This is a genomic window from Ottowia sp., assembly GCF_047975795.1.
In the GTDB taxonomy this organism is placed as follows: Bacteria; Pseudomonadota; Gammaproteobacteria; order Burkholderiales; family Burkholderiaceae_C; genus Ottowia.
Genome location: NZ_JBKEEE010000017.1, coordinates 56,704 through 102,895 on the forward strand (window position 1 = coordinate 56,704; position 46,192 = coordinate 102,895).

Below are 46,192 nucleotides of genomic sequence, written 5' to 3' on the forward strand. Positions count from 1 at the left end.
GCCGCCCGCCCCGACGCCCTGTTCATGCATTGCCTGCCCGCCCACCGGGGTGAGGAAGTTACCGCCGAGGTGATCGACGGCCCGCAATCGGTGGTATGGGATGAGGCCGAAAACCGGATGCACGTGCAAAAAGCGCTGATGGAATACCTGCTGCGCGGACGCATGGACTGAGCTTTGTTGGCCTGAACAACACCTGGTCAGCCGAGTGAAAACTTGGCCCCTGCTGCGCGCAAGCCCCACACCAGCTCGACAAACGCCGTGTTGTTGATCAAAGGTTCGCCGCCCAGAATCAGCCAGTAGCTGACTTCATCCACCCAGAACAGCACCAGGCTGGTCGATGGCATCAGCATGTCGTTGTTCTCAAAAAACGACATCGCGCGCCCAGACCCTGTCCAGCCCCGGCCATGCTGGCGCTGAACAAAATCAGCAAAGTCTGCCGCCACCGCGCACAGGGTTTCGGCTTCGTCATCGGTATAGCCCGAGCGCGCCAGGCAAAAACCATCGCCTGAGCCCAAGGCTGCCATTCGCTTGGATGACAAGCCCGCAATCACGTAAGGCAGATAGTTGTCCAGCCGAACATTCGGGACGCGCAAAGGCCGGTGCACTTCGTGCACCCAGCCCGCATCCAGCGCGATCGGCAACAAGGCCGCATGGTCACTCGATTTGGCAGCCCATTCATCGCACCTGAGCGCCGACCCACGAGGCATCAGCGCCTGAAGCATGACCGCCTGGCACGCGCGCCGCATAGGCATGCAGCACACCGGCTGGCGTCAGCATGAACCAAGGTTCATGGGCGGGCGTCATCATCGTTTTACGTCACCGCCCAGTCAGTCCGAACCATTGAACGGGTCAATGCCATAAATCAACGCCTTGACCAGCACCGCCATGTGCGCACGACTGCGCGCGTCGGTGTGCAGCACATCCACAGCGCGTGTCGCGATCAAATGTGCATCGTCTATGCCGCACAACACCGCATGTCAGGGCACGTCCAGCGATAGCGATGCCAGCACACACCAACGGGTAGCCAGTGCATGAGTGCGCGGCAAGCGCCAAGTCACATAAGCAGATTTCAATTCTCAGCCCTACAAAAGCATCCCTCGCAACGGCCACTTCTGTCTTCTGCCCATGCCAAGCTATGCTTGGCTCTACCATGAAGCTAATGATGGATTCATTTCAGCGGGCGTTGTCCGACAGCCTGCGCCCAGGTGTGCTGCTGCTGTCGCTGGCCCCTCTGGCCTTGATGTTGTTGCTGGCGCTGGGTGCGGGCACCAACTATTGGGACGAAGCGGTGGTCTGGGCGCACGGCTGGGTGGGTCAGGCCGCTTGGCTGGATTGGTCGTTGGGCTGGCTGAATGCCGATACGGCAGCGCAGGTGCGCGGTGTGCTGGCACCGTTGGTGGTGGTGGCGCTGGTCACGCCGCTGGTGGTGGCTGGCGCGTTGTTGCTGGTGGCTTTGCTGATGACGCCTGCCATGCTGCGGCTGGTGGCGCGCCACCGTTTTGCCACACTGGCACGCCTGGGCGGTGGCGTGCGCAGCTGGTTCGGGTCGGTCAGCTTTTCGCTCGGCTCCACCGCATTGGCTTTGTTGCTGCTGCTGGTGTCGTTACCACTCTGGCTGGTACCGCCGCTGATTTTGGTGTTACCGCCGTTGATCTTTGGCTGGCTGACTTACCGCGTGATGAGTTACGACGTGCTGGCCGAGCACGCCACACCGGCCGAACGGCGCGCACTGGTGCGCCGCCACCGTATGCCGCTGCTGGCGATGGGTGTGATCACCGGGTATCTGAGTGCGGCACCGGCCATCGTTTGGGCTTCGGGGCTGTTGTTTGCCGCGCTGTTCTGGCTGCTGGTGCCGGTGGCCATCTGGATCTACACCTGGGTTTTCGCGCTTTCAGCGCTGTGGTTTGCCCATTACTGCCTGCAGGCGTTGAGCCAGCAGCGCTTGCCACAACCAGCATCCACCCTTGTCAAGGCGTTGCCCCATGAATGATGTTCGTACAACTGAAGCGCCCGGTTTTGGTTTGATCGTCGTCGGCGACGAAATCCTCTCAGGCAAACGCCAGGACAAGCATTTGGCGAAGGTGGCCGAATTGCTGGCAGCGCGCGGATTGCAACTGGGCTGGGCCGAATACGTGGGCGATGCGCCTGAGCGCATCACCGCCACGCTAAGGCGCGCGCTGGCATCGGGCGATGTGGTGTTTTCCACTGGCGGCATTGGGGCCACACCCGACGATCACACCCGCCAATGCGCGGCCAGCGCGTTGGGCGTGCCGCTGGCGCTGCACCCGCAAGCCAAAGCCTTGATTGAAGAACGTATGCGCGAGGTGGCTGCCGAGCAAGGCATGGCCTACGCGCCTGAACACGCCGACAACCAGCACCGACTGAACATGGGGGTCTTTCCTGTGGGGGCGGACATCATTCCCAACCCGTACAACAAAATTCCTGGCTTTTCGTGCCGAGCCAATAGGCAGGACAAGGCCCACACCTGGGGTGTCGCACTTCACTTTGTGCCTGGCTTTCCGGTGATGGCCTGGCCCATGATCGAATGGGTGCTGGATAAGCACTATGCCCAGTGGCAAGGCATGGACTGCCGCGAAGAACGTTCGGTGATCGTTTTTGGGGCCATGGAGGCCACGCTGACGCCGGTGATGGAACGCGTAGAGGCCGCTCACCCCGGTGTCAAAGTATTCAGCCTGCCCAGCGTCGATCATCCAGAGTACGGACGCCACATCGATTTGGGCGTCAAGGGTGCCCCACAAGCCGTGACGGCCGCCTACGCAGACCTTCGCGCCTGGTTAGAACCCTTTGGTTTGCGCTACGGCCCTGAAATGGTGCGCCAATAAATCGCCCCTCCTTGGTGCGTGTGTTGAATGCACTATTTTGGTGCATTTGAATGCGCTTGATCACATCAGGAGGGGCATATAAAGGCATCAAAGGCAGTCAAAAGCATGCGCTTGCAGGCACAATGATGGCCTGAGCAGCGAACGACAGCGCTTGGTCGATCGGCCATTGACTGGCATGGAACCTGCTAATTTTGGTGCACCCGTTCTTACAACCATTTCCCATAGGAGAGTACACAGATGGCCAAGTCCGTCGCCGACGTCATGAAACTGGTGAAAGACAACGAATGCCAATTCGTTGATTTCCGCTTCACCGATACCCGCGGCAAAGAGCAGCACGTTACCGTGCCTGTGTCGCATTTCGACGAGGACAAATTCTCCGACGGCCACGCCTTCGATGGTTCCTCCGTCGCTGGCTGGAAGGGCATTGAAGCCTCGGACATGCTGCTGATGCCCGACCCAGCCACCGCGCACGTTGACCCGTTCTTTGAAGAATCCACCCTGGTGCTGACCTGCGACGTGCTGGAGCCGGGCGACGGCAAGGCCTACGACCGCGACCCGCGCTCGATTGCCAAGCGTGCCGAGGCGTATCTGAAAGCCAGCGGCATTGGCGACACCGCCTACTTCGGCCCCGAACCCGAGTTCTTCGTCTTCGACGGCGTGCGCTGGAGCACCGAGGCGGGCCACAGCTTTTACCAGATCGACGAATACGAAGCGCCCTGGAACTCTGGGGCCAAGCTCGAAGGCGGCAATCGCGGCCACCGCCCTACCACCAAGGGCGGTTATTTCCCTGTGCCCCCGGTCGACAGCACGCACGACATGCGCGCCGAGATGGTGATGATTCTGGAGGCCATCGGCATTCCGGTCGAGGTGTTCCACCACGAGGTGGCCGGTGCCGGCCAGATGGAGATCGGCACCAAGTTCGCCACCCTGGTCGAGCGCGCCGACTGGACGCAGCGCCTGAAGTATGTGGTGTGGAACGTGGCCGACAGCTACGGTAAAACTGCCACCTTCATGCCCAAGCCCTACCACGGCGACAACGGCAGCGGCATGCACGTGCACCAGTCCATCTGGAAAGGCGGCAAGAATTTGTTTGCAGGCAAAGGTTACGCTGGCCTGAGCGACTTTGCGCTGCACTACATCGGCGGCATCATCAAGCACGCCCGTGCACTGAACGCCATCACCAACCCGTCCACCAACAGCTACAAACGCCTGGTGCCACACTTTGAAGCGCCGGTCAAACTGGCTTACTCCAGCCGCAACCGCTCGGCCTCGATCCGTATCCCGCACGTGATGAGCGACAAGGCGCGCCGCATCGAAGCGCGCTTTCCTGACCCCATGGCCAACCCCTATCTGTGCTTTGCGGCGCTGATGATGGCCGGTCTGGACGGCGTTGAAAACAAAATTCACCCCGGCGAGGCCGCCACCAAGGACCTGTACCACCTGCCGCCTGAAGAGGACAAGCTGGTACCCACCGTGTGCCACAGCCTGGATCAGGCGCTGGAAGAGCTGGACAAAGACCGCGCTTTTCTGACCAAGGGCGGCGTTTTCACCGATTCGATGCTCGACGCCTATATCGATCTGAAGATGGGCGAAGTCAACCGCGTGCGCGTGAATGTCAACCCGGTCGAATACGACATGTACTATTCGCTGTGATTGGATCGGCTGTGACCTGATCGCAACGATTGCACAAAAGTGGCGGCTGCGGCCGCCCTTTTTGCTTTTCAAGGGGAACGTCACATGGTGAATAGGTTCTAATTGATCAATATCTGGTCATTTACCATGTCTCGCGCCAAGCGCGGGACGAAGGACACCCTCTGTCATGAAACCCGTTTCGTTGTTGAATTCGTGCTTGCTGGCTGCCGTGGGCGCGCTGATGGCGTGGGCAACACCCGTTGCCGCCCAAGACCGCATTTACCGCTGCGGCAACGAGTACACCAACCAGGTCAAAGGCCGCAAGGACTGTAAGGTGGTCGAAGGCGGCAACATCACCGTGGTGCGTGGCACCATGCCTGCGGCCCAGCAAAACAGCGCACCATCGACATCGCCCGTGCGGCGTGCAGTCAGTACATCGTCATCATCGTCAACACCCCGCATCAACACGCCCCAGCAGCGCGCACGCGACTCGGACGCCAAGGCCATTCTGGAGCAAGAGCTGCGCCGCGCCGAAACCAAGCAGGCTGAGCTGGAAAAAGAATACAACAACGGCACGCCCGACAAAATTGGCGGCGAAGCCAAGAACTACCAGAAATACCTGGATCGTGTGGCCGAGATGAAGGCATCCATGGCGCGCAATCAAAGCGACATAGAAGGCATCAAGCGCGAAATTTCACGGTTGAAGTGACGCTGCGGCCATCGCTGGCCACACATTCCTGCCGCCGGTTTTTAACTCCATCGAAATTCCATGGCGGCCACTCCCAGACCCCACCCAGCCCGTTTCCAGGCGTTTGATCTGCTGGCCACCATGGTGGCCGTCGTCGATGCCACAGGCATGGTTATTTTTTCTAACGCTGCGCTGGAAGACGCGGTGGGCCTGTCCTGGCGCAGTATCGAAGGCACCTTGCTGTGCCAGCACTTTGTGGATGCCGATGCGCTTGAAAACGCGCTGGCGGGCGCGCGCGGCAACCAGTTTGCAGCCCTGCGCTACGACGGCCAGTTGATGCGCCACGGCGGCGGCATTCGGCCCGTGCACATCATCGTTGCCCAGACCGAAAAAGCGGGCGAAATCATCGTCGAGCTGCTGCCCCTGGAACAACAGGCCCGCCAAGAACGCGAAGAGCGTCTGGCCGACCAGACCCGCGCCAACAAAGAGCTGTTTCGCAATCTGGCACACGAAATCAAGAACCCGTTGGGTGGCATTCGCGGTGCCGCCCAGTTGCTGGAGATGGAAATCGACGGGCGCGAGCTGCGCGAATACACCCAGGTCATCATCCACGAGTCTGACCGTCTGCAACTGCTGGTTGATCGCCTGCTAGAGCCACACCGCCACGCGCAAATGATGGGCAACGTCAACATCCACGAGGTGTGCGAGCGGGTGCGATCGGTGGTGCTGGCCGAATTTGCCCGTGGACTGAAAATCGTGCGCGACTACGATGCTTCGATCCCTGAATTTCGCGGTGACCGCGAACAACTTATTCAGGCCGTTCTGAACGTGGTGCACAACGCCGCGCAGGCGTTGGCCGAGCGCATCGCCGCAGGCGACGCCCAGATCGTGCTGCGCACGCGTGTGCTCAGGCAGGTGACCATTGGCAAGCAGCGCTACCGGCTGGCACTGGAATTGCATGTCATCGACAACGGCCCTGGTGTGCCCGATTCGATCAAAGTGCACGTCTTTTCCCCCCTGGTGTCTGGGCGCGACGGTGGCAGCGGCCTGGGTTTGACCCTGGCGCAGACCTTCGTGCAACAGCATCATGGACTGATCGAGTTGGACAGCCAGCCCGGACACACGGATTTCAGTATCCTGATTCCCTTGCCCTGAACGCAGGGCCTGTTGCCAGGAGGTTCCCCCGCCATGAAGCCCATCTGGATCGTGGACGACGACCCGTCAATCCGCTTCGTGCTGGAAAAAGCACTGGCGCGAGCCAGTTTGCCCACGCGCTCGTTCACCAACCCGCGTGAAGTGCTGCAAGCCCTGAACGACGCCGCCGACGGCGATGGCAGTGCCCCTCAGGTGCTGCTCAGCGATATCCGCATGCCCGGTGGCAATGGGCTGGACTTGCTGGAAAAAATCAAAACCCGTCTGCCCGCCCTGCCCGTCATCATCATGACGGCCTACTCTGACCTGGACAGCGCCGTATCGGCCTTTCAAGGCGGCGCGTTTGAATATTTGGCCAAGCCGTTTGACGTGCCCAAGGCGGTGGAGCTGATCCAGCGTGCCGTAGCCGAAAGCCAGCGCGAATCCGAAGCCAGTGCCGAGCAGCAAACTGCCGCACCTGAAATGCTGGGCCAGGCCCCGGCCATGCAGGACGTGTTTCGCGCCATAGGCCGCCTGTCGGGCAGCAACGTCACCGTGCTCATCACCGGCGAATCGGGCAGCGGCAAAGAATTGGTGGCACGCGCACTGCACAAACACTCATCGCGGGCCAGCGGGCCTTTTGTCGCCATCAACACCGCCGCCATCCCCAAGGATTTGCTCGAAAGCGAGCTGTTCGGCCACGAGCGCGGTGCCTTTACCGGCGCACAAGCCATGCGCCGCGGCCGTTTCGAGCAAGCCGATGGCGGCACGCTGTTTCTGGACGAAATAGGCGACATGCCGTTTGATTTGCAAACGCGCCTGCTGCGCGTGCTCTCCGACGGGCAGTTCTACCGCGTGGGCGGCCACAGCGGTATCAAAGCCAATGTGCGCGTGGTGGCGGCCACGCACCAGCACCTGGAGCAGCGCGTGAAAGACGGCGCATTTCGTGAAGATCTGTACCACCGCCTGAACGTCATCCGCCTGCGCCTGCCGCCACTGCGCGAGCGACGCGAAGACATTCCCGCACTGGCGCGACACTTCTTGCAGCAAAGCGCGCAGCAACTGGGCGTGGACGCCAAACGCATTGCCGACGCTGCGCTGGTGCGCCTGTCCAGCTTTGCTTTCCCCGGCAACGTGCGCCAGTTGGAGAACATTTGCCACTGGCTGACGGTGATGGCCCCCGCCCAGGTCATTGAAGAAAAAGACTTGCCGCCAGAAGTGCTGGGCAGTGCCGCAGCACCTGCACCCACCGCCGCCGCCGTTCCCCTCGCTTCATCTGTCACTTCATCTGCCGCTTTACCTATCGACACACCCGCCAACACGTCCGGCACCCATGCGCCTTTGAGCACATTTACAAACGCATCCAATGCTTCTGAAAATATAGCTTACTCTGCAGATATACCAAGCGTCGAAGGCCAATTTGACGTAATAAATTCGACGCCTGAACGCACGGCACAGAAAGACTCAGACTCTTCCATCGTCATCGACCGCAACTTGCTGACCGACTGGGAGCGTGGCCTGGAAGCTGAGGCCGCCCGGCTGCTCGAAGCCGGCCAGGCAGACGTATGGAATCAACTGCTGGCCCGGGTAGAGTCGCGCCTGATTCTGGCCGCGCTGTCCAGCACACGCGGGCGCCGCATCGAAGCCGCCCAGCGGCTGGGCATTGGCCGCAACACCATCACCCGTAAGATTCAGGAATTGGGGCTGGACAACTGAAGACCGTTGGCACGACCGGCGCTGCGGTATTTGCAAGGGCTTACACCTTGACGCACGCGTGTCATGCGCGCATGCCAGACTGCGCACGTGGCTGGCCGATGCATGAATGGCAGGCCAGTTTTGAAGGAATTTCGTCACATGCATGCCCTCCCTAAATCCTTACAGCGTCAGCGCCCTGCCTCTTCTACCGCCAAGCTGGTTGCCGGGCTGATTGCCCGCCTGTGCCGCACGGCCTCAGAAGTGGTGCGTGCCAAAGCCATTGCGTCTTTGCTGCAGCCCCTCAGCCCTCTGGCTCTGCTGACGGTGGCCGATGGGGCTTTTGCTTGCGCCCTGCACGAAGGTGGGGTGCACGCAGGACAGATCGGCCATGTGGCCAGCGCTCAAGTGTCAGCACTGGCCGAATTTGCGTGGCAGGTGGAGCCTGCAGTATTCATCCAGGTGGCCGAGTTGCTGACGCCATCAGCCACCGCCAGTACGGCATTTGCCGCAGCCGCATTGGCCTTGCTGATGCGCCAGCTGCAAGCGGTAGCAGCCACAGAGCACGCTAACCTGGTGTCCTGAATTGCAAGTTCGTTGAACAAATCTACCGAGAATCGGGCACCGTGCGGCGTTGCAAAGCCTCGCGATACCGCCCGGTATCGCTACGTTTTGCGCCTTGCCTGGTGCCGATTTCGGCAGATTTTTCATTTCAACGAACTTACAACTCAGGACACTAGCGTAAGTGTCACGGGCGCATGGTCGCTCGGCTTGGGCCACTTGCGCGGTGTTCGATCCACAACGCAAGCACGCACCTGCCCCATCAATGGCGCGCTGACCAGGATGTGATCAATGCGCAGGCCGCGGTTTTTTTGGTAGCCGAGCATTCGGTAATCCCACCACGAAAAGCTTTTCTCGGGCTGCTCGAACAGCCGGAAAGCATCGGTTAGACCCAAGCCGAGCAGTTTTTGAAAATGTGCACGTTCTTCCACCGTGTGGTGAATGGTGTCTTTCAGGCCCATCGGGTCAAAGCTGTCGCGATCTTCTGGTGCGATGTTGAAGTCACCCAATAGCACCAAGCGCGGGTGCGCCGCCAGTTCTTCGTGCAGCCAGTCGCGCAGGCCGCGCAACCAGCTCATCTTGTATTCAAACTTGTCGGTGCCCGGTGCCTGGCCGTTGACAAAATAGCCATTGACCACGCGTACCGGCCCACCCGGTGCGTCCAACGTAGCGGTGATCACGCGCGCATTTTCATCCGTAAATCCAGGGATGTTCCGCACTACGTCAGTGGTTGCCGTGCGTGTGATCAAGGCCACACCGTTATAGGTTTTTTGGCCAAAAGTCACCGCCTGGTAGCCCGCTTCAGCCAAGGCGTTGTGCGGAAACTTGTCGTCGGTGAGCTTGAGTTCTTGCACCGCCAGCACATCCACCGGATTGGCCGCCAGCCAGTCCAGAACGTGCTGCAAGCGAGCGTTGAGAGAATTGACGTTCCAGGTGGTGATGTTCATGGTGATGCGTTTTTTCGACGGAAAGAAAGGTGCTTTTTTTGTTGACTGCCAAGGTATCACAAGGGTATGGATGGTCGATGTTTATAGTCGCCGTCACCGATGTGCCCTGCCCACTTCGTGCAACGCCAGCACCTCAGCCGCAGTAAGCCAGCGCCACTGGCCTGTCGCCAGGTCCGGCCCCAGCACCAGCGGCCCCACCTGCGAGCGATGCAGCGCATTCACCCGATTGCCCACCGCCGCCACCATACGCTTGACTTGGTGGTATTTGCCTTCGGTCAACGTCAGTTGCAGATGGCGCGAGGTCACGACCTGCGCTGCGGCGGCGCGCACGGGCCTGGCGTCGTCGTCCAGCACTACGCCATCCAGCAAGCGCTGTATCTGGCTGACCGCAAGTGGGTGTCGCACCGTCACTTCATACACCTTGGGCACATGGTAGCGTGGCGAATTCATGCGGTGAATGAATGCACCATCGTCCGAGAGCAGCAGCAGGCCCGTGGTGTCCTGATCCAGCCGCCCCACGGCCTGCACACCGGGCGATTTGACGCCACCAGGGCGCTGACGCAATGGCCCAGGCAGCAAGCTATAAACGCTGGGCCATGCCCCTGGCCGCTGCGAACACTCGTAGCCCGCTGGTTTGTTCACCAGCACATAAGCCCGTTCATGAAACTGCCACGATTGACGCTGTACGCTGAAAGTGGTCTGACCTGAAACGGCCAGCACCTCAGCCGCCGGATCAAGGCACACCGCATCCTCAACCGACACCAACCCGGCAACGATCAACCCCGCGCAGTGACGGCGCGTACCGAAGCCTTGAGAGTAAATGAGTTGATCCAGCCGCATGCCCTAAGCGACCTCGTTAACCATGATCGGCACTAATGCACAAGTCTTCATTTTCCGTTGTCGCACTTGTGCATATGTGATGGTGCGCGGCATCGCACAGATGCTTAATTTCGTTACCATGTTCATCGCATAAACACAGAGGGAGTTGATGTCTTGAATGCCTCTTTGGGCACAGCCAGTATTGTCGCTTGGCTATTGGCCATCTTGGGCTTGCTGGTCGGAATAACAGGCGTGACGCTGTATGCGGCACAACGCAAACGCATGGCTTCCAATCTCAAGAATCGGTTGCGGCATCCGCCTGCCCAATGGCCATTGAACCCGAGACCTTTAGCCAATAGAGCCGAGCGTCAAGTCTGGGCATGGCTGCGGCAAGTGTTCCCCGAGCATCAAATCATGATCAAGCTACCGGTGACGCGCTTTACCATGCCGCGCGAGCAAGGAGTTGCCAGTGAATGGTTTGAGGTGTTGAGCAGCGCGTACTGCACCTATACAGTTTCCAATACCAAAGGCCGTGTCATGGGCTGCCTTGACTTGGTGGGGCCGCATGGCTTGTCACGCGATAACCAGCACCTCAAGCAAACCTTGCTGGCGCAGTGCGGCATCGGTTATTTGGTGCTGACGGCGGACGCCCTGCCATCGGCAGAACAGCTGCGGGCTGATTTCCTGGGTGTGGAGTTCGCCGATACGGCTGCGACTGCCACCGAACCAGCTCGTCTGGAGGAAGTGCGTAGACAACTGCACGAAGTGCTGGACCGCAATCGCAGTTTCCGGCACCAGCGCCTGTCCGGCGCTGGCACAGGCGCTGGTGACCTGCCTGGCGACTACCCCACCCCCTGGCCTCAGCCAGATTCGTTCCTCACACCGCTCGACAGCCGACGTGCCCCGCTGGAAGAACACCCACCGCAGCCCCAAGTCGCTCATCTGGCCGCCACGCGACACCGATAGGGAGGCAGGGAGCAGGTCAGCCCAATTCTGCATCACAGCCCATTCCATAAAAAAACCTCACTCCGCTGTTTTGCGGCAGTGAGGTTTTTTATCAGCCGCCAGCACCATGCATCTGCATCGGCGCTGGCGCAGCGGATCAAGACTCAGACGTTCACCGTCTTGGCCGTTTCAGCATATTCTTCAATCTGATCGAAGTTCATGTAGCGGTAAACGCTGTCTTTGTCGGCGTCAATGATGCCCATGGCCTGCTGGTACTCGGCCAGCGTAGGAATCTTGCCCAGCTTGGAGGCAATGGCCGACAACTCCGCGCTGCCCAAAAATACCTGCGTATTCTTGCCCAAGCGGTTGGGGAAGTTACGGGTGCTGGTGCTGATCACCGTGGCACCCTCGCGCACCTGCGCCTGGTTGCCCATGCACAGCGAGCAGCCGGGCATTTCGGTGCGAGCACCGGCGGTGCCAAAGGCGGCGTAATGGCCTTCCTTGATCAGCTCGCTCTCGTCCATCTTGGTCGGTGGTGCGACCCACAACTTGACCGGAATGTCACGCTGGCCGCCCAGCAGCTTGGCCGCGGCGCGAAAGTGGCCGATATTGGTCATGCACGAGCCGATGAAGGCTTCGTCAATCTTGGTGCCCGCCACATCGGACAGGGTTTTGGCGTCGTCCGGGTCGTTGGGGCAGCAGACGATGGGTTCCTTGATGTCAGCCAGATCGATCTCGATCACGGCGGCATATTCGGCGTCTTTGTCGGCCTCCAGCAGCTCGGGCTTGGCCAGCCACTGCTCCACTTTCTCGATGCGGCGCGCCAGAGTTTTGGCATCGGCGTAGCCGTCGGCAATCATGTTCTTCATCAGAACGATGTTGGAATTCAGGTACTCGATGATCGGCTCTTTGTTCAGCTTGATCGTGCAGCCTGCAGCAGAGCGTTCGGCTGATGCGTCGGACAGCTCGAACGCCTGCTCCACTTTCAGATCCGGCAAACCTTCGATTTCCAGCACGCGGCCAGAGAAAATGTTCTTCTTGCCCGCTTTGGCCACGGTGAGCAGCCCTTGCTTGATGGCGTACAACGGAATAGCGTGCACCAGATCGCGCAGCGTCACGCCGGGCTGCATCTGGCCTTTGAAGCGCACCAGCACGCTTTCGGGCATGTCCAGCGGCATCACGCCGGTGGCAGCGGCAAAGGCCACCAGGCCAGAGCCTGCCGGGAAGCTGATGCCGATGGGAAAGCGCGTGTGGCTATCACCGCCAGTGCCCACCGTGTCGGGCAGCAGCAAACGGTTGAGCCAGGAGTGAATCACCCCGTCGCCAGGGCGCAGCGCCACGCCGCCGCGCGTGCTGATGAAGGCGGGCAGCTCTCGGTGCGTTTTCACATCCACCGGTTTGGGGTAGGCGGCGGTGTGGCAAAAGCTTTGCATCACCAAATCGGACGAAAAGCCCAGGCAGGCCAAGTCTTTCAGCTCGTCGCGCGTCATGGGGCCGGTGGTGTCCTGGCTGCCCACGGTGGTCATCTTCGGCTCGCAATAGGTGCCGGGGCGAATGCCCTGCCCTTCGGGCAAACCGCAGGCGCGGCCCACCATTTTTTGTGCCAGCGTGAAACCGGCCTTGGATTCGGCAGGTGCCTGCGGCAGGCGGAACTCGGTCGAAGCGGGCAGGCCCAACGCTTCACGCGCGCGTGCTGTCAGGCCACGGCCAATGATGAGGTTGATACGCCCGCCCGCTTGCACTTCGTCCAGCAGCACTTGGCTCTTGAGTGCAAAGTCGGCCATTTTTTTGCCGTCTTTTTCAATCTTGCCGTCATAGGGGTAAATGTCGATCACGTCCCCCATCTCGAACTGGCTGACGTCAACCTCGATCGGCAGCGAGCCAGAGTCTTCCTGCGTGTTGAAGAAGATCGGCGCAATCTTGCCGCCCAGGGTGACGCCGCCAAAGCGCTTGTTGGGCACGAAGGGAATGTCAAACCCCGTGGCCCAAATGACGCTGTTGGTGGCCGACTTGCGGCTGGAGCCAGTGCCCACCACGTCGCCCACGTAGGCCACCAGATGGCCTTTTTTCTTCAGGTCTTCGATGAACTGCATCGGGCCGCGCACGCCGTCTTGCTCGGGTTTGAAAGCAGCGCCCTCGCGCGTGTTTTTCAACATCGCCAGGTAGTGCATGGGGATGTCGGGACGTGTGGTGGCATCCGGCGCGGGCGACAAATCGTCGGTGTTGGTCTCGCCCGGCACCTTGAAAACGGTGACGGTGATCTTGTCGGCCACCTTGGGGCGGCTGGTAAACCACTCGGCGTCGGCCCAGCTTTGCACCACCTCTTTGGCCTTGGCGTTGCCCGCCTTGGCTTTGACAGCCACGTCGTTGAAGTAATCGAACATCAACAGGGTTTTCTTCAGGCCCTCAGCGGCAATGCTGGCCACCTCGGCATCGTCCAGCAGTTCGATCAGAGGGTGCACGTTGTAGCCACCCACCATGGTGCCCAGCAGCTCAGTCGCCTTGGCCTTGTTGATCAGGCTCACTTTTTCATCGCCATGCGCCACTGCCGCCAGAAAGCTGGCCTTGACCTTGGCCGCATCGTCCACGCCAGGGGGTACGCGGTGGGTCAGCAGATCAAGCAAAAATGCCGTGTCTTCGCCTGCGGGAGGGTTTTTGATGAGTTCGATCAGATTAGCCGTCTGCTGCGCAGACAGCGCCAGTGGCGGGATGCCCAAAGCGGCGCGTTCAGCGGCATGGTCTCGGTAGGCTTTCAACATGGGGCGGTTCTCCTGTGGGCTAAGAGGGCTGGTGGTGCTGACCAATCAGTACGCCACCATTTTTTATAAACAGAAATCAGGTGTTAGCGCTTATCGCGCGGCGGAAACAGCTCACTTTTGAGGAGCGCTTTCCAGCACGCTGGGTGGTGGGTTGTCTTTCATTTGGGCGGCAAACAGCTTTTGCTCAGGCGCGGCGCATTCGTCGGCGATGCGGCGGCCTTGCGTCTGGCTCATCAGCATGGATTTGTTGCCCAGTTGCAGCCACAACGCCCCGGCGCGGTTGTCTTCCAGGCGCACGGCACCGGTGCGACTTTCCACCGGGTGCATGAAGTAGCGCTGCTTGCCTGCGGTGACTAAAAAGAAGCCGGGGTTTTTCTCATCCGCCGTGATGGTGACGTTGGCCCCCAGCTCGCACGGAATGCTGCCGGTGTGGATGCGCTTGGCGATTTCCAGCTCGGCATCGGTCAGGCGCGAGGTCAATGTCTCTACCGGCGTCTCAGACTCAACCGCTGCCGCCGTTTTGGCAGGGACCTTGCGCTTGGCGGTGGATTTTTTGCTGCTGGTTTTTTTCTTGGTGCTGGTTTTCTTTTTGGCCGTGGTTTTGGTTGTCGTTTTGGCTGCTGTTTTAGTGGCAGGCTTTTTGGCCGAAGTGGAGGACTGCGCCTGCGCAACCCCCAAGGGCAAAGCCAGCGCCACGATGGCGGCGATCAAAGCGTTTTTCATCTCAAAAGTCCTTCCTGAAGTACAACGTGGGTAATGGGTTTGTGATCTCAAGCAGTTGAAGGCGAGCCGATTTAAAGCGAGCCGATTTAAAACCAGCCCTGCGCTTGGGCAGGCAGACGCACCCCGGTGGCGTGCGCGCGCTCCAGCACTTGCCAGAAGTGCCGATAACTGGCCCGGTCATGCAAAGCACCGCCGTGGCTGATGGGTGCCCAGTCGGCGGCGGCAGCGGCCAGCAAAATGGTGACCGCCGTGTCCACCTGCCGCTCGTCGGGCGACATGGCTTCGATGATGGGGCGAATCTGGCTGGGGTGGATGCTCCACATGCGGGTGTAGCCAAATTCGCGCGCGGCGCGGCGAGCGGCCATGCGCATGGCGTCGGCATTATTGAATTCAGTCACCACGCAGTGCGAAGGCACTTTGCCAAAAGCGTGTGCGGCAGAAGCAATATCGAGTTTGGCACGCAGTACCAGCGGATGCGTGAATTGCCCTTCAATGCCCATGCCGTCGGCTGGAATGGCTCCGCCATGGGCAGACACAAAATCCATCAGGCCAAAGCTCAGCGACTGCACGCGCGGGTGGGCGGCAATGTCGAACGCACGGTGTACGGCAGCGGGCGATTCAATCAAAACTTGTAGCGGCAGATCTTTGCCACCGCTGCGCAAAATGGCGTTTTCAGCCAGTATTACATCGTCCACCGATTCCACTTTGGGAATCATGACGTAGCGCAGACGATGACTTGCTTTACCGACGATTTGCGCCATGTCGGCCTCGAACGCCGGATGATCGACCGGGTGCACGCGCACGCCCACTCGGGCATCAGGCGCTGCGGCCAGCGCCAGGTCAGTCACCAGTTGTGCATGCTCGGCCTCTGCGCCCACAGGTGCGCCGTCTTCGCAATCGAGCGTGACGTCGAACACGCAAGTGCCAAACTCCTCGGTCATCTCGGCCTGTAGTTGCAGGCTCTTGCGCATGCGCGCCTCCACCCCGCTGTAGTGGTCGCACACCGGCAGCAGGCCCGTTGCAGCCTGCGCGCCAAGAAGAACGTCACGGGGATGGGTCATGTCAAAAAAGGCTGTATGCATAAAGCCGCTTACCTCGGCTGGCTGCCATACAGCCCATGCCAGCGAACGCCGTGGAGCGGGCTTGGCCCGGCCACTGGCGTTGTCCCCCTCCGGGGGGAAGGCGCAAAGCGACTCAGGGGGAGCGTCAGAGCAAATGCTTGACGCCGTCCTTCTCGCCTTCCAGCTCAGCCAGGGTCTTGTCGATGCATTTTTGGCTGAAGGCGTCGATCGGCAAGCCTTCAACCACTTTGTATTCACCGTTTTCGCAGGTGACTGGAAAGCCGAACATCACCTCTTTGGGAATGCCGTACCAGCCTTGCGATGGAATACCCATGGTCACCCACTCGCCGCCCGTGCCCAAGGCCCAGTCGCGCATGTGGTCGATAGCGGCGTTGGCCGCCGAGGCGGCAGAAGACAAGCCGCGCGCTTCGATGATGGCCGCGCCACGCTTGCCCACGGTGGGCAAGAAGGTGTTTTCGTTCCAGTCCTGATCGTTGATCATGTCCTGCACGCTTTGGCCGTCGATGGTGGCAAAGCGGTAATCAGCGTACATGGTGGGCGAGTGGTTGCCCCAGACGGTCAATTTTTTGATGTCTTTGACGGCCTTACCGGTCTTGGCCGCAATCTGGCTGGCGGCGCGGTTGTGGTCCAGGCGCAGCATGGCGGTGAAGTTCTTGGCTGGCAGGCTGGAGGCCGACTTCATGGCAATGTAGGCATTGGTGTTGGCCGGGTTGCCCACCACCAGCACCTTGACGTTGCGGCTGGCCACTTTGTCCAGCGCCTTGCCCTGGGCGGTGAAGATTTGCGCGTTGGCCGCCAGCAGATCGGCGCGCTCCATGCCGGGGCCGCGCGGGCGGGCACCCACCAGCAGCGCGTAATCGGTGTCCTTGAAGGCGGTCATGGGGTCGGCATGGGCCTCCATGCCGACCAGCAGCGGAAACGCGCAGTCTTGCAACTCCATCATCACGCCTTGGAGCGCCTTTTGCGCTTTCTCGTCCGGGATTTCCAGCAATTGCAGAATGACCGGCTGGTCTTTGCCCAGCATCTCGCCCGAGGCGATACGGAACAACAGGGCATAGCCGATCTGGCCTGCGGCACCGGTAACTGCGACGCGAACGGGCTTTTTGCTCATGGTGAATTAACTCCAGCTTGTGATGGTGAAAAAGTGAATGGCTGCCGATGCGCCAGCACTTGCCGTACGCGTCACCAACAACCTGCGAAACGGCTTCAGAGTGTATCCGCGAAAACCCGCAGGGTCAATTTGTCTTGTGTCTTATATAAGATATGATTGAGCCAGATTTGGCACCCCATTGGCTTCCCGGCCATCCGTTTGCTTTCCCGCTTCACCATGGTTACCGCCGCACGTTCTTCCGCCGTTACCAGCGCCCTGTCGGCGGCTGACGCTGCACCCGCCTTGTCGACCGCCGGGTCAACCCCTGCATTCAGTCCGCTGTACCAGCAAATCAAAGGTTTGATTTTGCAAAGCCTGGAGTTGGGCGAGTGGAAGCCGGGCGAAGTCATTCCCAGCGAATTTGATTTGGCGGCGCGCTTCAAGGTCAGCCAGGGCACCGTGCGCAAGGCCATTGATGAGCTGGCCGCCGACAACTTGCTGGTGCGCCGCCAGGGGCGCGGCACTTTTGTCGCCACCCATGCAGAGCAGCACGTGCAATACCGCTTTTTGCGCCTGCAACCTGATCAAGGTAACGCCAACCAGGAAGGCCCCGCGCAGCGCGATGTGGTGGAGTGCAAGCGCCAGCGCGCCAATGCCGACATTGCCCGCGCCCTTGGCTTGCGCCCCGGCGATGCGGTGCTGCAAGCCCGCCGCCTGCTGCGCTTTGCCGGTGTGCCCACTATTTTGGAAGACCTTTGGCTGCCCGCTGGGCCGTTCAAAGGCTTGACGGCAGAGCGATTGGCCGACCACCACGGCCCGATGTATGCCTTGTTTGAAGCCGAATTTGGCGTGCGCATGGTGCGCGCCGATGAGAAGTTACGTGCCGTCCTGCCCGATGCGGCTCAGGCCCGTTTGCTGAATGTATCCACCAGCACCCCGCTGCTCAGCGTAGAACGCATGGCTTACACCTACAACGACACGCCAATGGAGCTGCGCCGCGGCCTGTACCGCACCGACACGCACCACTATCACAACCAGCTCAGTTAGGACGTCATGCACAGTCGGCGCATACCCACGCAGGCATCGCAGTCGCAATGGTGCTGTCAGCTTGTTGCGTTGCAATAGAATTTACGCCCTGCCGTTGGCATTTTTTGTTACAACATCAATACCCTTTCCCACGAAGGTCACCCTATGAGTGAAGCCACCAAACCCAGGCCAGAGTTTCGCAACATCAACGCGCTGCGCGACCTTCCCAGCTACCGATGGCCGCTGGCGGCCTTGGTGTCGGGTGCGCACCGCTTCAGCGGCGTGCTGATGTTCGTATTGCTGCCCTTCGTTATCTGGCTGTTCGACAAATCAGTGTCGTCTGAAATTTCATTTGGCCAATTCACCGCCGCGTTCAGCGCAGGTCTGTGGGGACTACCCGGCGCGATCATCAAACTGTTGGTGTTGGCGCTAATTTGGGCTTACCTGCACCATTTGATTGCGGGCGTGCGCCATTTGTACATGGACGCCACCCACTCAGTGACCAAGGAATTCGGCAGGTCATCTGCCATCGTGACGCTGGCGCTGAGCCTGGGTCTGACGGTGGTGCTGGGTGCCAAGCTGTTTGGCCTGTATTGATCTAGAGGAAGAAGGAGCAAATCCATGACTGTCAACTACGGCTCCAAGCGCACCGTTGTCGGTGCCCATTACGGCACCGCCGACTGGCTGGCGCAGCGCTTTACCGCCGCGCTGATGGTGATTTTCACGCTGGCGCTGCTGGCGCAGGTGGTCCTGACCAAGGGCCCCGTCGGTTACGACCTTTGGGCCGGCATCTTCTCCTCGCAATGGATGAAGGTGCTGACCTTCGCGGTCGTGGTAGCGCTGATCTGGCACGTGTGGGTCGGCATGCGCAACGTCTGGATGGACTACGTCAAACCAGTCGGCACGCGCCTTGCGTTGCAGGCACTGACGCTTGCTTGGCTGATCGGCTGCGCAGGCTGGGCCTTGCAGGTGCTGTGGCGTCTTTAAAGCCAAGCCTTTTCCATCAAGACACAAGAACTACTGAACCACGATCATGAGTTACACCAAAGATAAAGTCGTCACGCGCAAGTTCGATGTCGTGATTGTTGGCGCAGGCGGCTCCGGCATGCGCGCCTCGCTGCAACTGGCGCGCGCAGGGCTGAATGTGGCCGTGCTGTCCAAGGTTTTTCCCACCCGCTCACACACCGTGGCCGCACAAGGCGGGGTGGGCGCTTCGCTGGGCAACATGAGCGAAGACAACTGGCACTATCACTTTTACGACACCATCAAGGGATCCGATTGGCTGGGCGACCAAGATGCCATCGAATTCATGTGCCAGCAAGCGCCCAAGGTGGTGTACGACCTGGAACACATGGGCATGCCGTTCGACCGCAATGCCGATGGCACCATTTACCAGCGCCCCTTTGGCGGACACACCGCCAATTACGGCGAAAAACCGGTGCAACGCGCCTGCGCCGCAGCCGACCGCACGGGCCACGCCATGCTGCACACGTTGTACCAGCAGAACGTGGCGGCGCGCACCACCTTCTTCGTCGAATGGATGGCGCTGGATCTGGTGCGCGATGCCGAAGGCGACGTGGTGGGCGTGACCGCCATCGAAATGGAAACCGGCGACTTCTACGTGCTGCACGCTAAAACGGTGTTGCTGGCCACCGGTGGCGCTGGGCGCATCTTTGCCGCCAGCACCAACGCTTTCATCAACACCGGCGATGGTCTGGGCATGGCGGCGCGCGCAGGCATTCCGCTGCAAGACATGGAGTTCTGGCAATTCCATCCCACGGGCGTGGCCGGTGCGGGCGTGCTGCTGACCGAAGGCTGCCGTGGCGAAGGGGCTATCTTGCGCAACTCGGACGGCGAGCGCTTCATGGAACGCTATGCGCCCACGCTGAAAGATTTGGCACCGCGCGACTTCGTTTCACGCTCAATGGATCAGGAGATCAAGGAAGGCAGAGGCTGTGGCCCCAACAAGGACTACATCATGCTCGACATGACCCACCTGGGCGCAGACACCATCCACAAGCGCCTGCCTTCAGTAGAAGAAATCGGCCACAACTTCGCCAACGTGGACATCACCAAAGAACCGATTCCCGTGGTGCCCACCATTCACTACCAGATGGGCGGCATTCCCACCAATATCCACGGCCAGGTCAGCGTGCCGCGCAATGGCGAATTCAACACCCCCATTCAGGGCCTGTACGCCGTGGGCGAATGCTCATGCGTCAGCGTGCATGGGGCTAACCGCCTGGGCACCAACTCGCTGCTCGATTTGCTGGTATTCGGCAAATCGGCGGGCGACCACATCGTGGCGCACCACACCCAAGGCGCTTTCAAACCGCTGCCTGCCGATGCCGCTGACCGCTCGCTGGAACGACTGAACCGGCTTGAAGCTGCCACCGACGGCGAGTACCCCCAGAGCATTGCCAATGACATCCGCAGCACCATGCAGTCGCATGCGGGCGTGTTCCGTACGCAAGCCACCATGGACGAAGGCGTGCAAAAAGTGGCCGAGCTGCGCGAGCGCGTCAAAGGCCTGGGCCTGCAAGACCACTCGCGCGTGTTCAACATGGCGCGCCAGGAAGCGCTGGAGGTCGAAAACCTGATTGAAGTGGCCCAAGCCACTATGGTGTCGGCAGCCGCCCGCAAAGAATGCCGTGGTGCCCACACCGTGCTGGACTACGAACGCCCGGCCGACGATCCTGCCGCTCCGCTGGGTCGTGACGACGTCAACTGGATGAAGCACACCCTGTGGTCATCTGACAGCAACAGCCTGGACTACAAACCAGTGCGCATCAAACCGCTCACGGTAGAAACCATTCCTCCCAAAGTCCGCACGTTCTGACCCTCGCCTCAGACCCCAAGGAAACCACGATGCAAAAACGCACCTTCAGTATCTACCGCTACGACCCGGACAAGGATGCCAAACCGTATATGCAAACGGTGGACATTGAACTGGAAGGCAACGAGCGCATGCTGCTTGACGCACTCATCAAACTCAAGGCCAAGGACCCATCGCTGTCGTTTCGCCGTTCGTGCCGCGAAGGCGTGTGCGGTTCTGACGCCATGAACATCAATGGCAAAAACGGTTTGGCCTGCCTGACCAACCTGCGCACGCTCAAAGACCCCATCGTACTCAAGCCCCTGCCCGGCTTGCCGGTAATCCGCGACCTGATCGTGGACATGACGCAGTTCTTCAACCAGTACGATTCGATCAAACCGTACTTGATCAACCACACGCCGCCACCTGAAAAAGAGCGCCTGCAATCGCCTGAACAACGCGAAGAACTGAACGGCCTGTACGAATGCATTCTGTGCGCGAGCTGTTCCACCAGTTGCCCCAGCTTCTGGTGGAACCCCGACAAATTTGTCGGCCCGGCCGGTCTGCTGCAAGCCTATCGCTTTTTGGCCGACAGCCGCGACCAGGCCACCGGTGAGCGCCTGGATAATCTGGAAGACCCTTACCGCCTGTTCCGCTGCCACACCATCATGAACTGCGTGGACGTGTGTCCCAAGGGACTGAACCCCACCAAAGCCATCGGCAAAATCAAAGAGTTGATGGTGCGGCGTACGGTTTGATGGACACACAGCCGATCGATGCGCACGCCCTAGGCAAGCTGAAATGGCGCTGCCGCCGGGGCATGCTTGAAAACGATCTGCTGATCGAGCGCTTTTTTCAGCGTCATGAAACGCAGTTGACTGCCCGCCATGCCGCTGCGCTGACACAATTGATGAACCTGTCTGACAACGACCTGCTGGATTTGTTGTTAAGACGCAAAGACCCCGACGATGAATTGAATTCGCCCGATGTGCGGGAAGTGCTCCACATGCTGCGGCCATCGGCCCGCAGCCCTTGAAAGAACCAGACAGCACGCCGCCTTCGCCCTTCACCCCTTTGAGAAAGCAGATGACCATGAAACTCTCCGACAACAAAGCCACCCTATCCTTTTCCAACGGCAATCCTGAGATTGAACTGCCGCTCTACGAAGGCACGATCGGCCCCGAAGTCATCGACATCCGCAAGCTGTACGCTCAAACGGGCAAATTCACTTACGACCCCGGCTTTCTCTCCACCGCAGCGTGCCAGTCGGCTATCACCTACATCGATGGTGACAAGGGCGAATTGCTGTACCGTGGTTATCCCATCGAGCAGTTGGCCGAAAAGTGCGATTACCTCGACACCTGCTACCTGCTGCTCAAAGGCGAATTGCCCGACGCCAGCCAGCGCGACGAATTCCACAAGCTCGTCACCCGCCACACCATGGTCAACGAGCAAATGCAGTTCTTCCTGCGCGGCTTTCGCCGCGACGCCCACCCCATGGCCGTGCTGACGGGCCTGGTGGGCGGCCTGTCGGCCTTCTATCACGACTCCACCGACATCCATAACCCGGCGCACCGCGACATTGCCGCCATCCGCCTGATCGCCAAGATGCCCACCCTGGTGGCCATGGCCTACAAATATGGCCGTGGCGAGCCTTACATGTACCCGCAAAACAGCCTCAGCTACGCAGGCAACTTCATGCGCATGATGTTCGGCACGCCTTGCGAAGACTTCCAGGTCAACCCGGTGATTGAAAAGGCGCTGGATCGCATCTTCATCCTGCACGCCGATCACGAACAAAACGCCTCCACCTCCACCGTGCGCCTGTGCGGCAGCTCCGGCACCAACCCGTTTGCCGCCATTGCCGCTGGTGTGGCCTGCCTGTGGGGCCCGGCCCACGGCGGTGCCAATGAAGCCGCCCTGAACATGCTCGAAGACATCCAGAAAATGGGCGGCGTGTCCAAGCTCGGTGAGTTCGTGGCGCAGGTCAAAGACAAGAATTCCAACGTCCGCCTGATGGGTTTTGGCCACCGCGTGTACAAAAACTACGACCCGCGCGCCAAGCTGATGCAGCAAACCTGCAACGAAGTGCTGAAAGAGCTGGGCCTGGAAAACGACCCCCTGTTCGCGCTGGCCAAAGCACTGGAAAAGATTGCCCTGGAAGACGATTACTTTGTTCAACGCAAGCTCTACCCCAACGTCGACTTCTATTCCGGCATCGTGCAGCGCGCCATCGGCATCCCGGTCAACCTGTTCACCGGCATCTTTGCGCTGGCCCGCACCGTCGGCTGGATTGCACAACTGAACGAGATGATTGGCGATCCTGAATACAAAATCGGTCGCCCGCGTCAGCTCTACACCGGTTCACCCCGCCGCGACGTGCCTTGAGGCGCTTTGGCCACTTTGCACCCCAACCCGCCTCTTCGGCGGGTTTTTTCATTGGTGATGCGGATCCTTCGCTTCTGAAAATCGGCACTATCGCGCCACGAAAAACTGGCACGCAGCCATACAAATCGCGACACCATCCATCTTCAATAACGATGTCTCGATGACTTTCATCTGAGAAAATAAAGTTAACCATCGTCAAACACGATACTTCCGCACCATTCACTTGTGTCTTCGCTTGCAGCCATGCGCCCTTCTGAACGCAGTTTTGCCCGCCGTCTGGACCTGACTTCGCTCCAGTTATTCGTGGCCGTGTGCGAGACGGGCAGCATCGGCAAGGCAGCCGAGCGCGAATTCATGGCCGCTTCTGCCGTCAGCAAACGCCTGAGCGATCTGGAGTCCATGCTGGGCACGCCCCTGCTCTACCGCCACGCGCGCGGAGTCCGCCTGACGCCTGCCGGGCAAAGCCTGTTGCACCACGCACGCGCCGTGCTGTTCGGTCTGGAGCAAATGCAAAGCGACTTATCTGAGTACGCCGATGGCGTGCGCGGCCACGTGCGCGTGCATGCCAGCATTTCAGCCATCGTGCAGTTTTTGCCTGAAGATCTGGGACGCTTTGTGCGCCAGCACCCGCAGGTCAAGATTGACCTGGCAGAGCATCTGTCCAGCAACGTGGTGCGCGCGGTGCGCGAAGGCGCGGCCGACATTGGCGTCTGCAACACCAGCGCACTGGCCGAGGGCGGTAACACCTTGCACTTGCGCCCTTACCGGCATGACCATTTGGCTTTGATTGTGCCCGCAAGGCATGCTTTTAGCGCACGAGCAGCTATCAATTTTGAAGAAACTCTGAGTGAAGACCACATCGGTTTGCACGCGGGCAGTTCGCTGTCTCAGGCCATGCAGCAAGCAGCGGCGCGCGTCGGGCGTTCCATCCGCCTGCGCATTCGTGTCACCAGCCTGGACGCCATGTGCCGCATGATCGACAACGGCCTGGGGCTGGGCGTGATGCCGCAACGCGCTTTCGAGCTGATACACGGCACAGGACGGCTGCGCACCATTGCTTTGGCTGATGCCTGGGCGCAGCGTGACATTGGCCTGATTGCACGCGACTTCGACACCCTGCCCGTAACGGCGCGCACGCTGGTCGAGCACCTGCACGCCAGCCCTGACACATCCGCAGCACCACTGGAGCGCACCGCATAAAATTTTGCCCTTGCCACCCATGATGAAACCCTTGCAATGACCACACGCATGAACGCACGCACGCTGTACGACAAGATTTGGGACGAACACGTTGTCCACACCGAAGAAGACGGCACTGCCGTGCTCTACATCGACCGCCACCTGGTACACGAAGTCACCAGCCCACAGGCCTTTGAAGGTCTGCGGCAGGCCGGTCGCAAGGTCTGGCGCGTCAGCTCTATCGTCGCCACCGCCGACCACAACACCCCCACCACCGGCTGGGAGCGTGGCTACGACGGCATCGACGACCCCATCAGCAAAGAGCAAGTCACCACGCTGGACGCCAACATCAAGGCCCACGGTGCGGCGGCGTTCTTTCCCTTTTTGCACCAACGCCAAGGCATCGTGCACGTCATTGGCCCTGAAAACGGTGCCACCCTGCCCGGCATGACCGTGGTTTGCGGCGACAGCCACACCAGCACCCACGGCGCATTTGGCGCGCTGGCCCACGGCATCGGCACCAGCGAGGTCGAGCACGTGCTGGCCACCCAGACCCTGCTGGCCAAGAAAGCCAAAAACATGCGGATCTTGGTCAACGGCAAGGCCGCCCCCGGCGTCACCGCCAAAGACATCGTGCTGGCCATCATCGGCCAGATTGGCACCGCTGGCGGTACCGGCTACACCATCGAATTTGGTGGCGACGCCATCAAGGCCCTGAGCATGGAAGGCCGCATGACGGTATGCAACATGGCCATCGAGGCCGGTGCGCGCGCTGGTCTGGTGGCTGTGGACGACAAAACCATCGAGTACGTCAAAGGTCGTCTGCTCGCCCCCGGCACCGACACGGCCAGCGGCCAATTTGTGGGCGGCCCTGAATGGGATCAAGCGGCAGCTTACTGGAGCACGCTGCATTCCGACCCAGATGCCCAGTTCGACACCGTGGTCGAGCTGAATGCGGCGCAAATCGTGCCCCAAGTCACCTGGGGCACCAGCCCCGAGATGGTGCTGGGCATCGACGGTCACGTGCCCGACCCCGACAAGGAAAAAGACGACACCCGGCGCAATGCCATCGAACGCGCCTTGACCTACATGGGCCTGGAGCCGGGCAAGGCGCTGAACGATGTACACATCGACAAGGTATTCATCGGCAGTTGCACCAACAGCCGCATCGAAGACATGCGCGAAGCCGCCGCCGTGGTGAAAAAGCTGGGGCAAAAAGTAGCGGGCAACGTCAAGCTGGCGTTGGTCGTGCCCGGCTCTGGTCTGGTCAAAAAACAGGCCGAGGCTGAAGGGCTGGACAAGATATTCACCGCCGCCGGTTTTGAGTGGCGTGAACCCGGTTGCAGCATGTGCCTGGCCATGAACGCCGACCGGCTGGAACCCGGCGAGCGCTGCGCCTCCACCAGCAACCGCAATTTTGAAGGCCGCCAGGGCAACGGCGGACGCACCCACCTGGTCAGCCCGGCCATGGCCGCCGCCGCCGCCGTGCATGGGCATTTTGTCGACGTGCGTCGCTTTGCCTAATGATCTGATGACCTGCTTTCCAAAGCGTTTCACCTTCGTCATCCACTTCAAGAACTGGTCATGACACGCCTGAAACTCGCCTTACTCACTGTCGCCACGCTGGCGGGCTGCAACACTTGGCAAGGCGTCAAGCAAGACGCCAAACAAGTGGGTGGCACCGTCACCCACGCCGTCGGCACCGGCCTCGATAAGGCTGGTGATGGCCTGAACACGGCGGGCGAAAATGTCAAAGGCGTCAGCAAATAAATCCGTTGCACTCAAACCCGCCACACCATGCGCCACCACCCACCAAACCGCACACCAAGGAAAAACACCGCATGAATCCTTTCACCGTACACCGGGGCATCGTTGCCCCCATGGACCGCGAAAACGTCGACACCGACGCCATCATCCCCAAGCAGTTCCTCAAATCAATCAAGAAAACCGGCTTCGGCCCCAACCTGTTCGACGAGTGGCGTTATCTGGACAAGGGCGAACCGGGCATGGATCCGGCCACCCGCCGCCCCAACCCTGATTTCGTGCTGAACCAGCCACGCTACCAGGGCGCATCCGTGCTGATCGCGCGCAAAAACTTCGGCTGCGGCTCCAGCCGCGAGCACGCGCCCTGGGCGCTCGACCAATACGGCTTTCGGGCTATTGTGGCCCCCAGCTTTGCCGATATTTTTTTCAACAACTGCTTCAAAAACGGCCTGCTACCCATCGTGCTGCCTGAGACCGTCGTCGCCAAGCTGTTTGACGAAGTAGCGGCTTTCCCCGGCTACGAACTCACCGTCGATCTGGAACGCCAGGTGATCGTCAAGCCCGATAGCACCGAGATCGCCTTTGACGTGCAACCCTTTCGCCGCTACTGCCTGATGAACGGCTTTGACGACATTGGTCTGACGCTGCGCCACGCCGACAAGATCAAGACCTTCGAGGCCAATCGGCTGGCCACCAAGCCTTGGTTAAGCCATTCAGTGACATCCCCCTGAGCGGCTGACGCCGCATCCTCCTTCTCTCTGCGGGAAGGAGTACCACGCCGACAGCTGGTGCAAGCCTGCTCCGTAGCATCTGCTGGAACTTGCCGGGGCCTGACGACGATCCCGGGATTTATTAGTCAAATTAGCCGCTGATGCAATAAAAACCTGCACCAAAAGCTACCAAAATAGAAGCAACCTCATGAAAATCGCCATTCTCCCCGGTGACGGCATCGGCACCGAAATCGTCGCCGAAGCCGTCAAAGTCCTGAAAGCACTGGATCTCAAGTTTGAGATGGAACAAGCCCCCGTGGGCGGTGCCGCCTACGACCAGCACGGCCATCCGCTGCCCGAGGCCACACTCAAGCTGGCCAAAGAATCAGACGCCATCCTGTTCGGTGCCGTGGGCGACTGGAAGTACGACACGCTGGATCGCCCGCTGCGGCCTGAGCAAGCCATCCTGGGCCTGCGCAAGGCGCTGGGCCTGTTTGCCAACTTCCGCCCCGCCATTTGCTACGAGCAGCTCACCCACGCCTCCAGCCTCAAGCCCGAACTGGTGGCGGGTCTGGACATCCTGATCATCCGCGAGCTGACGGGCGACATCTACTTTGGCCAGCCGCGTGGCCGCCGCCAGGCACCCGACGGGCACTTTCCCGGTGCCGAAGAAGCCTTTGACACCATGCGCTACACCCGCCCGGAGATCGAGCGCATTGCCCGCGTGGCGTTTGAAGCGGCGCAAAAGCGCGCCAAGCGCGTCACCAGCGTCGACAAAGCCAATGTGCTGGAAACCTTCCAGCTCTGGAAAGACGTGGTGACCGAGGTGCACAAAGACTACCCGGATGTAGCGCTGGACCACATGTACGTCGACAACGCCGCCATGCAACTGGTCAAAGAGCCGAAAAAGTTCGACGTTGTGGTCACCGGCAACATGTTCGGGGACATCCTTTCGGACGAAGCTTCCATGCTCACCGGCTCCATCGGCATGCTGCCCTCGGCCAGCCTGAACGACAAAAAACAGGGCCTGTACGAACCCAGCCACGGCAGTGCCCCCGACATTGCCGGCAAAGGCGTGGCGAACCCTCTGGCAACGATTTTGAGTGCAGCCATGATGTTGCGCTTTTCCCTCGGCCAGCCCGAGGCCGCCGAACGCATCGAGGCGGCGGTGAAAAAGGTGCTGGCCCAAGGGCTGCGCACGCCCGACATTCACAGCGAAGGCACCACGCGCGTCGGCACGCGCGAGATGGGCGAGGCGGTGGTCAAAGCGCTCTGACACTCTGAAAGCAACCCGCCATGGCCCCACCCCAACTGCTCGTTTTCGACGTTTTTGGCACCGTGGTGGACTGGCACGGCTCCATCGCCGCCGAAATGGCCCGCCTGTACCCGCAGGTGGACAGCAACGCCTTTGCCCTGGCCTGGCGCGCTGGTTACAAGCCCACCATGGCGCGGGTCATGTCGGGCGAGCTGGGCTGGACACGCATCGACGATTTGCACCGGATGATCCTAGACGACATCCTGCCCGGCTTTGGCCTGAGCAACATGCCAGAAAACGAGCGCCGCAGCCTCAACCGTGTGTGGCACCGCCTGCACCCCTGGCCCGACGTGGTGGCGGGCCTGGCGCGCCTGAAGCGCCAGCATCTCATCAGCACCCTGTCCAACGGCAACATTGGCCTGTTGACCCACATGGCCAAACACGCGGGCCTGCCCTGGGACTGCGTGCTGTCGGCCGAAGTGTTCCGCGCCTACAAACCGGATGCGCGCGTGTACCTGGGCGCGGCTGATTTGTTCGATTTGCAGCCTGGCCAAGTCATGCTGGTGGCCGCCCATCAGGACGACCTGGCCGCCGCCCGCGCCAGCGGCCTGCAAACCGCCTATATCGAACGCCCTTTTGAGTTTGGCGCGCAGCAACCCAAAGACGTTTCCCCCCATCCCGACAACACCTTGCACGCCCGAGATTTTGGGCACCTCGCCGATCAACTGGATGCGCACCGTCTTGCATGACGCTTTGTATTAATCGCTGCGCCTGCACAGAAGAAAAAAACAAAGCGGCACAGGCCTATTTTGCTATGTTTTTCATATCTTCTAATGCCCGCTGCATCTGCATCAAAGGCCAGTTTTACCGGCAAGCGCATTGATCCTGCACATCGGGTTGAAACTCGCCTGAAAAGCGTTGACCATGCCCGTGCGAGGCTTGGTTTTTGTTACGCTTGGCTTTATGCCTGCATTGCCCATCACCTCTTTCTTTGACCGTTTGTTTTTGCATGCGCCTGGCGCAGCCCAGCCTGCCTCAGGCAGCGCACAGCGTCGTCTGCACCATGGACTGAGCCGGGCCGCACGGCTCGCCAGTTTGGTCGCAGTCGCGCTGGCGTTGGGGTCTGAGGCAGCCACGGCGGCGGATACCTTCAGCGTGGCCTCTTTCACCCCACAGGGCGAAGTGGCGCGGGTGCGCCAGATCACCGCCCGCTTCAGCGTAAACATGGTCGCCTTTGGCGACCCCAAAGCAGCCGCGCCATTCACCGTCAGTTGCGACGATGCCAGCGCCTCCAAAGGCCAGGGCCGTTGGATCAGCGCGCGCGAATGGGTGTACGACTTCGATGCCGCCCGGCCCCCGGGGGTGCGCTGCCAGGCACATCTGGTTTCAGGCACTCAATCGGCTTCTGGTGCGGATTTAAAGGGCACAAGCAGCTATCTTTTCAATACTGGTGGGCGTTTGTTCAATATATGCGTTCGGGCACTGGTCGCATCATTGAAGAAGAACAAATCTTTGTAATGCACCTCAACGGCCCAGCTACTCCCGAAAGCGTGCAGGCCCATATGTGGTGCGCCGCCGATGGCCTGGGCGAACGCATACCGATTACGTTGGTCACCGGCGACGAGCGCACTGCCTTGCTCAAGACCCAGGGACTGACGCAGGCGGACGAAAAAACCCCGCAAAGCATCTTTACCCTGCGCTGCAACCGCCGTCTCAGCCCCGACAGCCGGGTGCAACTGGTGTACGGCCCCGGTGTCAGCACGCCCAGCGGTGTGCCCAACCAGGTTGAAAAGCGCTTCACGTTCCAGGTGCGCCAGCCGTTCACGGCGAGCATGAGTTGCCAGCGCGAAAACGCCCAGGCCGCGTGCATGCCGATCCACCCCATCTCACTGCATTTCAGCGCACCCGTGCCGCGCCGCCTAGCCGAGCAGGCGCGCCTGCGTTCTGACAAAACCGAATACAAACCCGTGTCCGAGGCCAACGCCGACCCCGAGGCGCTGATCGAGCGCGTGCTGTTTCCTTCCCCCCTGCCGGAGCGCACCGACCTCACCCTCAGCCTGCCCAAGGATCTGAAAGACGCCAGTGGCCGCTCATTGGCCAACATCGCCAGCTTTCCGCTGAAAACCGCCACCGGCCCCATGCCGCCGCTGGCCAAGTTTGCCGCTGCACCGTTTGGCATCGTCGAGCGCTTTGCCGAAGGCCCGGACGGCCCGGCGCTGATGCCGCTGACGCTGCGCTATGTCGAGCCGACCTTGCAAGCCCAGGCGCTGCAAATCAGCAGCTTGCAACCCGGCACCGACGCCGACATCATCACCTGGTACCGCCGGATCGAGGGCTTTGATACCGGCGATGTTTCTCGCAGCGTGGCCCAGCGCCTGGCGCGCGGGCCGCTGCCCAAACCATTTCCGGGCGATAAATGGTCTGAGGGCTGGGTAGAAACACGCGCCCTCTCGCTGCTCAAAGGCTTGCCCAAGGTACAAACCATGGACGTGCCGCCCAAGCCCAAAGGCGACGAACGCCCGTTTGAAGTGGTGGGCGTGCCGCTCAAGCCTGGCTTTCATGTGTTGGAGCTGGCCTCGCCGCGGCTGGGCACTTCGCTGCTGGACGAGCGCTATGGCACCCAACGCCCCATGTACGTGCGCACGTCGGTGTTGATCACCAATCTGGGCGTGCACTTCAAGCAAGGGCGTGATGGCCATGCGCTGGCCTGGGTGACCACACTGGACAAGGGCCAGCCCGTCAAAGATGCAGCCGTGCGCGTGTCCGACTGCAAAGGCAAGCTGCTGGCCGAAGCCCGCACCGACGCCCAGGGGCTGGCACGCCTGAGCAAGCTGCCATCCGAGGCAGTGGCCTGTTTTGATGAAGTGAATGACCGCAGCTACCGCTCCAGCGCGCTGTTCGTCAGCGCGCGCTCAGGCCAAGGCACAGATCAGGAACTGGCCTTCACCTGGTCGGACTGGCAACGCGGCATCGAGCCGTGGCGCTTTGGCGTGCCCACCAGCCAAGACCCGAACCCAACGACACGTCTCCACACCGTGTTCGACCGCACCTTGGTGCGCGCGGGCGAAACCGTATCGATGAAGCACCTGCTGCGCACCGAAACTTCAGGCGGCTTTGGCCTGCCTAAAGCCAACCCTGACACGCTGGTCATCACCCACCTGGGCAGCGGCAAACAATACACCCAGCCTTTGAGCTGGCGCGGCACCGCCACCGGCGGGCGCAGCGCCGAATCGACCTTTGCCGTGCCCGCCGCCGCCCATCTGGGAGCCTACGAGCTGACGCTGGGCACCGCCACCAAAGACGGTGTTTACCCGTCGTTCACCAGCGGCCAGTTCCGCGTGGAAGAATTTCGCCTGCCGGTGCTGCAAGGCCAGATCGGCCCCGCAAGCCAAGACCCACTGGTGGCCGTCAGCAGCGTGCCGCTGCAATTGCAAATCAACTATGTCGCCGGTGGCCCTGCGGGCGGGCTGCCGGTGCGCGTGTCAGCCTTGATGCACGACAAAGCCCTGTGGTTTCAAGATTACGAAGGATTCAGTTTCGATCCGCCCGGCGCTGCGGCCTCGGCAGATCCACATGGCGGCGATGGCGCTCCGGCCACCACCACCGGCAGCGCCCCGCGCGTGGTGGCCGACAAACTGCCCGTCACCCTGAACGCCAAAGGCACGGGCCAACTCGATCTGGCCGATTTGCCTGCCGCACCGCGCCCGCAAAATTTGCGCATTGAAGCCACTTTTGCCGACCCCAATGGCGAAATGCAGGCACTCAGCCACAACACCACGCTGTGGCCTGCCGCCGTGCTGACGGGCATCAAGGCCGATGACTGGGTGTCGGCGGGCGACTCGGTCAAGCTCACCGCCGTGGCGCTGGACTTGCAAGGCCAGCCCAAGGCGGGCGTGCCGATGGACGTGCGCGCCGTCGCCCGCATCACCACCAGCAGCCGCAAGCGCATGGTGGGCGGGTTTTACACCTACGACAACCGCACCGAAACCAAAGACCTGGGCACCGTGTGTACCGGCTCCAGCGACGCGCGCGGCCTGCTGGTGTGCGACGCCAAACTGGCCGAACCGGGCGAGATCGAGCTGGTAGCCACCGCCCGCGACAGCCAGGCGCGCACCGCGCAAGCGGCCAGCACCGTGTGGGTCACGCGCCAGGGCGAGCTGTGGTTTGGCGGCCAGAACCACGACCGCATGGACGTGCTGCCCGAGAAAAAAACCTACCAGCCGGGCGAAACCGCCCGCTTTCAGGTGCGCATGCCCTTTCGCTACGCCACGGCGCTGGTGGCGGTCGAGCGCGAAGGCGTGGTCAGCACCCAAGTCATGGAACTGCGCGGCAGCAACCCCACCGTGGATCTCAAGGTAGACGCGAGCTGGAGCCCCAATGTGTACGTCAGCGTGCTGGCGCTGCGTGGGCGCGTGTACGACGTGCCCTGGTACAGCTTTTTCACCTGGGGCTACAAAACCCCACGCGACTGGTGGCGCGCCTTCTGGCACGAAAGCAAGGACTACGTGGCCGCCACGCCGCTGGTCGATTTGAGCAAACCCGCCTTCCGGCTGGGCATGGCCGAAATTCGCGTCGGCACCGCCGCGCACCAGTTGGCCGTGGACGTCAAAGCCGACAAACTCAGCTACCCCGTGCGCGCCAAAGCGCAGGTAACCATTTCCGTCAAACGCCCCGACGGCCAGCCCGCCGCAGGCGCTGAAGTGGCGCTGGCCGCCGTCGACCAGGCCCTGCTGGAGCTTAAGCCCAACACCAGCTGGAAACTGCTGGAGGCCATGCTGAGCCGCCGATCATGGGGGGTGGAAACTTCTACCGCGCAAATGGAAATCGTGGGTCGGCGCCACTACGGCCGCAAAGCCGTGCCCACCGGCGGCGATGGCGGCGGCACAAGCACCACGCGCGAGCTGCTCGACACTCTGCTGCTGTGGAACCCCCGCGTGGTGCTGGACGCGCAAGGCCAGGCCAAGATCGAAGTGCCACTGAACGACGCCCTGACCACCTTCCAGATCGTGGCCGTGGCCGACGAAGGCACGGGCCTGTTTGGCACTGGCCAGACCGCTGTACGCGTCACGCAGGATTTGCAAATCATCAGCGGACTGCCGCCACTGGTGCGCGAAGGCGATGCGTTCCGCGCCCTCATCACGCTGCGCAACACCACCGCCCAGCCTATGAAAGTGGGCGTGACCCCACGCGCCACACTGCTGCAACTGGCGCCCCAAACCGTGGACATCGCGCCTGGACAGGCGCGCGAGCTGCACTGGGATGTGACCGCCCCCGTGCAACCTGCCCACCAGCGCGCCGAAGCCTTGCAGTGGGAAATACAAGCCCACGACAGCGTGAGCGACGTGCGCGATGCACTCAAGATCAGCCAGCGCCTCATCCCCGCCGTGCCTTTGAGCGTGCAGCAAGCCACGCTGACGCAAGTCGACGGCAGCTTCACGCTGGACGTGGCTCCGCCCGCCAATGCCCTGACACTGCAAACCAGCGGCCATGCAGGAGATGCGGGCCATGCCGGTGCCCCGCGCCGCGGCGGACTGAACTTGGCCTTGCAGCCCAAGCTGGCCGAGGGCCTGCCCGGCGTGCGCCGCTGGTTCCTCAACTACCCCTACAGTTGCCTGGAGCAAAAAACCAGCAAAGCCATTGGTCTGCGCGACATGGCGCTGTGGCAGCAAACCGTGGCGCAACTGCCCAGTTATCTGGACAGCCAGGGTCTGGCCTATTACTTCCCGCCGCGCGCGGGCACGGCCGATCGCGGCAGCGCCACCCTGACCGCCTGGCTGTTGGCGGCCACGCACGAAGCCAGCCAGCTCGACAAGGGCTACGCCCTGCCCGACGCCGCCCGCGCGCAGATGATTGCGGGCCTGACCGGTTTTGTCACCGGCCAGATCGAGCGCACCGAGTGGTCGCCCCGCGACGATCTGGACGTGCGCAAACTGGCCGCCATCGAAGCGCTGGCCCGCCACGGTGCGGCCACGCCCGCCATGTTGACCAGTCTGAGAGTTGCCCCCAACCAGTGGCCCACCAGCGCGGTGATCGACTGGGTCAGTATCCTGCAACGCCTGTCCGGCGTGGCCGAGCAGCCCAAACTGCTGGCCGAGGCCCGGCAAATCCTGCGCGCACGCCTGTCCACCTAGGGTACGCGCCTGATCTTCAGCACCGAAAGCGACGACCACTGGTGGTGGCTGATGGCCAGTGGCGACGTCAACGCCGCCCGCCTGCTGCTGCTGGTGATGACCGATGCCGACTGGGCCGACGATCTGCCGCGCCTGGTCACCGGCTTCATCGCACGCCAAAGTGGCGGTGCCTGGAACACCACCACCGCCAACCTGTGGGGCGGGCTGGCGCTGGAGCGTTTTTCAAAAACGCACGAATCAGCCCCCGTCAACGGCCGCACGCAAGCCACGCTGGGCGACACCTCTGCCGAGGTCGATTGGGCCAAAGTCAAACGCCTGACCGCTGCCGACCTTCAAGAGCAGCAGCCTGCACACAGCGGGTTCAATGCCTCACCCATCGCGGGCCAATTGACCAACAACACCATGCACCTGCCCTGGGGCAACGCCCGCCCCGGCGCGCCTGAGCCGCTCACCCTCACCCACCGCGGCAGCGGCAAACCGTGGCTCACGCTGCAATCGGTGGCCGCCGTGCAACTGACCGAGCCGCAATGGTCGGGCTACCAGATCAAACGCACCGTCACCCCCATCGAGCAGGCCGACAACACCCTGCCCGCAGGCCACTACAGCCGGGGCGACGTGCTGCGCGTGGCGCTGGACATCACCGCCACCACCCCCATGACCTGGGTCGCCGTGACCGACCCGGTGCCCACCGGGGCCACCTTGCTCGGCAGCGGCCTGGGGCGCGACTCGGCCATCGCCACGCTGGGCGAAAAAATTGGCAACCCGCTGGGCCGCGGCGCACAACCCGACTTTGTCGAACGCAGCTTTGAAGCCTGGCGCGCCTACTTCAGCTACCTGCCCAAAGGCAACACCCAGCTTGAATACACCGTACGCCTGAACAATCCCGGCACCTTCCAGTTGCCCCCCAGCCGGGTCGAAGCGCTGTACGCACCCGAAATATTTGGCGTGGCACCCAATGCGCCAGTGACGGTGAAGGCACCATGACACGACCTTGTGGCAACCTGCATTTTACTATTATTTATATAGCTTCTAACGCTTTATAAATCAGCGCCAATAGCCTATTTGATGCATCAATATCAATGCGTATCGACACAGCCGACCAACAACACTGATCCGCGCATAGCGTGGATACGGATGCGTCATTTCGCGCGCTCGGCTGCGCTGATCATCACGCTGGCGGCAACCCCTGCCGCCTGGGCCGACGTGCCGCGCTTTGCCGATGTACAGCGCGGCTGGCAGTCGTCTGAAAGCTGGCTGCTCGATCGCCAAGGCGCGCCTTTGCAGCGCCTGCGCACTGACGACAGCGTGCGGCGCGGCGTCTGGACACGGCTGCAAGACGTGTCGCCCGCCCTGCGCCAGGCGATGGTACTGTCTGAAGACAAGCGCTTTTACGAGCACAGCGGCGTCGATTGGCGCGCTGTATCGGCCGCCGCCTGGGGCAACCTGTGGAACACGCGCACGCGCGGCGCATCCACGCTGACCATGCAATTGGCCGGGCTGCTGGACGACGATTTGCGCCTGGGCGCAGGCGGGCGCACTCTGCGGCAAAAAATGGGGCAGGCAGTCATGGCCACGCGGCTGGAGTCGGGCTGGCGCAAAGACCAGATTCTGGAGACTTACCTCAACCTGGTGCCGTTTCGGGGCGAGCTGGTGGGCATCGACGCGCTGTCACGCACGCTGTTCAACAAAGCGCCGCACGGCCTGCAAGACACCGAGGCGGCGATTGCCGCTGCCCTAGTGCGCGCACCCAACGCCGCACCCACGCGCGTGGCCGAGCGCGCCTGCGGCGTGCTGAAAACCATGCGCAGCCCGCAAACAGCCACCGACTGCGTGGCGCTGGACATGCAGACTGCGCTGGTGCTGGCACGCCGCGCCTGGATGCCCAGTGAAGGCGTGGCCCCACACCTGGCGCGCCGCTTGCTGGCGCAACAGCCCGCCGACACCCCGGCTCGCCCGCTGCGCAGCACACTGGACGCCCGCTGGCAGCGCCTGGCCGTACAAACCCTGCGCCAACACCTGCGTGAGCTGGATGGACGCCATGTGGAAGACGGGGCCGTGCTGGTGCTGGACAACGCCAGCGGCGAGGTGCTGGCCTGGGTCGGCTCCAGCGGCGATTTGAGTCAAGCTGCCGAAGTCGATGGCGTGACCGCGCTGCGCCAGCCGGGCAGCACGCTCAAGCCTTTTCTGTACGCGCAAGCGCTGGCCGAGCGGCGCATCACCGCCGCCTCGCTGCTGGATGATTCACCCGCCCACCTGCAAACCGCCAGCGGGCTGTACATCCCGCAAAATTACGACCGCCAGTTCAAAGGCTGGGTGTCTGTCCGCACCGCGCTGGCCGCGTCGCTGAACGTGCCTGCGGTGCGCACCGGGGTGATGGTCTCGCCCGATGCGTTTGCGCGTCAGCTGGAACGCCTGGGCATTGACCTGAAAGAAGGCGGCGACTATTACGGCTACAGCCTGGCGCTGGGCAGCGCCGAGGTTTCGCTGCTGGATCTGACCAACGCTTACCGCGCGCTGGCCAATGGTGGCCGCCTGAGTGCGGTGCGCTACACGCCAGATCACACCTCACCCGTGTTCACGCCTGCACTGGATGCAGGCGCGGCCTTCATCGTCGGCGACATCCTGAGCGATCGCAACGCCCGCGCCCGCACCTTCGGCACCGACTCCATCTTGGCCACCCGCTTTTGGGCGGCGGTGAAAACCGGCACCAGCAAAGACATGCGCGACAACTGGGCCGTCGGCTGGTCAGCCCGCTACACCGTGGGCGTGTGGATCGGCAATGCCAGCGGTGAGGCCATGTGGGACGTCAGCGGCACCAGTGGCGCGGCCCCCGTGTGGGCCACATTGATGCGCGCGCTGCACGCAGACACCCCTTCACCCGCACCCCGCCCGCCCGCCGCTTTGGTGCACACTGCCGTGCGCTTTGGCAACCACCTCGAAGCGGCGCGACAAGAATGGTTTTTGCCTGGCACGGCACAGGCTATTTTTGCTATAGATTCAAGAGCTTCTGACGCAAACCATGCAAGCGTAAAAAGCCAAAACAGATCACAACCTGCCGCCCACGCCAGCACCGCCGTGCCGCCCCGCATCACCAGCCCACAAGACGGCACTATTCTGGCGCTGGACCCTGACATTCCCCCCACCCGGCAGCGCCTGAGCTTGCAGGCCGACGCAGGCAGCCTGTCTGCGAATCAACTGCGCTGGTGGATCGGCACGCGCCCCATCGGCCGCGGCCTAAGCGCGCAATGGCTGCCCTGGCCTGGTCGCCACGTGGTGCAACTGCGCGATGCGCGCGGCGCGGTGCAAGACGAACGTCGCATTGAAGTGCGCGGCGCTGCCGTTAAACCCGGGGCCAAGCCGCCTGCGCTTTGACCGGCAACCCATCACAAGCGCCATTTTTTGATCGAGGCCCGCTTATTGGGGCTGCAACCGGAGCAATCTGCCTGAAGGGTTGTCGGTCAGCACGTACAGCAGTCCGTCCGGCCCCTGCCGCACGTCGCGGATGCGCTGGCCCACGTCTTGCAGCAGCTTGTGCTCGGCCACCACCTGTGCATCCTTGATCTCCAGGCGACTCAGGTACTGAAATTTCAGCGAACCAACAAACAGGTTGCCGCGCCAGGCTGGCCCATAACGGTCGCTGGTTAAAAAAACCATCCCCGACGGTGCGATGGACGGCGTCCAGTGGTGCAACGGCGCGGCCATGCCCGGCTTGGCGCTGGCACCCTCACCGATCGGGCTGCCGTCGTAGTTGATGCCAAAGCTCACCTGCGGCCAGCCGTGGTTGGCCCCTGGCTGTGGGCGGTTGATTTCATCGCCGCCCTGCGCGCCATGCTCGTGCGTCCACAAACTTGCGTCGGCCGCCAGCGCGGCCCCTTGCATGTTGCGGTGGCCGTAGCTCCAAATCTCCGCAAGCGCGCCCGCACGGCCCACAAAAGGGTTATCACGCGGCACGCTGCCGTCCTTGCCCACGCGCACCAGCTTGCCGTGGTGGTTGTCCAGCGTTTGCGCGTCATCGCGCTGCGAATAGCGCTCGCCCAGGGTCAGAAACAGCGTGCCGTCAGGCTTGCCATTAACCTGCCGCTCAACGATGCGACAGCCAAAGTGCAGGCTGCTTTGCACCTTGGGCCGTTGGCTGAAAATCACTTTCACGTTCTCCAGCCGCTTTCGGTCATCCGACAGTTGCGCCCGCGCCAGTGCGGTGCTGTTGCGCATGCCCATGCCGGGTTCGCTGAAGCAAAAATAGATGATGCGATTGTGGGCAAAGCCGCTGTCGGTAATGACATCCAGCAACCCGCCCTGCCCGCCCGTGGCCACCTCCGGCAAACCCAGCACAGGCGCTTGCAAACGGCCATGGGCCTCGACCACGCGCAATCGACCAGGCCGCTCGGTGACCAGGAAACGCCCGCCTGGCAAAAAGGCCACCGCCCATGGGTGTTGCAAACCACTGGCCACGGTTTGCGCATCAATGGTTTTTGCCTCAGCCATTTGCGCCAATACCATGCTAGAGGCGCTGATAGTCAACGCCCCAAAAGCTAGACTTTTGATAGCCTCATGCATAATGCTGAGCGACGAAAAATGCATAAATAGCTCCTTTTCTTCTTAGAGCGTGTCCAACGTCTCAGGGTGAGGGGTGTGGGATGCGGATCGGAATGGACTGCAAGGCGCAAACCGCCCGAGGCCGCGCCCACACACCCGCGCAGAGACGTTGAATACGCTCTTAGCTTATTGATTCCATGCCCGCCTTATCTGTTGCGCAACATCAAAGGCTTTCCACCGTAATGGGCTGCTGTGTGAATTATTTTTCATATATCAAGGGTAAACCCGCAAGAAACAGGAAGATGAACCATAGGTTACCTCCAGTGTTTAATTTACACTTTGTGACCTTTCGACCTCTCGAACAGTCTTTCAGCATCAATTGCACCTCTAAAGCGCTTGGCCTCGCGCCATTGGCATCCAAGTCGCCTAGTCACTGAAATTTCATGCACTCTAAAATTGCTGCTTTCGTTTTGGTGGCCGCGACCGGTCTGTCCAACGCACTGGCCGCGCCAGACCAAGCCAAGCCACCACAACAGCCGTCCGAAAAAAGCTCTGCCACCCGCATGGGCGAGTCCATTGGCCAGGCATCAACCCGTGCCACCGAGCTGGTGATGAATGCCTTTGGCGCGCTGGACATTCCCTATCGCTTTGGCGGCACATCGCGCGCCACGGGCTTCGATTGCAGTGGCTTTGTGCGCGCCATGTTCGAGCAGACGGCGGGCCTGCTGCTGCCGCGCCGCGCTGCCGAACAGGCTGCGGCCACCACCAAAATCAACAAAGCCGAGCTGAAGCCGGGCGATCTGGTGTTCTTCAACACCTTGCGCCGCTCGTTCAGCCACGTAGGCATCTACATTGGCGACGGCAAGTTCATGCACGCCCCACGCAAAGGTGCCCAGGTGCGGGTAGAAAGCATGAACGTGCGTTACTGGCAAAAGCGCTTTGACGGCGCGCGCCGGGTATTTGCCAGCGAGCCAGCCACCAGCGCCGACAGCGCAGCCCCGGCATCGGCTGCTGCCATACCTTCTTCACCAAGCACCGAAACTGCGCCGCGTGTACTCAACCGCGAATCACCTGCACCCAGCGCTGTGCGCCTGGGCGGCACGGCCAGCCGCTCCAGCAACAGCACGCCAACACCGCCTGCCGCTGACCAGAGCATTTGATGGCATCGCCACAACGGCGACGACCCACCTTTCAGCCGAGCAGCAAAAAGGGCCTTTCAAAGGCCCTTTTTCATGACTGGCGCGCACCGCATAAAACGCACAAAACACACAAAACACACCAACGGCCTACTCGCCGTTGTTCGTGCCATCATCATCCAGGCCCGGAAACAGCACCTCGGTAAAACCAAACTGGGAAAAATCGCGCACCCGCATCGGGTACAGAACGCCCTGCAAATGGTCGCATTCGTGCTGCACCACACGCGCATGAAAACCGTCTGCCACACGATCAATCGGATCGCCATAAGGGTCAAAGCCGGTGTACCGAATCTGACGCCAGCGCGGCACTATGGCGCGCAAACCCGGCACGGACAGGCAACCCTCCCAGCCTTGCTCTTCGTCATCTGACAGCGGCTCGATCACCGGATTGCACAGCACCGTGCGCGGCACCAGGGGCGCATCGGGGTAGCGCGGGTTGACAGCGCTGGAGCCAAAAATCACCAACTGCAAGTCGACCCCAATTTGCGGCGCGGCCAAACCCGCGCCATGGGCCGCCTGCATGGTGTCGAGCATGTCACGCACCAGCAAGTGCAGCGTATCGGAGTCAAAAGCTTCAACCGGGCGGGCCTTACGCAGCAAGCGCGGGTCGCCCATTTTCAGGATGGCATGCACGGTCATAGGTGCATCATCGCGCAAAAATCAGCCGCACCAACGGCAATTTTCAGCGCCGCCCACCGCCGCCCGATGGACGACCACCACCCGATGGCCTGCCACCGCCCGGCGGTCGCACATGCCCACCACCTGCGCCCGCTCCAGGCGGTCGGCCCGACGGGTGCGCCCCCCAGTGGCCACCCGGTGGTCGGCCATTGCCCCAGCCAGGGCGAGGCGGTGGAGGCCGATGCCCATGCCCGTGGTGATGCCCGCCAGAGCCGCCATAAAAGCCAAACGACAACGATGGCCCCCAGTAATAGGGGTAAGGCGCAGCGTAATACGGCCCGCCGTAATAGCCCGCCACATCCGACTGGTACACCATCGGCGCGCCCACTTCGTAAGGCTCCACCGGAGCCACCACACAACCACCCATGGCCACCAGCACCATGCCTGCCGCAGCCAGGCCCAGACGTTGCCGCCATGAATTTGAAACTGTCATGCTCATCGTGAACCTCTCCTGCTGAAACGGTAAAAACACCACACCACACCACACCACACCAAAGGCAGGATCCGGCTTGTGCCTGAAAAACGCTCGCGCGCCCTACCCCGCTATAACGCAGCAAAGCCCCTTCATGCCGACCTGTGGCACTTTGCCTGCACCCGCCTTTACCTTGGCACTCTGCCAGTCGGAACGCATCGTGCGCAGTAGCGCGGCTTGCCCGTAGCGTGGCGGGGACAAAGACACCGCAGTTTGCAGCCTCAGTGCTGGTGCCCCCACAGCAGCAGTGCATCGCGCTCTTCGATCAACACGTCCACCTTGGCACCCACCGGCAGCAGCACTCTGGTGGGCACATGACCAAACGGCAAGCCTGTCAACACCGGCACTTTGAGCTGACTGCGCAGCCAGGCCACCACCTTGGCCAGCGTGTAGCCCCGGTCGTGCGGCGTTAACTGGTAGTCGGTGAACTGACCCAGCACAACCGCTTTTTGCCGCGCCAGCACGCCCGCGTGCAGCAATTGCGCCAACATGCGCTCGACGCGGTACGGGTGCTCGCCCACGTCTTCCAGAAACAGCACGCCACCTTCTACCCCAGGCCACCAGGGTGTGCCCAGCAGCGATTGCACCAGCGCCAAATTGCCGCCCCACAGCGTGGCGGCGTGCACCAAATGCGGGCTGCGTCGCCGCCCCGCCGATGCCTCCAGCGCCGCCACGTCGGCCGCAGGCAGACGCCAGCCGGTACCTTCGCCCGTTTGGCTGACCATGTCGCCAAAGCAGGCCAGCATGATCTCGTCCGGGCCGCTGGCCTCAGCCGTGCCAAAGCCTTCCAGCAAGGCAGGCCCGGCCCAGGTCACACCACCGCCCTTGGCCAGCAGCGCCAGTTGTAACGCGGTGAAATCTGAAAAACCGACAAAACGGGTGCCATGACGGACAGCGCGCGCCAAGGCGCGGTACGGCAACGCGGGCAGCAGGCGCGACAGGCCGTAACCGCCGCGCGTGATCAGCGCCACATCGGCCCCGCTGGCAGCCGCGCGGCCAATGGCGGCCAGGCGTGTGGCGTCGTCACCGGCAAAGCGCTGCCAGGTGGCCAGCGCACTGGGGTCGATTTCAATTTCATGGCCCAACCCTTTCAGCCGCTGCACGCCGCGCCGGAAAGCGGCCTTGTCACGCACCGCGCCGGAAGGGGAATAGATGTAGATGTGGGCCATGACTCAGGTTTGCAACTTGACTAAAATTTATAAGAAAACCGGCTTTGACGCAGATGTAACTTACGTCAAAAGCTATCAAAATTATAGAAGCATGTGACCCGCCAAGCCACACCGCATCACCCCGGGCTGAAATACGCCAGCGCCCGCTGCGCGATCTGCGCACCGTGCTCGGGCACGAAATGACCCGCCTCAGGCAGCACCCAGGGTTCAGGGCAGCCGCGAATACCCGCTTGCAGTGTGCGCATCACTGGCTCGCCCAATACCGGGTCTTGCGCACCCACCACCATCAGGCTCTGGCCGTGCCAGTCGTTTTGCCAAAACTGCTGCGCCTGGCGCGAAATGGCAGCACCGTCGTCGTCTGGTCGTTCAGGCACGATGGCCGGAAAAACCCGCGTGGCGGCGCGGTGGCCTGCATCGGGAAACGGGGCCATGTAGGCCGCGCATTCGGTGGCGCTCATCTGCGGATTACCACGCGCGAACAAGCGGGCGATGTCAAAGTCGGGCTTTTGGGCGCACATCGCGCGCCAGGCGATAAAGCCAGCAGACAGCGGCTGATCGCCCGTGGCCAGCAGCGTGTTCATCACCAGCAGGCCGCGGTAACGCTGGGGCGCGGCCATGGGCAGCGTCAGCCCCAGCAGGCCACCCCAGTCTTGCACCACCAGCACCACGTTGCGCAGGCCCAAACGCTCCACCAGTTCCAGCAGCACCTGCCGGTGCCAGCCAAAGGTGTGAAAGTGATCTTTCTTGGGCTTGTCGCTTTTGCCAAAACCGATCAGATCCGGGGTCACCACACGGTGACCTGCAGCCACAAAAGGGGCAATCATGTGACGGTATAAATAACCCCACGCCGGGTTGCCGTGCAGGCACAACCAGGTGATGGGAGCCTCTGGCGGCCCCTCGTCCAGATAGTGCAGACGCAGCCCATCCAGCGCAGGCAAGTCGCTGACGTAGTGCGGTGCCCAAGGGTAGCCGGGCAAATTGGCAAAGGCGCTGTCTGGGGTGCGCAGCGCATCATCACGCACGGGGCTTGGGTTCACTCGTCGCTCCTTGAAAAACTGGCGCAGCAGCGCGCCGCACTCATCCGCCAACACACCGCCTTGCACTTGCGTCTGGTGATTCAGGGCGGTTTCAGAAAACAGATTTACCACGCTGCCCGCTGCGCCAGTTTTGGGGTCAGCCGCGCCAAACACCACGCGAGCCAAGCGCGCGTGCAACATAGCCCCGGCGCACATGGTGCAAGGCTCCAGCGTGACGTAAAGCGTGCAACCATCCAGCCGATAGTTGCCCAGCTTTTGTGCCGCAACGCGCAAGGCGGCAATTTCAGCGTGCGCCGTGGGGTCGCGGCCTGCGATGGGGGCATTGCGCCCAGTGGCCAGCACCGCGCCGTCAGGCCCCAGCAGCACGGCACCCACCGGCACCTCGCCTGCATCGGCCGCAGCCTGCGCCTGGGCCAGCGCTAGGCGCATGGCTTGCTTATCGGTCAAAGCGCTGTCACCTGGCAAGTGATTTGCTTTCAATTGAATAGCAACCTGCGCAGATACATCAAACGCCGTAGGCTGTTTCTTCACAGATCAGAAAGCATGACCACAGCAGCATCACTTGATGTCATCCGGCACATCGCGCGGGGTTTGCATGGCAGTATCGAGTTGCTGTTTGACCTGCTGCTGGATTTGCCGACTCTGCTCGGCCACGTTGGCAGCCGCAGGTGCCGACGCTGCACCCGGCACCTGCACAGGCCGGGGCACGAAAGCCACCTGACGCGAGTTGAGCCAGCCCATCACCACCAGCACAATCAACAAAATCACTAATGCCAAGCTGCGCATGCATTCACTCCTTGGGTTCAGGCAAAGACACTAACCCTAGCACGCCCATCCAGTCGGCCAGCGCCCGTTCATTCGGCGTACCCGCAGCATACTGCGCATGCATGGCTGCATGCGCCTCAGGGCGGTGCTGGTTCAGCTTGAGCGCGCATTGCCAGCGGTCCACTTTCAGCTCAAAACCCACAATGCCCGCCAGCATCTTGCGCTGAAACTCTGGCGACAAATCGCGCCACTGCTGGGCATATGTCGGCTCGTGCTCGCCAATCAGGCATTTGAGCAAGCGGTCTTTGGCATCGGCATCGTCGTGGTCGATCAACCGGGCCGTCACCTCGCTGTGCACGGCCAGGTAACTCCACGTGGGCACCCGTGTCAAATCCGGGTAGACGCTGGGCGACATGTACGCATGCGGCCCCATGAATGTCACCGTCGCGCGCGGACGCACCGCCAGTTGCCGCCATTGCGGGTTGGCCCGCGCCACATGGCCCCACAGCGTGAAATGTCCCGCCCCACCCTGCTGCACGTGCAGCGGCAAATGGGTGACGACTGGCAAGCCGTCATCGCCCACCGTAACCAGGCTGGCCAGCGGGTGCTCGCGCATCAGGCGTGCTGCGATGGCAGCGTCCTGACTGGCAAAAGGCGGAGGAATGTACATGACGCGCGAAAATGAATGGACGTGGGGTTGAGGGGCATCGCCTGCGGCCAGCACCGGCCGCAACGTGAACGCATGGTAGCGCAGACCGCTTACCTGCCATGCCTTGTGTTGAAGCGCTTGTGCATTCGCCAGAAGATGATTTTTCTTACCCCAGCGATTCAGCCACCAGCTGCGCAATGGCCAGGCAACTGGTCAACCCCGGCGACTCGATGCCGAACAAATTGACCAACCCCGGCACGCCGTGCTCACGCGGGCCTTGAATCACGAAATCTGCCGCTGGCTCACCCGGCCCACTGATTTTGGGACGAATGCCCGCGTAGCCCGGTTGCAACGCACCATCGGGCAGCGCAGGCCAGTATTGGCGCGCCTCGGCATAAAACGCCTCGCCGCGCGTCGGATCAACCAGATAGTCGTCGGCCGAAGCCACCCATTGCACATCTGGCCCAAACCTGGCCTGCCCGCCCATATCCAGCGTCAGATGCACGCCCAGGCCACCCGGCTCTGGCACGGGATAAATCAAACGGCTGAACGGCGCGCGGCCTGACAGGGCGAAGTAATTGCCCTTGGCGAAGTACGCCTTGGGCACATGGTGGGCCGCCAACCCTTCGGTGCGGGCAGCCAACTCTGGCGCATGCAGACCCGCCGCATTGACCACGCAACGCGCCAGCAGTTGCGTGCCGTCGGCCATTTCTATTTTGATGGTGCCATTGGCGTTTTCTGACTGCACCACAAGCCGATCAACCCTGGAGTGCACGGCCAGAAGGCCACTCACATTTTCCACATCACCCAGCAGCGACAGCATCAACGCGTGGCTGTCCACGATGCCCGTCGAAGGCGACAGCAGCGCCGCCTGACAGCTCAGGTGCGGCTCCAGCGCCTGCGCCTGCTCGCGCGTGAGCAGCACCAGATCAGTCACCCCATTGGCCACTGCACGCTGCGCGATGGCGCGCAACTCACTCATCTGCGCGGCGCTGGTGGCCACAATCAGCTTGCCACAGCGCCGGTGAGCGATACCGCGCTCGGCGCAATAGGCGTACAGCATCTGCTTGCCCTGCACGCACAGCTGGGCTTTCAGTGAGCCGGGTGGGTAATAAATGCCTGCATGAATCACCTCGCTGTTGCGCGCACTGGTGGCGCTGCCAAAGCCATCGGCCTGCTCCAGCACCAGCACCTCGCGCCCGGCCAGCGACAGCGCCCGCGCCACCGCCAGTCCGACGACGCCAGCACCGACCACGACAACATCTATTTGATCCAGCATACCGAGGACGAAATTAATGAAAATTAACTAATTAATCATATTAACAACCAGCCAATGGGCCAATCTCCATCAATCATTTGCCCAATAATAATATTTCAGGATGATTAGCGATTGCTAAGGAAGGTCTGCACAACCCCCGCTGCAGGGCGAGGTGACGCGTGAATGTTCACATGGCGAAACGAGCGTTGAATTTCTCATCGTTTTGCGCTGTTTTTGGTTCGCTTGACCCTG

Annotated in this window: 39 protein-coding genes and 1 pseudogene (1 of these 40 cut by a window edge); 25 read left to right on the forward strand and 15 right to left on the reverse strand. The window is 61.6% G+C overall.

Annotated features, from left to right (window positions below; translation table 11 throughout):
* Nucleotides 1–171, forward strand: the 3' portion of a protein-coding gene (argF, locus tag ACK5NW_RS02330) for an ornithine carbamoyltransferase (protein ID WP_416924651.1). It extends 765 nt beyond the left edge of the window; the window shows 171 of its 936 coding nt (coding positions 766–936); its start codon lies off the left edge, out of view; it ends in the stop codon at nt 169–171.
* A 26-nt stretch (nt 172–197) separates the two neighbouring features.
* Here the strand turns inward: argF and ACK5NW_RS02335 are convergent, their stop codons facing one another.
* Nucleotides 198–644 (reverse strand): hypothetical protein, encoded by a 447-nt coding sequence (locus ACK5NW_RS02335; RefSeq protein ID WP_416924653.1) that lies wholly within the window; start codon nt 642–644, stop codon nt 198–200.
* Nucleotides 645–1,159: 515 nt separating this feature from the next.
* Here ACK5NW_RS02335 and ACK5NW_RS02340 point away from each other — a divergent pair.
* From ACK5NW_RS02340 to ACK5NW_RS02370, 7 genes are all read left to right on the forward strand, one after another.
* Nucleotides 1,160–1,990: an EI24 domain-containing protein gene (locus ACK5NW_RS02340; protein ID WP_416924655.1), complete on the forward strand. Its 831-nt coding sequence runs from the start codon at nt 1,160–1,162 to the stop codon at nt 1,988–1,990.
* On the forward strand, nt 1,983–2,843 hold the full coding sequence (locus ACK5NW_RS02345; RefSeq protein WP_416924657.1) for a competence/damage-inducible protein A: 861 nt from the start codon (nt 1,983–1,985) through the stop codon (nt 2,841–2,843). Before ACK5NW_RS02340 ends, ACK5NW_RS02345 begins: the two co-directional genes overlap by 8 nt.
* A gap of 237 nt (nt 2,844–3,080) precedes the next feature.
* Nucleotides 3,081–4,496: a type I glutamate--ammonia ligase gene (gene glnA, locus ACK5NW_RS02350; protein WP_416924659.1), complete on the forward strand. Its 1,416-nt coding sequence runs from the start codon at nt 3,081–3,083 to the stop codon at nt 4,494–4,496.
* 166 nt (nt 4,497–4,662) lie between these two features.
* Nucleotides 4,663–5,184, forward strand: coding sequence for a hypothetical protein (locus ACK5NW_RS02355; RefSeq protein ID WP_416924661.1), 522 nt, complete (start codon nt 4,663–4,665; stop codon nt 5,182–5,184).
* A gap of 60 nt (nt 5,185–5,244) precedes the next feature.
* A complete protein-coding gene (glnL, locus tag ACK5NW_RS02360; protein ID WP_416924663.1) occupies nt 5,245–6,318 on the forward strand; it encodes a nitrogen regulation protein NR(II) in 1,074 nt (357 codons plus the stop codon).
* Nucleotides 6,319–6,351: 33 nt separating this feature from the next.
* A complete protein-coding gene (ntrC, locus tag ACK5NW_RS02365; RefSeq protein ID WP_416924665.1) occupies nt 6,352–8,010 on the forward strand; it encodes a nitrogen regulation protein NR(I) in 1,659 nt (552 codons plus the stop codon).
* Between the two features lie 138 nt (nt 8,011–8,148).
* Nucleotides 8,149–8,571, forward strand: coding sequence for a hypothetical protein (locus ACK5NW_RS02370; protein ID WP_416924667.1), 423 nt, complete (start codon nt 8,149–8,151; stop codon nt 8,569–8,571).
* Nucleotides 8,572–8,714: 143 nt separating this feature from the next.
* On the opposite strand, the gene xth is transcribed toward ACK5NW_RS02370, so the two are convergent.
* Both xth and ACK5NW_RS02380 read right to left on the reverse strand, forming a co-directional pair.
* A complete protein-coding gene (gene xth / locus ACK5NW_RS02375; protein ID WP_416924669.1) occupies nt 8,715–9,494 on the reverse strand; it encodes an exodeoxyribonuclease III in 780 nt (259 codons plus the stop codon).
* A 93-nt stretch (nt 9,495–9,587) separates the two neighbouring features.
* Complete coding sequence (locus ACK5NW_RS02380) at nt 9,588–10,334, reverse strand: 16S rRNA pseudouridine(516) synthase (RefSeq protein WP_416924671.1); 747 nt, start codon at nt 10,332–10,334, stop codon at nt 9,588–9,590.
* Between the two features lie 261 nt (nt 10,335–10,595).
* On the opposite strand from ACK5NW_RS02380, the gene ACK5NW_RS02385 reads away from it, so the two are divergent.
* Nucleotides 10,596–11,279, forward strand: coding sequence for a DUF2726 domain-containing protein (locus ACK5NW_RS02385; protein ID WP_416924733.1), 684 nt, complete (start codon nt 10,596–10,598; stop codon nt 11,277–11,279).
* A 143-nt stretch (nt 11,280–11,422) separates the two neighbouring features.
* Here the strand turns inward: ACK5NW_RS02385 and acnB are convergent, their stop codons facing one another.
* The 4 genes from acnB to ACK5NW_RS02405 form a co-directional block, all read right to left on the reverse strand.
* Entirely contained in the window at nt 11,423–14,017 is a 2,595-nt protein-coding gene (gene acnB / locus ACK5NW_RS02390) for a bifunctional aconitate hydratase 2/2-methylisocitrate dehydratase (protein WP_416924673.1), read from the reverse strand.
* A 111-nt stretch (nt 14,018–14,128) separates the two neighbouring features.
* Entirely contained in the window at nt 14,129–14,740 is a 612-nt protein-coding gene (locus ACK5NW_RS02395) for a hypothetical protein (RefSeq protein ID WP_416924675.1), read from the reverse strand.
* Nucleotides 14,741–14,826: 86 nt separating this feature from the next.
* Nucleotides 14,827–15,801: an HpcH/HpaI aldolase/citrate lyase family protein gene (locus tag ACK5NW_RS02400; RefSeq protein ID WP_416924677.1), complete on the reverse strand. Its 975-nt coding sequence runs from the start codon at nt 15,799–15,801 to the stop codon at nt 14,827–14,829.
* A 145-nt stretch (nt 15,802–15,946) separates the two neighbouring features.
* Complete coding sequence (locus ACK5NW_RS02405; protein ID WP_416924679.1) at nt 15,947–16,933, reverse strand: malate dehydrogenase; 987 nt, start codon at nt 16,931–16,933, stop codon at nt 15,947–15,949.
* A gap of 216 nt (nt 16,934–17,149) precedes the next feature.
* Between ACK5NW_RS02405 and ACK5NW_RS02410 the strand changes: the two genes are divergently transcribed.
* The 15 genes and pseudogenes from ACK5NW_RS02410 (at nt 17,150) to pbpC (ending at nt 37,552) form a co-directional block, all read left to right on the forward strand.
* The gene (locus ACK5NW_RS02410; RefSeq protein ID WP_416924681.1) at nt 17,150–17,959 is read left to right on the forward strand and encodes a GntR family transcriptional regulator; all 810 of its coding nucleotides are present in this window, start codon (nt 17,150–17,152) and stop codon (nt 17,957–17,959) included.
* A gap of 144 nt (nt 17,960–18,103) precedes the next feature.
* Nucleotides 18,104–18,535 (forward strand): succinate dehydrogenase, cytochrome b556 subunit, encoded by a 432-nt coding sequence (gene sdhC / locus ACK5NW_RS02415; RefSeq protein ID WP_416924683.1) that lies wholly within the window; start codon nt 18,104–18,106, stop codon nt 18,533–18,535.
* A 24-nt stretch (nt 18,536–18,559) separates the two neighbouring features.
* Nucleotides 18,560–18,925 carry a succinate dehydrogenase, hydrophobic membrane anchor protein gene (sdhD, locus tag ACK5NW_RS02420; protein WP_416924685.1) on the forward strand — a complete coding sequence of 122 codons (366 nt, stop codon included), beginning with the start codon at nt 18,560–18,562 and terminating at the stop codon, nt 18,923–18,925.
* A gap of 46 nt (nt 18,926–18,971) precedes the next feature.
* Nucleotides 18,972–20,777, forward strand: a complete 1,806-nt coding sequence (gene sdhA, locus ACK5NW_RS02425) for a succinate dehydrogenase flavoprotein subunit (protein WP_416924687.1) — start codon at nt 18,972–18,974, stop codon at nt 20,775–20,777.
* Nucleotides 20,778–20,806: 29 nt separating this feature from the next.
* Nucleotides 20,807–21,511: a succinate dehydrogenase iron-sulfur subunit gene (locus ACK5NW_RS02430; RefSeq protein WP_416924689.1), complete on the forward strand. Its 705-nt coding sequence runs from the start codon at nt 20,807–20,809 to the stop codon at nt 21,509–21,511.
* The gene (locus ACK5NW_RS02435) at nt 21,511–21,789 is read left to right on the forward strand and encodes a succinate dehydrogenase assembly factor 2 (protein ID WP_416924691.1); all 279 of its coding nucleotides are present in this window, start codon (nt 21,511–21,513) and stop codon (nt 21,787–21,789) included. The genes ACK5NW_RS02430 and ACK5NW_RS02435 overlap by 1 nt, the downstream gene beginning before the upstream one ends.
* A gap of 56 nt (nt 21,790–21,845) precedes the next feature.
* Nucleotides 21,846–23,141 (forward strand): citrate synthase, encoded by a 1,296-nt coding sequence (locus ACK5NW_RS02440; RefSeq protein WP_416924693.1) that lies wholly within the window; start codon nt 21,846–21,848, stop codon nt 23,139–23,141.
* A 243-nt stretch (nt 23,142–23,384) separates the two neighbouring features.
* Nucleotides 23,385–24,341: a LysR family transcriptional regulator gene (locus ACK5NW_RS02445; protein WP_416924695.1), complete on the forward strand. Its 957-nt coding sequence runs from the start codon at nt 23,385–23,387 to the stop codon at nt 24,339–24,341.
* Nucleotides 24,342–24,389: 48 nt separating this feature from the next.
* Nucleotides 24,390–25,844: a 3-isopropylmalate dehydratase large subunit gene (gene leuC / locus ACK5NW_RS02450; protein WP_416924697.1), complete on the forward strand. Its 1,455-nt coding sequence runs from the start codon at nt 24,390–24,392 to the stop codon at nt 25,842–25,844.
* Between the two features lie 60 nt (nt 25,845–25,904).
* Nucleotides 25,905–26,090: an entericidin EcnAB gene (locus tag ACK5NW_RS02455; RefSeq protein WP_416924699.1), complete on the forward strand. Its 186-nt coding sequence runs from the start codon at nt 25,905–25,907 to the stop codon at nt 26,088–26,090.
* A 71-nt stretch (nt 26,091–26,161) separates the two neighbouring features.
* The gene (leuD, locus tag ACK5NW_RS02460) at nt 26,162–26,815 is read left to right on the forward strand and encodes a 3-isopropylmalate dehydratase small subunit (protein ID WP_416924701.1); all 654 of its coding nucleotides are present in this window, start codon (nt 26,162–26,164) and stop codon (nt 26,813–26,815) included.
* A 187-nt stretch (nt 26,816–27,002) separates the two neighbouring features.
* The gene (gene leuB, locus ACK5NW_RS02465) at nt 27,003–28,070 is read left to right on the forward strand and encodes a 3-isopropylmalate dehydrogenase (RefSeq protein ID WP_416924703.1); all 1,068 of its coding nucleotides are present in this window, start codon (nt 27,003–27,005) and stop codon (nt 28,068–28,070) included.
* A 20-nt stretch (nt 28,071–28,090) separates the two neighbouring features.
* Complete coding sequence (locus tag ACK5NW_RS02470; RefSeq protein WP_416924705.1) at nt 28,091–28,798, forward strand: haloacid dehalogenase type II; 708 nt, start codon at nt 28,091–28,093, stop codon at nt 28,796–28,798.
* 346 nt (nt 28,799–29,144) lie between these two features.
* Nucleotides 29,145–35,164 (forward strand): annotated as a pseudogene (locus ACK5NW_RS02475) (alpha-2-macroglobulin family protein).
* Between the two features lie 150 nt (nt 35,165–35,314).
* Nucleotides 35,315–37,552, forward strand: coding sequence for a penicillin-binding protein 1C (gene pbpC, locus ACK5NW_RS02480; RefSeq protein WP_416924707.1), 2,238 nt, complete (start codon nt 35,315–35,317; stop codon nt 37,550–37,552).
* 42 nt (nt 37,553–37,594) lie between these two features.
* Here pbpC and ACK5NW_RS02485 read toward each other — a convergent pair whose 3' ends face one another.
* Complete coding sequence (locus ACK5NW_RS02485) at nt 37,595–38,665, reverse strand: PQQ-dependent sugar dehydrogenase (protein WP_416924709.1); 1,071 nt, start codon at nt 38,663–38,665, stop codon at nt 37,595–37,597.
* A 494-nt stretch (nt 38,666–39,159) separates the two neighbouring features.
* Here ACK5NW_RS02485 and ACK5NW_RS02490 point away from each other — a divergent pair, with 494 nt between their 5' ends.
* Entirely contained in the window at nt 39,160–39,876 is a 717-nt protein-coding gene (locus tag ACK5NW_RS02490) for a C40 family peptidase (protein ID WP_416924711.1), read from the forward strand.
* Nucleotides 39,877–40,002: 126 nt separating this feature from the next.
* Here ACK5NW_RS02490 and def read toward each other — a convergent pair whose 3' ends face one another.
* The 7 genes from def to ACK5NW_RS02525 form a co-directional block, all read right to left on the reverse strand.
* Nucleotides 40,003–40,551 carry a peptide deformylase gene (gene def / locus ACK5NW_RS02495; protein ID WP_416924713.1) on the reverse strand — a complete coding sequence of 183 codons (549 nt, stop codon included), beginning with the start codon at nt 40,549–40,551 and terminating at the stop codon, nt 40,003–40,005.
* 43 nt (nt 40,552–40,594) lie between these two features.
* Nucleotides 40,595–41,029 carry a hypothetical protein gene (locus ACK5NW_RS02500; protein ID WP_416924715.1) on the reverse strand — a complete coding sequence of 145 codons (435 nt, stop codon included), beginning with the start codon at nt 41,027–41,029 and terminating at the stop codon, nt 40,595–40,597.
* A gap of 254 nt (nt 41,030–41,283) precedes the next feature.
* Nucleotides 41,284–42,231 (reverse strand): LD-carboxypeptidase, encoded by a 948-nt coding sequence (locus tag ACK5NW_RS02505; protein WP_416924717.1) that lies wholly within the window; start codon nt 42,229–42,231, stop codon nt 41,284–41,286.
* Nucleotides 42,232–42,347: 116 nt separating this feature from the next.
* Nucleotides 42,348–43,715, reverse strand: coding sequence for a tRNA adenosine(34) deaminase TadA (tadA, locus tag ACK5NW_RS02510; RefSeq protein ID WP_416924719.1), 1,368 nt, complete (start codon nt 43,713–43,715; stop codon nt 42,348–42,350).
* 111 nt (nt 43,716–43,826) lie between these two features.
* Nucleotides 43,827–44,054, reverse strand: a complete 228-nt coding sequence (locus ACK5NW_RS02515; RefSeq protein WP_416924721.1) for a hypothetical protein — start codon at nt 44,052–44,054, stop codon at nt 43,827–43,829.
* 4 nt (nt 44,055–44,058) lie between these two features.
* Nucleotides 44,059–44,703, reverse strand: coding sequence for an FMN-binding negative transcriptional regulator (locus ACK5NW_RS02520; protein WP_416924723.1), 645 nt, complete (start codon nt 44,701–44,703; stop codon nt 44,059–44,061).
* 145 nt (nt 44,704–44,848) lie between these two features.
* Complete coding sequence (locus ACK5NW_RS02525) at nt 44,849–45,958, reverse strand: NAD(P)/FAD-dependent oxidoreductase (RefSeq protein WP_416924735.1); 1,110 nt, start codon at nt 45,956–45,958, stop codon at nt 44,849–44,851.
* Between the last annotated feature and the right edge of the window lie 234 nt (nt 45,959–46,192).

Coding starts and splice junctions, on each gene's coding strand:
- ACK5NW_RS02340 (WP_416924655.1), top strand. CDS start 1,160: ATGATGGATTCATTTCAGCGGGCGTTGTCCGACAGCCTGCGCCCAGGT.
- ACK5NW_RS02345 (WP_416924657.1), top strand. CDS start 1,983: ATGAATGATGTTCGTACAACTGAAGCGCCCGGTTTTGGTTTGATCGTC.
- glnA (WP_416924659.1), top strand. CDS start 3,081: ATGGCCAAGTCCGTCGCCGACGTCATGAAACTGGTGAAAGACAACGAA.
- ACK5NW_RS02355 (WP_416924661.1), top strand. CDS start 4,663: ATGAAACCCGTTTCGTTGTTGAATTCGTGCTTGCTGGCTGCCGTGGGC.
- glnL (WP_416924663.1), top strand. CDS start 5,245: ATGGCGGCCACTCCCAGACCCCACCCAGCCCGTTTCCAGGCGTTTGAT.
- ntrC (WP_416924665.1), top strand. CDS start 6,352: ATGAAGCCCATCTGGATCGTGGACGACGACCCGTCAATCCGCTTCGTG.
- ACK5NW_RS02370 (WP_416924667.1), top strand. CDS start 8,149: ATGCATGCCCTCCCTAAATCCTTACAGCGTCAGCGCCCTGCCTCTTCT.
- xth (WP_416924669.1), bottom strand. CDS start 9,494: ATGAACATCACCACCTGGAACGTCAATTCTCTCAACGCTCGCTTGCAG.
- ACK5NW_RS02380 (WP_416924671.1), bottom strand. CDS start 10,334: ATGCGGCTGGATCAACTCATTTACTCTCAAGGCTTCGGTACGCGCCGT.
- ACK5NW_RS02385 (WP_416924733.1), top strand. CDS start 10,596: ATGGCTTCCAATCTCAAGAATCGGTTGCGGCATCCGCCTGCCCAATGG.
- acnB (WP_416924673.1), bottom strand. CDS start 14,017: ATGTTGAAAGCCTACCGAGACCATGCCGCTGAACGCGCCGCTTTGGGC.
- ACK5NW_RS02395 (WP_416924675.1), bottom strand. CDS start 14,740: ATGAAAAACGCTTTGATCGCCGCCATCGTGGCGCTGGCTTTGCCCTTG.
- ACK5NW_RS02400 (WP_416924677.1), bottom strand. CDS start 15,801: ATGACCCATCCCCGTGACGTTCTTCTTGGCGCGCAGGCTGCAACGGGC.
- ACK5NW_RS02405 (WP_416924679.1), bottom strand. CDS start 16,933: ATGAGCAAAAAGCCCGTTCGCGTCGCAGTTACCGGTGCCGCAGGCCAG.
- ACK5NW_RS02410 (WP_416924681.1), top strand. CDS start 17,150: ATGGTTACCGCCGCACGTTCTTCCGCCGTTACCAGCGCCCTGTCGGCG.
- sdhC (WP_416924683.1), top strand. CDS start 18,104: ATGAGTGAAGCCACCAAACCCAGGCCAGAGTTTCGCAACATCAACGCG.
- sdhD (WP_416924685.1), top strand. CDS start 18,560: ATGACTGTCAACTACGGCTCCAAGCGCACCGTTGTCGGTGCCCATTAC.
- sdhA (WP_416924687.1), top strand. CDS start 18,972: ATGAGTTACACCAAAGATAAAGTCGTCACGCGCAAGTTCGATGTCGTG.
- ACK5NW_RS02430 (WP_416924689.1), top strand. CDS start 20,807: ATGCAAAAACGCACCTTCAGTATCTACCGCTACGACCCGGACAAGGAT.
- ACK5NW_RS02435 (WP_416924691.1), top strand. CDS start 21,511: ATGGACACACAGCCGATCGATGCGCACGCCCTAGGCAAGCTGAAATGG.
- ACK5NW_RS02440 (WP_416924693.1), top strand. CDS start 21,846: ATGAAACTCTCCGACAACAAAGCCACCCTATCCTTTTCCAACGGCAAT.
- ACK5NW_RS02445 (WP_416924695.1), top strand. CDS start 23,385: ATGCGCCCTTCTGAACGCAGTTTTGCCCGCCGTCTGGACCTGACTTCG.
- leuC (WP_416924697.1), top strand. CDS start 24,390: ATGAACGCACGCACGCTGTACGACAAGATTTGGGACGAACACGTTGTC.
- ACK5NW_RS02455 (WP_416924699.1), top strand. CDS start 25,905: ATGACACGCCTGAAACTCGCCTTACTCACTGTCGCCACGCTGGCGGGC.
- leuD (WP_416924701.1), top strand. CDS start 26,162: ATGAATCCTTTCACCGTACACCGGGGCATCGTTGCCCCCATGGACCGC.
- leuB (WP_416924703.1), top strand. CDS start 27,003: ATGAAAATCGCCATTCTCCCCGGTGACGGCATCGGCACCGAAATCGTC.
- ACK5NW_RS02470 (WP_416924705.1), top strand. CDS start 28,091: ATGGCCCCACCCCAACTGCTCGTTTTCGACGTTTTTGGCACCGTGGTG.
- pbpC (WP_416924707.1), top strand. CDS start 35,315: ATGCGTCATTTCGCGCGCTCGGCTGCGCTGATCATCACGCTGGCGGCA.
- ACK5NW_RS02485 (WP_416924709.1), bottom strand. CDS start 38,665: ATGGCTGAGGCAAAAACCATTGATGCGCAAACCGTGGCCAGTGGTTTG.
- ACK5NW_RS02490 (WP_416924711.1), top strand. CDS start 39,160: ATGCACTCTAAAATTGCTGCTTTCGTTTTGGTGGCCGCGACCGGTCTG.
- def (WP_416924713.1), bottom strand. CDS start 40,551: ATGACCGTGCATGCCATCCTGAAAATGGGCGACCCGCGCTTGCTGCGT.
- ACK5NW_RS02500 (WP_416924715.1), bottom strand. CDS start 41,029: ATGAGCATGACAGTTTCAAATTCATGGCGGCAACGTCTGGGCCTGGCT.
- ACK5NW_RS02505 (WP_416924717.1), bottom strand. CDS start 42,231: ATGGCCCACATCTACATCTATTCCCCTTCCGGCGCGGTGCGTGACAAG.
- ACK5NW_RS02515 (WP_416924721.1), bottom strand. CDS start 44,054: ATGCGCAGCTTGGCATTAGTGATTTTGTTGATTGTGCTGGTGGTGATG.
- ACK5NW_RS02520 (WP_416924723.1), bottom strand. CDS start 44,703: ATGTACATTCCTCCGCCTTTTGCCAGTCAGGACGCTGCCATCGCAGCA.